50 protein-coding genes and 1 pseudogene (2 of these 51 only partly in view) are annotated in these 57,671 nt (G+C 53.1%); 22 read left to right on the forward strand and 29 right to left on the reverse strand.

Translation table 11 applies throughout. The annotated features are described in order from the left end of the window. From bamA to rpsB, 9 genes are all read right to left on the reverse strand, one after another. Positions 1–1,500, reverse strand: partial view of an outer membrane protein assembly factor BamA gene (gene bamA / locus HV352_RS19100; protein WP_016151764.1) — the 5' portion only. 915 nt of this gene lie to the left of the window's left edge; only the first 1,500 of its 2,415 coding nucleotides appear in the window; its start codon is at positions 1,498–1,500; the stop codon falls past the left edge of the window. Positions 1,501–1,529: 29 nt separating this feature from the next. Continuing rightward, a complete protein-coding gene (rseP, locus tag HV352_RS19105) occupies positions 1,530–2,882 on the reverse strand; it encodes a sigma E protease regulator RseP (RefSeq protein ID WP_016151763.1) in 1,353 nt (450 codons plus the stop codon). Positions 2,883–2,893: 11 nt separating this feature from the next. Further along, positions 2,894–3,751, reverse strand: coding sequence for a phosphatidate cytidylyltransferase (gene cdsA / locus HV352_RS19110; RefSeq protein WP_016151762.1), 858 nt, complete (start codon positions 3,749–3,751; stop codon positions 2,894–2,896). A 12-nt stretch (positions 3,752–3,763) separates the two neighbouring features. Next, positions 3,764–4,522: a (2E,6E)-farnesyl-diphosphate-specific ditrans,polycis-undecaprenyl-diphosphate synthase gene (ispU, locus tag HV352_RS19115; RefSeq protein ID WP_003018543.1), complete on the reverse strand. Its 759-nt coding sequence runs from the start codon at positions 4,520–4,522 to the stop codon at positions 3,764–3,766. Between the two features lie 312 nt (positions 4,523–4,834). Further along, on the reverse strand, positions 4,835–6,031 hold the full coding sequence (gene ispC, locus HV352_RS19120; protein WP_046275346.1) for a 1-deoxy-D-xylulose-5-phosphate reductoisomerase: 1,197 nt from the start codon (positions 6,029–6,031) through the stop codon (positions 4,835–4,837). Between the two features lie 217 nt (positions 6,032–6,248). Next, positions 6,249–6,806 carry a ribosome recycling factor gene (gene frr, locus HV352_RS19125; protein WP_016151760.1) on the reverse strand — a complete coding sequence of 186 codons (558 nt, stop codon included), beginning with the start codon at positions 6,804–6,806 and terminating at the stop codon, positions 6,249–6,251. Positions 6,807–6,945: 139 nt separating this feature from the next. Next, positions 6,946–7,671, reverse strand: a complete 726-nt coding sequence (pyrH, locus tag HV352_RS19130) for a UMP kinase (RefSeq protein ID WP_005132114.1) — start codon at positions 7,669–7,671, stop codon at positions 6,946–6,948. A 145-nt stretch (positions 7,672–7,816) separates the two neighbouring features. Continuing rightward, positions 7,817–8,668: a translation elongation factor Ts gene (tsf, locus tag HV352_RS19135; RefSeq protein ID WP_016151759.1), complete on the reverse strand. Its 852-nt coding sequence runs from the start codon at positions 8,666–8,668 to the stop codon at positions 7,817–7,819. Positions 8,669–8,802: 134 nt separating this feature from the next. Continuing rightward, complete coding sequence (rpsB, locus tag HV352_RS19140; protein ID WP_016151758.1) at positions 8,803–9,528, reverse strand: 30S ribosomal protein S2; 726 nt, start codon at positions 9,526–9,528, stop codon at positions 8,803–8,805. 450 nt (positions 9,529–9,978) lie between these two features. Between rpsB and map the strand changes: the two genes are divergently transcribed. The 4 genes from map (at position 9,979) to HV352_RS19160 (ending at position 14,912) form a co-directional block, all read left to right on the forward strand. Then, positions 9,979–10,773 carry a type I methionyl aminopeptidase gene (gene map, locus HV352_RS19145; protein ID WP_016155726.1) on the forward strand — a complete coding sequence of 265 codons (795 nt, stop codon included), beginning with the start codon at positions 9,979–9,981 and terminating at the stop codon, positions 10,771–10,773. A gap of 114 nt (positions 10,774–10,887) precedes the next feature. Continuing rightward, positions 10,888–13,560 carry a bifunctional uridylyltransferase/uridylyl-removing protein GlnD gene (gene glnD, locus HV352_RS19150; protein ID WP_016151756.1) on the forward strand — a complete coding sequence of 891 codons (2,673 nt, stop codon included), beginning with the start codon at positions 10,888–10,890 and terminating at the stop codon, positions 13,558–13,560. Between the two features lie 31 nt (positions 13,561–13,591). Continuing rightward, positions 13,592–14,416 (forward strand): 2,3,4,5-tetrahydropyridine-2,6-dicarboxylate N-succinyltransferase, encoded by an 825-nt coding sequence (gene dapD, locus HV352_RS19155; RefSeq protein ID WP_003829186.1) that lies wholly within the window; start codon positions 13,592–13,594, stop codon positions 14,414–14,416. Between the two features lie 109 nt (positions 14,417–14,525). After that, entirely contained in the window at positions 14,526–14,912 is a 387-nt protein-coding gene (locus tag HV352_RS19160; protein WP_003018562.1) for a DUF3461 family protein, read from the forward strand. A gap of 42 nt (positions 14,913–14,954) precedes the next feature. Here HV352_RS19160 and cdaR read toward each other — a convergent pair whose 3' ends face one another. From cdaR to dgt, 3 genes are all read right to left on the reverse strand, one after another. Further along, positions 14,955–16,112, reverse strand: coding sequence for a DNA-binding transcriptional regulator CdaR (gene cdaR / locus HV352_RS19165; protein ID WP_016151755.1), 1,158 nt, complete (start codon positions 16,110–16,112; stop codon positions 14,955–14,957). Positions 16,113–16,260: 148 nt separating this feature from the next. Next, positions 16,261–17,694 carry a serine endoprotease DegP gene (gene degP, locus HV352_RS19170; RefSeq protein WP_016151754.1) on the reverse strand — a complete coding sequence of 478 codons (1,434 nt, stop codon included), beginning with the start codon at positions 17,692–17,694 and terminating at the stop codon, positions 16,261–16,263. 129 nt (positions 17,695–17,823) lie between these two features. Next, on the reverse strand, positions 17,824–19,341 hold the full coding sequence (gene dgt / locus HV352_RS19175) for a dGTPase (protein ID WP_016155724.1): 1,518 nt from the start codon (positions 19,339–19,341) through the stop codon (positions 17,824–17,826). An 83-nt stretch (positions 19,342–19,424) separates the two neighbouring features. Here dgt and mtnN point away from each other — a divergent pair, with 83 nt between their 5' ends. From mtnN to HV352_RS19190, 3 genes are read left to right on the forward strand one after another with little or no spacing between them, the layout of a single operon-like run. Further along, complete coding sequence (gene mtnN, locus HV352_RS19180; protein ID WP_016151752.1) at positions 19,425–20,123, forward strand: 5'-methylthioadenosine/S-adenosylhomocysteine nucleosidase; 699 nt, start codon at positions 19,425–19,427, stop codon at positions 20,121–20,123. Beyond that, positions 20,116–20,916: a vitamin B12 ABC transporter substrate-binding protein BtuF gene (btuF, locus tag HV352_RS19185; RefSeq protein WP_016155723.1), complete on the forward strand. Its 801-nt coding sequence runs from the start codon at positions 20,116–20,118 to the stop codon at positions 20,914–20,916. Before mtnN ends, btuF begins: the two co-directional genes overlap by 8 nt. Positions 20,917–20,953: 37 nt before the next feature. Beyond that, positions 20,954–21,577, forward strand: coding sequence for a TRIC cation channel family protein (locus tag HV352_RS19190; protein ID WP_006686772.1), 624 nt, complete (start codon positions 20,954–20,956; stop codon positions 21,575–21,577). Between the two features lie 119 nt (positions 21,578–21,696). Here the strand turns inward: HV352_RS19190 and erpA are convergent, their stop codons facing one another. The 3 genes and pseudogenes from erpA to clcA all read right to left on the reverse strand — a co-directional run bounded on the left by erpA (position 21,697) and on the right by clcA (position 23,544). After that, positions 21,697–22,041, reverse strand: coding sequence for an iron-sulfur cluster insertion protein ErpA (gene erpA, locus HV352_RS19195; RefSeq protein ID WP_003018581.1), 345 nt, complete (start codon positions 22,039–22,041; stop codon positions 21,697–21,699). Further along, positions 22,034–22,099 (reverse strand): annotated as a pseudogene (gene yadW / locus HV352_RS23605) (small protein YadW). Before yadW ends, erpA begins: the two are co-directional and overlap by 8 nt. A 23-nt stretch (positions 22,100–22,122) precedes the next feature. After that, a complete protein-coding gene (clcA, locus tag HV352_RS19200; protein WP_016155722.1) occupies positions 22,123–23,544 on the reverse strand; it encodes a H(+)/Cl(-) exchange transporter ClcA in 1,422 nt (473 codons plus the stop codon). Positions 23,545–23,712: 168 nt separating this feature from the next. On the opposite strand from clcA, the gene hemL reads away from it, so the two are divergent. After that, positions 23,713–24,993: a glutamate-1-semialdehyde 2,1-aminomutase gene (gene hemL / locus HV352_RS19205; protein ID WP_016155721.1), complete on the forward strand. Its 1,281-nt coding sequence runs from the start codon at positions 23,713–23,715 to the stop codon at positions 24,991–24,993. 100 nt (positions 24,994–25,093) lie between these two features. Here hemL and fhuB read toward each other — a convergent pair whose 3' ends face one another. The 6 genes from fhuB to hrpB all read right to left on the reverse strand — a co-directional run bounded on the left by fhuB (position 25,094) and on the right by hrpB (position 36,395). Then, positions 25,094–27,076, reverse strand: coding sequence for a Fe(3+)-hydroxamate ABC transporter permease FhuB (fhuB, locus tag HV352_RS19210; protein WP_181634990.1), 1,983 nt, complete (start codon positions 27,074–27,076; stop codon positions 25,094–25,096). After that, a complete protein-coding gene (gene fhuD / locus HV352_RS19215; protein WP_053389223.1) occupies positions 27,073–27,963 on the reverse strand; it encodes a Fe(3+)-hydroxamate ABC transporter substrate-binding protein FhuD in 891 nt (296 codons plus the stop codon). Before fhuD ends, fhuB begins: the two co-directional genes overlap by 4 nt. After that, a complete protein-coding gene (gene fhuC, locus HV352_RS19220) occupies positions 27,963–28,760 on the reverse strand; it encodes a Fe3+-hydroxamate ABC transporter ATP-binding protein FhuC (RefSeq protein WP_003845793.1) in 798 nt (265 codons plus the stop codon). Before fhuC ends, fhuD begins: the two co-directional genes overlap by 1 nt. A 47-nt stretch (positions 28,761–28,807) precedes the next feature. After that, a complete protein-coding gene (gene fhuA / locus HV352_RS19225) occupies positions 28,808–31,057 on the reverse strand; it encodes a ferrichrome porin FhuA (RefSeq protein WP_049269202.1) in 2,250 nt (749 codons plus the stop codon). Between the two features lie 232 nt (positions 31,058–31,289). After that, positions 31,290–33,830 (reverse strand): bifunctional glycosyl transferase/transpeptidase, encoded by a 2,541-nt coding sequence (mrcB, locus tag HV352_RS19230; protein ID WP_016151745.1) that lies wholly within the window; start codon positions 33,828–33,830, stop codon positions 31,290–31,292. Between the two features lie 135 nt (positions 33,831–33,965). Continuing rightward, positions 33,966–36,395 (reverse strand): ATP-dependent helicase HrpB, encoded by a 2,430-nt coding sequence (gene hrpB / locus HV352_RS19235; RefSeq protein WP_181634991.1) that lies wholly within the window; start codon positions 36,393–36,395, stop codon positions 33,966–33,968. 73 nt (positions 36,396–36,468) lie between these two features. On the opposite strand from hrpB, the gene thpR reads away from it, so the two are divergent. From thpR to panD, 9 genes are all read left to right on the forward strand, one after another. Further along, positions 36,469–36,999, forward strand: a complete 531-nt coding sequence (gene thpR / locus HV352_RS19240) for an RNA 2',3'-cyclic phosphodiesterase (protein WP_016155716.1) — start codon at positions 36,469–36,471, stop codon at positions 36,997–36,999. 15 nt (positions 37,000–37,014) lie between these two features. Beyond that, positions 37,015–37,719 carry a DNA/RNA nuclease SfsA gene (gene sfsA, locus HV352_RS19245; RefSeq protein WP_016151742.1) on the forward strand — a complete coding sequence of 235 codons (705 nt, stop codon included), beginning with the start codon at positions 37,015–37,017 and terminating at the stop codon, positions 37,717–37,719. A 177-nt stretch (positions 37,720–37,896) separates the two neighbouring features. Beyond that, positions 37,897–38,352 carry an RNA polymerase-binding protein DksA gene (dksA, locus tag HV352_RS19250; RefSeq protein ID WP_003018625.1) on the forward strand — a complete coding sequence of 152 codons (456 nt, stop codon included), beginning with the start codon at positions 37,897–37,899 and terminating at the stop codon, positions 38,350–38,352. Between the two features lie 70 nt (positions 38,353–38,422). Next, positions 38,423–39,319, forward strand: a complete 897-nt coding sequence (gene gluQRS, locus HV352_RS19255; RefSeq protein WP_141875922.1) for a tRNA glutamyl-Q(34) synthetase GluQRS — start codon at positions 38,423–38,425, stop codon at positions 39,317–39,319. A gap of 71 nt (positions 39,320–39,390) precedes the next feature. Further along, positions 39,391–40,785, forward strand: a complete 1,395-nt coding sequence (gene pcnB, locus HV352_RS19260; RefSeq protein ID WP_203457720.1) for a polynucleotide adenylyltransferase PcnB — start codon at positions 39,391–39,393, stop codon at positions 40,783–40,785. Further along, positions 40,782–41,261 carry a 2-amino-4-hydroxy-6-hydroxymethyldihydropteridine diphosphokinase gene (gene folK / locus HV352_RS19265; RefSeq protein ID WP_049269196.1) on the forward strand — a complete coding sequence of 160 codons (480 nt, stop codon included), beginning with the start codon at positions 40,782–40,784 and terminating at the stop codon, positions 41,259–41,261. Before pcnB ends, folK begins: the two co-directional genes overlap by 4 nt. A gap of 120 nt (positions 41,262–41,381) precedes the next feature. Next, positions 41,382–42,173 (forward strand): 3-methyl-2-oxobutanoate hydroxymethyltransferase, encoded by a 792-nt coding sequence (panB, locus tag HV352_RS19270; protein ID WP_003829230.1) that lies wholly within the window; start codon positions 41,382–41,384, stop codon positions 42,171–42,173. Between the two features lie 125 nt (positions 42,174–42,298). Beyond that, positions 42,299–43,153, forward strand: a complete 855-nt coding sequence (panC, locus tag HV352_RS19275; RefSeq protein WP_016151737.1) for a pantoate--beta-alanine ligase — start codon at positions 42,299–42,301, stop codon at positions 43,151–43,153. Between the two features lie 95 nt (positions 43,154–43,248). Beyond that, positions 43,249–43,629 (forward strand): aspartate 1-decarboxylase, encoded by a 381-nt coding sequence (gene panD, locus HV352_RS19280; RefSeq protein WP_000621526.1) that lies wholly within the window; start codon positions 43,249–43,251, stop codon positions 43,627–43,629. Between the two features lie 6 nt (positions 43,630–43,635). Here panD and HV352_RS19285 read toward each other — a convergent pair whose 3' ends face one another. The 4 genes from HV352_RS19285 to HV352_RS19300 form a co-directional block, all read right to left on the reverse strand. Continuing rightward, positions 43,636–44,865, reverse strand: a complete 1,230-nt coding sequence (locus HV352_RS19285) for a polysaccharide deacetylase family protein (RefSeq protein WP_181634992.1) — start codon at positions 44,863–44,865, stop codon at positions 43,636–43,638. A 61-nt stretch (positions 44,866–44,926) separates the two neighbouring features. Then, positions 44,927–45,367: a PTS sugar transporter subunit IIA gene (locus HV352_RS19290; RefSeq protein WP_016151735.1), complete on the reverse strand. Its 441-nt coding sequence runs from the start codon at positions 45,365–45,367 to the stop codon at positions 44,927–44,929. 103 nt (positions 45,368–45,470) lie between these two features. Continuing rightward, the gene (locus HV352_RS19295) at positions 45,471–46,241 is read right to left on the reverse strand and encodes an ABC transporter permease (protein ID WP_003829467.1); all 771 of its coding nucleotides are present in this window, start codon (positions 46,239–46,241) and stop codon (positions 45,471–45,473) included. Beyond that, the gene (locus HV352_RS19300) at positions 46,238–47,164 is read right to left on the reverse strand and encodes an ABC transporter ATP-binding protein (RefSeq protein ID WP_046275357.1); all 927 of its coding nucleotides are present in this window, start codon (positions 47,162–47,164) and stop codon (positions 46,238–46,240) included. The genes HV352_RS19295 and HV352_RS19300 overlap by 4 nt, the downstream gene beginning before the upstream one ends. Before the next feature lie 101 nt (positions 47,165–47,265). Here HV352_RS19300 and can point away from each other — a divergent pair, with 101 nt between their 5' ends. Further along, positions 47,266–47,955: a carbonate dehydratase gene (can, locus tag HV352_RS19305; RefSeq protein ID WP_016151733.1), complete on the forward strand. Its 690-nt coding sequence runs from the start codon at positions 47,266–47,268 to the stop codon at positions 47,953–47,955. 70 nt (positions 47,956–48,025) lie between these two features. Here the strand turns inward: can and hpt are convergent, their stop codons facing one another. Then, a complete protein-coding gene (gene hpt / locus HV352_RS19310; protein ID WP_016151732.1) occupies positions 48,026–48,562 on the reverse strand; it encodes a hypoxanthine phosphoribosyltransferase in 537 nt (178 codons plus the stop codon). 203 nt (positions 48,563–48,765) lie between these two features. Here hpt and HV352_RS19315 point away from each other — a divergent pair, with 203 nt between their 5' ends. Then, a complete protein-coding gene (locus HV352_RS19315) occupies positions 48,766–51,156 on the forward strand; it encodes a glucose/quinate/shikimate family membrane-bound PQQ-dependent dehydrogenase (RefSeq protein ID WP_181634993.1) in 2,391 nt (796 codons plus the stop codon). Between the two features lie 34 nt (positions 51,157–51,190). Here the strand turns inward: HV352_RS19315 and HV352_RS19320 are convergent, their stop codons facing one another. Together HV352_RS19320 and cueO are read right to left on the reverse strand one after the other, a co-directional pair. After that, entirely contained in the window at positions 51,191–51,712 is a 522-nt protein-coding gene (locus tag HV352_RS19320) for a hypothetical protein (RefSeq protein ID WP_075847974.1), read from the reverse strand. A gap of 121 nt (positions 51,713–51,833) precedes the next feature. Continuing rightward, positions 51,834–53,450 carry a multicopper oxidase CueO gene (gene cueO, locus HV352_RS19325; RefSeq protein ID WP_046275358.1) on the reverse strand — a complete coding sequence of 539 codons (1,617 nt, stop codon included), beginning with the start codon at positions 53,448–53,450 and terminating at the stop codon, positions 51,834–51,836. Positions 53,451–53,603: 153 nt separating this feature from the next. Here cueO and HV352_RS19330 point away from each other — a divergent pair, with 153 nt between their 5' ends. Beyond that, positions 53,604–53,951 carry a YacC family pilotin-like protein gene (locus tag HV352_RS19330; protein WP_003018667.1) on the forward strand — a complete coding sequence of 116 codons (348 nt, stop codon included), beginning with the start codon at positions 53,604–53,606 and terminating at the stop codon, positions 53,949–53,951. A 27-nt stretch (positions 53,952–53,978) separates the two neighbouring features. Here HV352_RS19330 and HV352_RS19335 read toward each other — a convergent pair whose 3' ends face one another. Continuing rightward, entirely contained in the window at positions 53,979–54,974 is a 996-nt protein-coding gene (locus HV352_RS19335; protein ID WP_103766822.1) for a LacI family DNA-binding transcriptional regulator, read from the reverse strand. 238 nt (positions 54,975–55,212) lie between these two features. Between HV352_RS19335 and HV352_RS19340 the strand changes: the two genes are divergently transcribed. Then, positions 55,213–56,616 (forward strand): sugar porter family MFS transporter, encoded by a 1,404-nt coding sequence (locus HV352_RS19340; protein WP_075847970.1) that lies wholly within the window; start codon positions 55,213–55,215, stop codon positions 56,614–56,616. Positions 56,617–56,633: 17 nt separating this feature from the next. Beyond that, on the forward strand, positions 56,634–57,671 hold the 5' portion of the coding sequence (locus HV352_RS19345; RefSeq protein ID WP_213351341.1) for a glycoside hydrolase family 36 protein. The gene runs 1,026 nt beyond the window's last position; only the first 1,038 of its 2,064 coding nucleotides appear in the window; it begins with the start codon at positions 56,634–56,636; the stop codon falls past the right edge of the window.

A 57,671-nucleotide genomic window follows, 5' to 3' on the forward strand; every position in this document is an offset into this window, starting at 1 on the left:
GTCTGCATCATCCGCTTTAAAGTCATTGTAGAAAACGCGACCACCAAGGCTCACCCCATCAACGGTGAAATATGGGTTGGTGACAGACAACTCAGTATAGGTCTGATAGTCGTTTTTGGTGCCGTTGATCCCGACTGAATAACCGGTACCTAACCAGTTATCTTGCTGAACGCCAGCCTGGAAGCTCACGCCGCTTTCAGTACCGTAACCAACGCCGAAGTTAAAGCTACCGGTGTTACGCTCTTTAACCTTATAGACCACATCAACCTGATCCGGGCTACCCGGTACACGCTGAGTATCGGTATCGACAGTTTCAAAGTAACCCAGACGGTTCAGACGCTCTTTACCCTGATCGACCAGATCGCTACCCAACCAGGCACCTTCCATCTGGCGCATTTCGCGACGCAGAACGGAATCTTTAGAGGTGTCGTTACCTTCAAAACGAATCTTACGCACGTAGAAACGGTTACCTGCATCCACGTTTACGCGTAATTTAACGGTTTTGTCGGCGTCGTTGATTTCAGGTTGCGACTGTACGCGCGGATAGGCATAGCCATAGCGACCCAGAAGCTTCTTGATATCATCTTCCATTTTGGTCACTTTGGTGCCGTTATAGAGTTCGCCTGGCTCGATTTTGGTCAGGGTCTCAATTTCGGCGGAGTGCCCAGCCAGGTTACCGCTCACCTGTACCCCTGAAAGCTTGTATTGATCGCCTTCAGTGATGTTAACGGTAATGTAGATACCTTTTTTATCCGGCGTCAGGCTAACCTGGGTGGAATCGATATTGAAGCGAGCATAACCGCGATCCAGATAGTAGCTGCGCAAGGTTTCAAGATCGCCCGCCAGTTTCTGTTTCTGGTATTTACGATCGCCCACCACGTTCCACCACGGCACTTCATCACGCAGTTGGAAGTGAGAGATCAGTTCGTCGGTCGAGAAAGCATGGTTGCCGACGATATTGATCTGTTGGATCTTCGCCGAAACGCCTTCCTGGAAGACCAGCTTGAGGTCAACGCGGTTACGCGGCAACGGCGTTACCACCGCTTTCACACTGGCGCTGTACTTACCGACGCTATAGTAGAAATCTTCCAGCCCTTTTTCGATATCGGCTAGCGTGGTGCGATCCAGAGACTCGCCAACACGCACACCAGAAGCCTCGAGGTTTTGCTTGAGCATGTCATCTTTCACCGATTTGTTACCGGAGAAAGTGATGCTGGCAATCGTCGGACGTTCTTTTACCTGAACCAGAAGGGTATCACCATCGCGCAGGACGCGGACATCCTCAAAGTTACCGGTGGCGAACAGAGCACGAATGGTATTACTGATGTCTTCATCATTAACCGTGTCGCCTGTGCGCACCGGCATACTGAGGAGAGCCGCACCAACGGCGACTCGCTGTAGGCCTTCGAAATGAATGTCCTTCACTACGAACCCTTCAGCACCGTATACGGTGGCGCTGCTAAACAGCAGCGACGCTATGAGCAACTTTTTCATCGCCATCGTTATTATGCGTTCTTCCTAACACTCTCTTACAACCGAGAGAAATCATTGAAAAGTGCAAGCCCCATTAACAACACCAGCAAGATAGAGCCAATGCGATAACTAAAGTCTTGAACCCGCTCGGATACCGGACCGCCCTTCAGCTTTTCAATCGCCAGGAACAGCAGATGCCCCCCGTCAAGAACGGGCAACGGAAACAGGTTGATTATCCCTAAGTTCACGCTGATAAGCGCAAGGAACATCAGGTAATAAATAACCCCGAACTCCGCTGACATCCCAGCCCCCTGGGCGATAGAAATCGGCCCACTGAGGTTGTTCAGTTTTACATCACCGGTAATCAATTTTCCCAGCATACTGACCGTCAGCTTCATCAACTGCCACGTTTTATCCGAGGCTTCGAGGATGGCGCTGAATGGCCCATACTGGCGTACAGTCTTATACTCATCAGGCAGAGGAATAACTTTAGGCACCACGCCCGCAAAACCCTCTGCCTTCCCGTTAACCTGTTTTGAATCTGGGGTTAACGTTAAAGACAAGGAACTTCCTTGTCTTTCAATATCTAGCGCTAACGGCTTATCCGGATTATCGCGCACCAGCGTCACGAACGTCATCCATTGCGTCAGCGGCTGACCATTGACTTTAACGATCCTGTCGCCAGCTTGCAAACCCGCCTTACTTGCAGCGGAGTTTACCTGCACTTCTGACAGCACCGATTCAATCTGCGGACCGCGTGGGCGAATCCCTAAACTGGAAACAGGATCCTCTTTGTCTGGCTCAAATGCCCAATGGCGTAAATCCAGCGTTTTGTCCTGCCGCTGGTTGCTGCCAAACTGCGCCACGCTGAGAGTCGTATGTTCATCGCCAATTTTGGATACCAGTTGTAATCGCACGGCATCCCAATCAGGGGTTTCGATACCATCAACCGCTTTTAGTTCCGTACCCGGCTGAATTTGCGCCTGTGCGGCAATCGAGTTGGGTGTTATTTCACCAACAACCGGACGAACGCCAGGGACACCGATGATAAACACCAGCCAATACGCGAAAATAGCAAAAAGGAAGTTAGCAATCGGACCTGCGGCAATGATGGCTGCGCGTTGTCCAACCGTTTTATTGTTGAAAGCGTAATGGCGCAGCTCCGGTGCGACCGGTTCAGCGCGCTCATCCAGCATCTTGACGTAACCGCCGAGGGGAATCAGGGCGATGACGTATTCCGTACCTGATTTATCGGTACGCCGCCAAAGCGCTTTTCCAAAGCCAATGGAAAAGCGTTCGACGCGGACTCCGCAGCGCCGTGCAACCCAGAAATGACCAAACTCATGCACGGTGATAAGCACACCAAGTGCAACGATGAATGCAGCCAGATTCCAGAGAATACTCAGCATAAGACCATCCGTTAGAGCGTCCTGAATACCAGTAACAACAGGCAGGCAAAGACCGGTACCGCAGCCGTCAGGCTATCAATACGATCCAAAATACCGCCGTGTCCTGGTATTAAGTGACCACTGTCCTTAATACCTGCTTCACGCTTAAACATACTCTCGGTCAGGTCACCCAGCACGGAGGCCAGGGCTGCAACGATAGAGCAAATAAGCAAGGTGACAGGCGCAACCTCAAGATTCGCCCACATGCCATAACCCCATGAGATCACGGCCGCAGTGGCGAGTCCGCCAATAAAACCCTGCCAGGTTTTACCAGGAGAAACCTTCGGCGCCAGCTTATGTTTGCCAAACAACTTACCAAACATATAGGCACCCGAGTCCGCTCCCCAGACGAGGATCATGACATACAGCAGCCATAGCGCGCCACTATAATGATTCTCATCATAGTGCCATGCACGTAGCGCCAGCATTCCCCAAAAGAAAGGGACTATGGTTAACACGCCGAAAATTATGCGTAATGTTTTGGAATTACGCCAGACCGACGCAGAGCCGGGATAAAACAGCACCAGTAACAGCGCCACGACCCACCAGCCCAGCGACGCCCACAGCGATACTTCAACCAGCGGCTGATGAATATTGCGATGGTATTCCGGCAACAAAAATAGCATCAGTGCCAGCAATAGCCCGCACAAAACAGCCAGCCAGACTCGCTGCGTACGCGTGGTAAAACCGCTTAACTGTCCCCATTCCCAGGCGGCCAGCATACAGACGGCCAGCGTAACAATGGCGAACCCCACCGGCGGCAGCAAAAACAGCGCCGCGATGACAACGGGTATTAAAACAAAAGCAGAAATCAGGCGATACTTCAGCAAAAGCGACCCCCATCAGGCTTTTTCATCACCGGGCTCGGTGCCGCCGAAACGACGCTCACGATTAGCAAAGGCATGCAGCGCACCTTCAAAGTCTTGTTCATCGAAATCGGGCCAGAGAACATCCGTAAAGTAAAGTTCGGCATAGGCAATTTGCCACAACAGAAAATTACTAATTCGATGCTCTCCCCCAGTCCTTATCACTAAATCCACAGGAGCCAGTTCATGCATACAAATTTGCTGCCCCAGCATCTCTTCATCGATTTGCTCTGGACGCAGCAGACCATCCTGCACCTGTTGTGCCAGTTGTCTGACTCCCTGGACTATATCCCACCGTCCACCGTAATTCGCTGCAATATTTAGCGTCAACCCGGTATTCTGGGCGGTAATCGCTTCTGATTTGCGAATCCGTTCTTGCAAACGTGAGTTAAATCGACTGATATCCCCGATAATACGCAGACGTACGTTATGGCGGTGCAGGTTTTTCACTTCGCTATCAAGCGCCCACACAAACAGCTCCATTAACGCGCTCACTTCCTGCGCAGGTCGGTTCCAGTTCTCACTGCTAAAGGCATACAGCGTTAACGCATCAATACCGTTATTGGCAGCAAAAGAGACAGCCCGGCGGACGGACTTTGCTCCGGCCTTATGTCCAAAGGCGCGAATCTTCCCTTGCTTTTTCGCCCAGCGGCCATTGCCATCCATGATAATTGCTACATGGCGACAACCATGTGCTGGCAAATTTTCGCTTAATGGTTTAGTTGCAGACAACATAACGCGTTTTTAGTCCCTGAAAGGATTATACGGTACTCAGGAATACTGAAGCCTTTTGCGCTTCATCCTTCAGGCTGCTCCTTCGTCGGCTGTGATCTTCGCCCAAGTCACATACTCTTTGTATGCTCCAGGGGACTCATCCACTTGCCACCTTGATGCAACCTGAATGATTTTGTGCATCCACAAAAAAGCCGTGTCAAACCACGGCTTACCCGACCGAAAAAAAACAAATACCCGCGATCGAGTGGCGCAGACTATATCACTGAAGCCCAACGCTAACAAATATCGCGATTCTCCGAGGAGGGATTATCATCAGCTTGAGCGTCGCATCACTTCTTTTCTGGCGACTTCCCGCGCGATAGCATCAACCTTCAGCACGTCATCAACGCTCTGTGGCTCCTGCAAATCCATCTTATCCAGTACGGATAAATTCAGGTCAGCAATATCGGTAAATCGGATCTGCTGCGCCAGGAATGCGGCAACGGTAATTTCATTCGCTGCGTTCAAAGCGGTCGTCGCCGCCTGCCCTTGCTCAAACGCGTCCATCGCCAGTTTCAGGCATGGATAACGCTGGTAATCAGGTGCGGAAAACGTCAACGCACTGAGCTTGCAAAAGTCGACAGGCTTAACGCCGGACGTCACTCGTTCTGGCCATGCCATCGTATGAGCAATAGGTGTACGCATATCAGGTTCCCCCAACTGCGCCAGAACGCTACCATCCTGATAACGCACCATCGAATGAATAACCGACTGCGGGTGAATCAGCACTTCCATCTGGCTTGCATTGGCATTAAATAACCAACGCGCTTCAATGTATTCCAGACCTTTATTCATCATGGTGGCTGAATCGACAGAGATTTTTCGTCCCATCGACCAATTCGGATGACGACATGCCTGATCGGGGGTCATAGAAACCAGATCGCGCAATGGCGTTTCACGGAAAGGGCCACCAGACCCGGTAAGCAAAACTGATATGACGCCATTTTGCTCAAGGTCAGCGTATCCCAGATTGTGTTGGATAGGTTGCGGTAAACTCTGAAAAATCGCGTTATGTTCGCTATCTACCGGCAAAAGCTGTGCTTTGTGGCGTTGCACGTCGTCCATAAACAGACGCCCGCAGGTCACCAGAGACTCTTTATTCGCCAGCAAAATGCTTTTGCCCGCGCGGATTGCCGCCAGCGTCGGTAGCAAGCCCGCCGCGCCGACAATCGCCGCCATAACCTGATCAACATCATCCAGCGCAGCCATATCACAGGCAGCCTGCTGCCCGCTCATAACCTCAGTACGACTGCCCTGCTCCAGCAGAGCTGCTTTTACCAACGCAGCGCTTTTTTCATCGTCCATTACCGCATAGCGAGGAGAAAATTCCAGACATTGCTCAACCATACGGACGACATTTTTACCCGCCACCAACGCAGCAACACGAAATTTTTCCGGGTTATGGCGTACTACATCCAGCGTACTGCAACCAATGGAACCGGTTGATCCCAGGATGGTTAATTGCTTCATCAGACATCCAGAAGAATTTTACTCGTCATATTTCAAGTTGCATGTACGTTGGCTCTCCTCGTTCACCCCTGTCACGCACGGGTGTACGCTCCCGGGGATGCCCTGCGTCGCCGCCTTCTGCAACTCGAATATTTAGAGTATATAGACAGAAAAAAGCAAAACGCCGCCATCCAGCCTTCTCAGGCCTTCTAAGCGGCGTTTTTAGCGTACAGGCGAATCAGAACTGCATCAGTTCCGTTTCTTTCTCTGCCAGCGCCGCATCAACTTTCTTGATAGCTGCGTCAGTCAGTTTCTGTACGTCGTCCTGAGAACGGCGATCGTCATCTTCGCTGATCTCTTTTTCTTTCAACAACGCTTTCACTTTGTCGTTGGCATCACGGCGTACGTTACGTACGGCAACGCGCGCGCCTTCAGCTTCGCCACGCACGATCTTAGTCAGATCTTTACGACGTTCTTCAGTCAGCGGCGGCAGCGGAACGCGGATGTCGGAACCCGCAGAACTTGGATTCAGACCGAGGTCGGAAGCCATAATTGCTTTCTCAACGGCTGGCCCCATAGAACGGTCAAACACGTTGATTTTCAGGGTACGGGAATCTTCAACCGTTACGCTTGCCAGCTGGCGCAGCGGGGTCGGTGTGCCGTAATATTCCACGACAATACCATCCAGCAGGCTAGGAGAAGCACGGCCCGTGCGAATTTTGCTGATTTGGTTTTTGAACGCTTCGACGCATTTGTCCATGCGTACTTCAGCATCTTTTCTGATATCGTTGATCACGTTACGAATCCTTGAAAGCTTGTTTCAGTCAGACCATACCCACCACGCAAGATGTGACAAGTATAGTCTTGATTAATTTTGAGGGACGTATCCCGCGACATTAAAGCGGAATATTACCTGCATTTAGCCGCAACGGGAATTATTCCGTGATTAACGTGCCTTCTTTTTCACCCATAACAACACGGCGCAGCGCACCCGGTTTGTTCATGTTAAAGACACGAATCGGTAATTTGTGGTCACGAGCCAGTGTAAACGCCGCAAGATCCATTACTTTCAGCTCTTTATCCAGTACTTCAGCATAGGTCAACTGTTCGTACATAGTCGCCGTTGGATCTTTAGCCGGGTCAGCAGTAAATACGCCATCGACTTTGGTGGCTTTCAGTACCACATCCGCTTCAATTTCAATACCACGCAGGCAAGCCGCAGAGTCGGTAGTGAAGAACGGATTGCCAGTACCCGCAGACAAAATAACAACGCGGTTGTTACGCAGCAGGCTGATTGCTTCCGCCCAGCTGTAGTTATCACACACGCCATTCAGAGGAATTGCGGACATCAAGCGAGCGTTCACATAGGCGCGGTGAAGCGCATCGCGCATCGCCAGACCGTTCATGACGGTGGCTAACATGCCCATGTGGTCGCCCACAACGCGGTTCATCCCTGCTTTCGCCAGACCAGCGCCACGGAACAGGTTACCACCACCAATCACTACGCCAACCTGGATACCCAGCTCAACCAGCTCTTTGATTTCCTGAGCCATACGGTCAAGGATGCTTGCATCAATACCGAAGCCTTCTGAACCTTGCAGAGCTTCGCCACTTAACTTAAGCAGAATACGTTTGTAGACGGGTTTTGCATTGGTAGCCATGTTTCTTTCCTGAGACTGTCAACGAATGAGATGAATTAATACCGGCGACATTGTATGTCGCTTTTCAGCATGACCACTATAGCGGTTCGCTGAATTTACAAGCCAGACACAAAAAGAAGCCGCCCTCAGGCGGCTCCTTTAAAAATTAAGACTGCTTGGACATCGCAGCAACTTCTGCTGCAAAGTCAGTCTCAACTTTCTCGATACCTTCACCCACTTCAAAGCGGATGAAGCCTGTTACATCAGCGTTGTGCTCTTTCAGCAGCTGACCAACAGATTTGCTCGGATCCATAACGAAAGGCTGACCAGTCAGAGAAACTTCACCGGTGAATTTCTTCATGCGGCCTTCAACCATTTTCTCTGCGATTTCTTTCGGCTTACCAGACTGCATCGCGATGTCCAGCTGAACCTGGTATTCTTTCTCTACCACTTCAGCAGAAACGTCTTCCGGCTTAACGAATTCTGGCTTGCTTGCAGCAACGTGCATTGCCAGCTGTTTAACCAGCTCTTCGTCAGCGCCAGTTGCAGCAACCAGAACACCGATACGAGCACCGTGCTGGTAGTTACCCAGAACTTCGCCTTCCAGGGAAGCAACGCGACGGATGTTGATGTTCTCACCGATTTTAGCAACCAGAGCAACACGTTCTTCTTCGAACTGCGCTTTCAGAACTTCAACGTCAGTGATTTTGCCAGCAACGGCAGCGTCCAGTACTTTGTCAGCAAATGCCTGGAAACCAGCATCTTTAGCAACGAAGTCAGTCTGGCAGTTAACTTCCAGAATGAAAGCGATGTTGCCGTCGATTTTGGTTTTGATTACGCCGTCAGCAGCAACGTTGCCTGCTTTTTTCGCCGCTTTGATTGCGCCGGACTTACGCATGTTTTCGATTGCCAGCTCGATGTCGCCATTAGCTTCAGTCAGTGCTTTTTTGCAATCCATCATGCCTGCGCCAGTACGCTCACGCAGCTCTTTTACCAGGGATGCGGTAATTTCAGCCATTCTAAAATCCTCGGAAGATTTGATCTGCCCGGCATGAAACCGCACAGATTTAAAAGTGAAAAAGGGGCCTAAAGGGCCCCTAACCAAACGTGATACTACCTGGTTTATAAGGGGGCTCGAACGAGCGTGCCTTATTATTCAGCTTCTACGAAGCTTTCTTCCGCCTGGGAAGCCAGATCCTGAGAACGGCCTTCACGAACGGTAGTAGCTACAGCGCCCAGGTACAGGGTCACAGCACGGATTGCGTCGTCGTTACCCGGGATAACGAAGTCAACACCGTCCGGATCAGAGTTGGTATCAACGATAGCAAATACTGGGATACCCAGGTTGTTTGCTTCTTTGATAGCAATGTGCTCGTGGTCAGCATCGATTACGAACAGAGCGTCCGGCAGACCGCCCATGTCTTTGATACCGCCCAGGCTGTTTTCCAGTTTCTCAAGCTCACGAGTACGCATCAGCGCTTCTTTCTTGGTCAGCTTTTCGAAAGTACCGTCCTGAGACTGAGTTTCCAGATCTTTCAGACGTTTGATGGACTGACGAACGGTTTTCCAGTTAGTCAGCATGCCGCCCAACCAGCGATGGTTCACGAAGAACTGGTCGCAGTTGTTAGCAGCTTCTTTCACCGCTTCGCTTGCAGCGCGTTTAGTACCAACGAAAAGGATTTTACCTTTACGAGCAGAGATCTTGTTCAGTTCAGCCAGAGCTTCGTTGAACATCGGTACAGTTTTCTCAAGGTTGATGATGTGAACTTTGTTACGCGCACCGAAGATGAACGGCTTCATTTTCGGGTTCCAGTAACGGGTCTGGTGACCGAAGTGAACACCAGCCTTGAGCATGTCGCGCATGGAAACAGTTGCCATGATTAAAACCTCTATATATAAAAGTTGGGGTTAAGCCTCCACGCATCCCATATTACCGACCCCAAAGGGCACCCCGGAATATGTGCCGATACGTGTGTGTTGTTACACAAAGTGAGATTTGTCGCTCCCGTCCATCGTGTGTAGTCTTCAAATGGATCGGAAGTCCGGCGCGCTTTATACCACAAATACGCTACCGACACCAATAATTGTTGGCGGTGCGTGCTGAATGAACGATGAATTTCGTGTTACAGGGAGGCAGCCAATTTTTTGCATCTCCGGGCGCTTACATGCAGTGAGCGACTGGAGTGAAAAATTTCAGCCAACACACCTGTGGCACGAAAGGCGAAGTTCAGAATGATTCTCAATTTGGCAGCATGTATGCCGGACTGATACCATTGGCACCACTTAAACAATTATTGCCGATATCATCGGCACTGATGGACAGAATTCATGGCTATCTCAATCAAGACCCCTGAAGAAATCGAAAAAATGCGCATCGCTGGCCGTCTGGCCGCCGATGTACTGGAAATGATCGAACCGTTTGTTAAGCCAGGCGTCAGCACCGGCGAACTGGATCGCATCTGTAATGACTACATCGTGAATGAGCAGCAGGCCATTTCCGCCTGCCTGGGCTATCACGGTTATCCGAAGTCCGTGTGCATCTCTATTAATGAAGTGGTGTGCCATGGGATCCCGGACGACGCCAAGCTCCTGAAAGACGGCGATATCGTCAACATCGACGTAACCGTGATTAAAGACGAGTTCCACGGTGATACCTCGAAAATGTTCATCGTCGGCAAACCAACCATTCTGGGCGAGCGTTTGTGCCGCGTCACGCAGGAAAGCCTGTATCTGGCGCTGCGGATGGTAAAACCGGGTATTCGCCTGCGCACGCTGGGCGCTGCGATTCAAAAATACGCGGAAGGCGAAGGCTTCTCTGTGGTCCGTGAATATTGCGGTCACGGCATCGGTCGCGGCTTCCATGAAGAGCCGCAGGTTCTGCACTACGATGCAGACGACGGCGGTGTGGTACTGCAGCCGGGCATGACCTTCACCGTAGAGCCCATGCTGAATGCCGGTGATTACCGCATCCGCACCATGAAAGACGGATGGACGGTGAAAACTAAAGATCGGAGCTTGTCTGCTCAGTACGAGCATACTATTGTGGTGACGGAAAAAGGCTGTGAAATTCTGACATTACGCAAGGATGACACCATCCCGGCGATCATCACACACGACGAATAATGTTTTGCCTGATGGCGATGCGCCCGCATCTTATCAGGCCTACAAATTGTACTACTTCGTAGGCCGGGTAAGGCGTTCACGCCGTCATCCGGCTTTTTTAATGGGTGGCGCATAATGAATACTCTTCCTGAACAACACGCAAATACTGCCCTCCCCACCCTGCCAGGCCAACCGCAGAACCCCGGAACCTGGCCACAGCACGATCTCAACTGCCCCGGCATTAAAGCGCATATCGACACTTTCCAGCACTGGTTAGGTGACGCGTTTGACAGCGGGATTTCCGCAGAACAGCTGATTGAAGCCCGCACCGAGTTTATTGACCAGTTACTGCAACGTCTGTGGATTGAAGCCGGTTTCGGTCAAATTGCCGACCTGGCGCTGGTTGCCGTTGGCGGTTACGGGCGCGGCGAACTGCATCCGCTTTCCGATATTGACCTGCTGATCCTGAGTCGTAAAAAGCTACCAGACGCGCAGGCCGAAAAAGTTGGCGAATTGTTAACGCTGCTATGGGACGTGAGGCTCGAGGTTGGGCACAGCGTGCGCACGCTGGAAGAGTGTCTGCTGGAAGGATTGTCAGATTTAACCGTCGCCACCAACCTGATTGAAACACGCCTGCTGATTGGTGATGTGGCGCTGTTTCTTGAGCTACAAAAGCATATTTTTAGCGAAGGTTTCTGGCCGTCCGATAAGTTTTACGCAGCCAAAGTTGAAGAGCAGAATCAGCGCCACCAGCGCTATCACGGCACCAGCTATAACCTGGAGCCGGATATCAAAAGTAGCCCCGGCGGCCTGCGCGATATTCATACCCTGCAATGGGTGGCCCGCCGCCATTTTGGCGCCACCTCACTGGATGAAATGGTCGGTTTCGGCTTTTTGACGCAGGCAGAACGTGCCGAGCTGAATGAATGTTTGCATATCCTGTGGCGCATTCGCTTTGCCCTGCATCTGGTCGTTAGTCGTTACGACAACCGTCTGCTGTTTGATCGTCAGCTCAGCGTGGCGCAACGCCTGAACTACGGCGGTGAAGGCAATGAGCCTATCGAGCGGATGATGAAAGACTATTTCCGCGTCACACGACGGGTCAGCGAACTGAACCACATGCTGTTGCAACTGTTCGACGAGGCGATCCTCGCCCTGCCCGCCGATGAAAAACCACGTCCGATTGATGACGACTTTCAACTGCGCGGCACGTTGATTGATCTGCGCGACGACGACCTGTTTATTCGCAAACCCGAAGCGATATTGCGGATGTTTTACATCATGGTGCGTAATAGCGCGATCAGCGGAATTTACTCCACTACGCTGCGCCATTTGCGTCATGCCCGCCGTCATTTAACGCAGCCGCTGTGCTACATCCCGGAAGCGCGTTCGCTGTTTCTCAGTATGTTGCGCCATCCGGGCGCGGTGAGTCGCGGCCTGCTGCCTATGCATCGCCACAGCGTGTTGTGGGCCTATATGCCGCAATGGTCGCATATTGTCGGCCAAATGCAGTTTGACCTGTTTCATGCATATACGGTGGATGAACACACCATTCGCGTAATGCTCAAGCTGGAAAGTTTTGCTAACGAAGAGACCCGTCAGCGCCATCCGCTGTGCGTGGATCTGTGGCCGCGTCTGCGACAGCCGGAGCTGATTCTGATTGCCGCGCTGTTCCACGATATCGCCAAAGGTCGCGGCGGCGATCACTCGGTTCTCGGCGCCCAGGATGTGCTCAAATTCGCCGAACTGCACGGTCTGAACTCCCGCGAAACGCAACTGATCGTGTGGCTGGTGCGCCAGCATTTGCTGATGTCGGTTACCGCTCAGCGCCGCGATATTCAGGATCCCGAAGTCATTAAGCAATTCGCCGAAGAGGTGCAAACGGAACATCGTCTGCGCTTTTTGGTGTGCCTGACCGTCGCAGATATTTGCGCCACCAACGAAACGCTGTGGAATAGCTGGAAGCAAAGCTTGCTGCGCGAGCTGTACTTCGCGACGGAAAAACAGTTACGGCGCGGGATGCAAAACACGCCGGATATGCGTGAGCGCGTACGCCATCATCAGCTTCAGGCGCTGGCGCTACTGCGCATGGACAACATTGATGAAGAAGCGCTACACCATATCTGGTCGCGCTGTCGCGCCAACTATTTCGTACGTCACAGCCCAAATCAGCTGGCCTGGCATGCACGTCATCTGCTGCAACACGATCTCAGCAAGCCGCTGATCCTGCTCAGCCCGCAGGCCACGCGAGGCGGGACGGAAATTTTCATCTGGAGCCCTGACCGCCCTTATCTGTTTGCTGCCGTCTGCGCCGAACTGGACAGGCGCAACCTTAGCGTCCACGATGCGCAGATTTTCACCACCCGCGATGGGATGGCGATGGATACGTTCATTGTGCTGGAACCAGACGGTAGCCCGCTGTCGTCAGACCGACACGAAGCGATCCGTTTTGGGCTTGAACAGGCGATCACCCAGCGTAGCTGGCAGCCGCCGCAACCGCGTCGCCAGCCGGCAAAATTACGTCACTTTACCGTCGATACCGAGGTCACTTTTCTGCCTACCCATACCGACCGAAAATCATTTCTTGAGCTTATCGCTCTCGACCAGCCAGGGCTGCTGGCGCGGGTCGGGCAGATTTTTGCCGATCTGGGAATTTCGCTGCATGGCGCCCGAATTACAACTATTGGCGAGCGAGTAGAAGATTTATTCATAATCGCCACCGCCGACCGGCGCGCCCTTAATAATGAGCTACAGCAGGAAGTGCATCAACGGTTGACAGAGGCCCTCAATCCAAACGATAAAGGGTAATGTTTTTATTTATTATGGAAAGAGTTTAACAATGCAGCAGTTACAGAACGTTATTGAGTCCGCTTTCGAGCGCCGTGCCGACATTACTCCGGCAAATGTAGATACCGTAACCCGCGAAGCGGTGAATCAGGTTATTTCTTTACTGGATTCCGGTGCACTGCGCGTCGCAGAAAAGATTGAGGGTCAGTGGGTCACGCATCAGTGGCTGAAAAAGGCGGTCCTGCTCTCTTTCCGTATTAACGATAATCAGGTTATCGAGGGTGCGGAAAGCCGTTACTTCGATAAAGTGCCGATGAAATTCGCCAACTACGACGAAGCGCGCTTCCAGAAAGAAGGTTTCCGCGTGGTTCCGCCTGCGGCAGTGCGTCAGGGCGCGTTTATCGCCCGTAACACCGTGCTGATGCCGTCTTACGTGAACATCGGCGCTTATGTTGATGAAGGTACGATGGTTGATACCTGGGCGACCGTGGGTTCCTGTGCGCAAATCGGTAAGAACGTACACCTGTCCGGTGGCGTTGGTATTGGTGGCGTACTGGAGCCGTTGCAGGCTAACCCGACCATCATCGAAGACAACTGCTTCATCGGCGCGCGCTCTGAAGTGGTTGAAGGCGTGATCGTCGAAGAAGGCTCCGTCATCTCTATGGGTGTGTATATCGGCCAGAGCACCCGTATTTACGATCGCGAAACCGGCGAAGTGCATTACGGCCGCGTTCCGGCGGGCTCCGTGGTCGTTTCCGGCAACCTGCCGTCGAAAGATGGCAAATACAGCCTGTACTGCGCGGTGATTGTGAAGAAAGTCGATGCCAAAACGCGTGGCAAAGTGGGAATCAACGAACTGTTACGCACCATCGACTAACAGCGATTTGAAAAAGCGGGCTTAGCCCGCTTTTTTTACATCTGCGAGTGGCATAAACAAGGCTTTTCGTTAATTATTCAATGGTTATAGTGAGCTTAAGGGTACCGCTATGTATGACAATCTGAAAAGTCTGGGCATTACTAATCCTGAAGAGATCGATCGTTACAGCCTGCGGCAAGAAGCCAACAACGATATCCTGAAAATCTATTTCCAGAAGGATAAAGGCGAGTTTTTTGCCAAGAGCGTGAAGTTCAAATATCCCCGTCAGCGTAAAACGGTTGTCGCCGATGGCGTCGGCCAGGGTTACAAAGAAGTGCAGGAGATCAGTCCCAACCTGCGCTACGTGATCGACGAACTGGATCAGATCTGCCAGCGAGATCGCAGCGAAGTCGATCTTAAACGCAAGATCCTCGATGATTTACGTCACCTGGAAAGCGTCGTGACCAACAAGATCAGCGAGATTGAAGCCGATCTGGAAAAACTGACGCGCAAATAAGTAGATTGTTGCCTGATAGCGCTACGCTTATCAGGCAATTAATCAATGCTGCTCATCCAGCTGCAACGCCACATACAGCAGCAGTCGATCGTCAAAATTCCCCAGATCCAGCCCGGTCAGCTCTGAAATACGGTTCAGGCGATACTCCAGCGTATTGCGGTGAATAAACAATGCTTTTGAGGTCGCCAGCGGCTGAACGTTATGTCGAAACCATGCCGATAATGTTCGACGCAGCAAACCGTTGTTATCCATCGCTTTCAGCCTTACCAGCGGGCGCGCCAGCTCATTGGCCTGCCAGCCGCCGCGCAGGCTGTCCAGCAGCACCGGCAGCATCAAGTCCTGATAGAAATAACTCCGGCTTTCCGGCATCCGCTGCTTGCCGACCATCATGGTGGTGCGCGCCGTACGATACGAACGGGCAATGCTGCCGGGCCCGGTAAAATAGTTGCCCAGGGACACGCGAAAACGCAGTTGTCCATTCTCTTTCATGCGGGCAATCAGTTGCTCAACGCGCTTGCGATGATCTTCAGCGTCCCAGCGGCCAAACTGATTGAGCGCTGGTTTCAGCACCACCATCTCGGTCAGAGAAACAATCGCAATCAGATTATTACGTTCGGGTGTAGTCAACGCGTTCTGCAATTGCTGTAGCTCCGCCATCGCACTATCAACGCCAAGCTGACCGCTGTCGACCTCCACTACCGCCACCACGCGCGGCTGGTTCAAATCAATGCCCAATCGCTGTGCCCATTCCATCAGCGCCGGGGTATTCTCTTCAGCCTGAATCAGGTTCATCACCAGCTCTTCACGCAGACGGCTATCCTGCGCTAACAGATGCATCAGACGCGACTGTTCCAGCATCATTTCGGCGGTCATGCACACCAGTTCTCCATACTTGCGCAGATGTTCCGGCTCGCCAGTAAGACCGATAACGCCAACGATTTCGCCTTCCAGACGCAGCGGCAGGTTTATCCCCTGACGCACTCCATGTAAATGCCGGGCTACCGCATCGTCAATATCGACCACCCGACCTTGCGAAAGCACCAGCAGCGCGCCTTCGTGCAATTCACCAATTCGTTCGCGATCGCCGCTGCCAATGATCCGCCCGCGGGCATCCATTACGTTGATATTGGTATCAATGATGCGCATGGTTCGCGCTACGATATCCTGCGCCATTTTGGTATCAAGATGCCAGCCAGCCATAAACCCCTCCTGTGAGCAGAGCTCAAGCATAGGGAAGATAATAAGCGGCGGCTTTGTGCAACTGCACAAAGCGAGAGGGAGAAGTATGGAGTTGTGGGAAGTATCACAAAAAGAAACCCCTTCCTGTGCAGGAAGGGGTTTAGGGAGATTACTGCATCAACAGATAGATGGAGCTGTCACCACGCTGAATGTTCAGCGCCAGTACAGCTGGTTTGCTGTCGAGGATTTTGCGCAGTTCGGCGATATTTTTCACCGGCTGCTGGTTCGCACCGATAATCACATCCCCTTTCTTCAGGCCAATCCGTGCAGCCGGAGAATTCGCTTTCACCTCGCTGACCACGACCCCTTTGTCCTGGCCTTTGTTGCTCATATCAGCCCCTTCAATGCCTTTGAAGATAGAGCTGGAATCAACCTGAGTCTGGCTGCTCTGCTGCAGTTCCAGATTCACAGTGACCGGCTTACCGTCACGCAACAGGCCAAGGTTAATTTTGCTGCCTACCGGCATCGTACCCACCTGCGCACGCAGGGCGGCGAAGCTGCTGATCGGTTTACCGTTCAGGGAGGTAATCACATCCCCGGCTTTAATACCTGCTTTCGCTGCGGAAGAGTTCGGCATCACCTGGCTGACAAATGCGCCACGCTGAGCATCAACTTTCATCGCTTTCGCCAGCTCAGAGCTCAGCTCGGTACCCATAATACCCAGCTCACCGCGTTTAACCTGACCAAACTCAACCATCTGCGACGTCAGGTTTTTCACCATGTTGCTCGGGATTGCAAAGCCGATACCGATGTTACCGCCGTCCGGCGCAAGGATCGCGGTGTTAATACCGATCAGCTCACCGTTCAGGTTAACCAGTGCGCCACCGGAGTTACCCCGGTTGATCGCGGCATCCGTCTGAATAAAGTTTTCGTAGTTTTCCGCGTTCAGGCCGCTACGGCCCAGCGCAGAAACAATACCGGAGGTCACGGTCTCACCGAGGCCAAACGGGTTACCAATTGCTACGGTATAATCACCCACACGCAGCGCGTCGGAATCTGCCAGCTTAATCGCCGTCAGGTTTTTCGGATCCTGAATTTGGATCAGCGCGATATCGGAGCGCGGATCTTTACCCACGATCTTCGCATCAAATTTACGGCCATCGCTCAACTGAACCTTAATCACCGTGGCGTTATCCACCACGTGGTTGTTGGTCACGACATACCCTTTCGCGGCATCAATAATTACGCCGGAACCCAGCGCCATAAATTTCTGCTGCTGGCCGCCGCCGTTGTCAGCGCCCGGCGCGCCGCCCTGGCAGAACGGTGAACTCTGGAACGGTGAACCGTCCTGGCAGAATGGTGAATTATCACCGAAGAACTGCTGGAAATTACGCGGCATACGCGGCGTATTTACCGTCGTGCTCCCCTCGACGTTAATACTTACCACCGATGGCATCACTTTTTCGAGCATCGGGGCCAGGCTTGGCATCTGTTGGGCGGTCATTGCTGAAGACGACGTCTCAGCCGCTGTGGCAGACAGGGGGGACAACGCCAAACCTAAACTCAGAGCCAGTGCACTCATTGCTAATGTGGTTTTTTTCATGTGTTTCGTTCTCGATTAACAGGTAACGCAAAATTGCTGTATACGTCAGAGTCGTTTTATAGCGCTAAGTTCCAGAATTGAGTTTAAGGAAAAAGTAAAATTTTATTGGCCGTCTTTACAAATGAGTATTTATTGTTCTACGGCCATCAAGCGACGATATTCATCCCAGGCATACAGATCGGTCATCCCGCTGATATAATCCTGAATCAGCCGGCAGCGATAATAATATTCCATTACCGAAAACTCAGCGCAACCCGTTGATATTTTACTAACCGCCTCGACATAAGCAAGACGATGGCGAGTAGACAACTTCTGAAATAATCGTGATTCGATAGGAAAACGTTTAACTCTTTCATTGTCGACCAGCTCAGTAAAATCTGACTGGGACATTTTTAATAAAGGCTGATAGATCTCCAGCAACCCGCTGATCACCCGATACCCCTGTAATTCCAACTGCTCAACGTCCGGATGACTAAATACGTGTTTTACCGCCACATTTTTATAGACCCCCAGCAACTGACTAAAGCTACTGGCATCTTCTAACAGGGCGTGATTAAAGCTGCCGTCAAAAACCTGCGGTAAATTATCAATAAACCGCTGGGCTGCATACGGCACCAGTTTATTCAGCGTATTGACGCGTAAATACATAAAGAACTGATCTTCCGTGCTCCGGCTTAATGTATTTGAACGTGATTTCTCCCAGGCATTCTCAACAACCTGGCTAAACAGGGAACCTTTTTCGTGATGCCCCCACGCCTCATGCAGATGGTGATAAAGTTGTTCGACGCTAAAGATTCTTTTCTCAACGGCATCTTCCAGGTCGGCCACGCAATAAGAGATATCATCGGCAGCTTCCATTATCCAGGTTAACGGAAAGCGACTGTAGGGCGCTAATGATAATTCTTTACGTAACCGTTCAATATACGGTTCTTCAGAAAGGTAATAGCCCGGTTTCTTCATTAAATAGTCATGCGTCGTAGGCGTACTTCCGCGCCACCACGCCGGACGGGTATATTTTAAAATACCACCAACCTGAGCCCAAGTAAGATTCATACGCATCAAAGTATGCACCAGACGAATCCCTTGGGCATTACCTTCAAAATGGCACAGGTCCTGGCGCACCTTACGGCGAATATCATTCAGCGACTCTTCGCCTTCGCGCAAACGTAACGCCGCCACCAGGCAGCGGTCATCGCTGAGGGGCTGACTTTCCGCGTCGGCGGGATACAGCCGCTGGCGGAACCAGTCATTAATCGCCGCTTCACCAAAATGACCAAACGGCGGATTGCCAATGTCATGCATCAGGCACGACATTTCGACAATACTCTCAAACGGTCCCGTCAGTTCATCCAGACCATACTGCTCCAGCAGTTTTAGTTCTTTCAGTCGGCTGAGGATCTCTTTAGCGATATAGCGCCCAACTTGCTGAACTTCCATCGAGTGCGTCAGGCGCGTGCGCACCGCCGCGTTACGCTCCAGCGGAAAAACCTGGGTTTTTTGTTGCAGTCGGCGAATAGCCGGAGAATTGATAATACGTCCACGATCGCTTTCGAAAATACGCAGGATCTCATGCTCCGTCTTCACGCCCTGCGGCGAACGGTAACGACGATGCCAGTTTATTTTTTTTCGGAAATCGATCTGTACCATATCCTCTCCCGCCTGAGAAATGCGCTACCCCTTAAGCGCATGATAGACTATGCCCTCAAATCTGGCTTATCGCGAGTAAATCTATGAAAATCGGCATCATTGGTGCAATGGAAGAAGAAGTTACGCTGCTGCGTGACAAAATCGAAAACCGTCAGACCCTCTCTCTCGGCGGTTGTGAAATTTACACCGGCCAACTGAACGGTACAGAGGTTGCGCTACTGAAATCAGGTATCGGTAAAGTGGCGGCGGCGCTGGGCGCTACGCTGCTGCTTGAACGCTGCAAGCCGGATGCCATCATTAACACCGGTTCCGCGGGCGGCCTGGCCTCTACGCTGAAAGTCGGCGATATTGTGGTTTCTGACGAAGCGCGCTATCACGATGCCGACGTCACCGCCTTTGGCTATGAATTTGGTCAGTTACCGGGCTGCCCGGCTGGTTTTAAAGCCGATCCTGCGCTGATTGCTGCAGCAGAATCCTGCATTGCACAACTCAATCTGAACGCCGTTCGCGGACTTATCGTCAGCGGCGATGCCTTCATTAATGGCTCCGTGGGTCTGGCTAAAATTAAGCATAACTTCCCGCAGGCCATTGCCGTTGAGATGGAAGCGACCGCGATTGCGCACGTTTGCCATAACTTCAATGTGCCGTTTGTCGTGGTTCGCGCCATCTCTGACGTCGCCGATCAGCAGTCCCATCTCAGCTTTGACGAGTTCCTGGTTGTTGCCGCGAAACAGTCAAGCCTGATGGTTGAAACGCTGGTACAGAAACTGGCGCATGGCTAAATTACTCTCCAGGGCGCTGGTCGCCCTGCTATTCACTCTTCCGGCGTTCCTGTATGCCGCACCGCGTGTTGTGACGCTTTCTCCAGCCAATACCGAACTCGCCTTTGCCGCCGGCATTACACCCGTAGGCGTCAGTAGCTACTCAAACTACCCGCCAGCGGCCAAAAATATCGAGGAGGTTTCCACCTGGCAAGGTATGAACCTTGAACGCATTGTGGCGCTTAAACCGGATTTAGTCGTCGCCTGGCGCGGGGGAAATGCTGAGCGGCAGGTGAATCAGCTGACCGCCCTGGGAATTAAGGTCATCTGGGTGGACGCCGTTACTATCGAGCAGGTCGCCGATGCGCTCCGCCAGCTGGCAGCGTGGAGCCCAAAGCCTGAGCAGGCTAAACAGGCGGCGCAAACCATGCTTGATGACTATGCTTTACTAAAATCTCGGTATGCCAACAAACCGAAAAAACGCGTGTTTCTCCAGTTTGGCGCAAATCCTCTGTTTACCAGTGGAAAAGGCTCCATTCAGCACGAAGTTCTTGAGGTATGCGGTGGAGAAAACATCTTTGCCGGCAGTCGGGTCCCCTGGCCGCAGGTTAGCCGTGAGCAGGTCCTGGCACGAGCGCCCCAGGCTATTGTTGCAACCGGAGGGCCAGGCGAAACTCTGAAAATTGAACAATACTGGGGAAACCAGCTAAAAATACCCATTATTACACTTAATAGTGACTGGTTCGAACGCGCGAGCCCGCGTATTATCCTCGCCGCAAAACAACTCTGTAATGCGCTTTCACAGATAAATTAGCGCCTGCCCCCACCAGGTCTGTTGTGAGGATTTAAAAATGCTCGTCTATTGGCTGGATATTGTCGGTACCGCGGTATTTGCTATCTCTGGCGTCTTACTGGCCGGAAAATTGCGAATGGACCCGTTTGGCGTCCTGGTACTCGGGGTGGTTACCGCCGTTGGCGGCGGTACGATCCGCGATATGGCGCTGGATCATGGGCCGGTATTTTGGGTTAAGGATCCCACCGATCTGGTGGTGGCAATGATCACCAGCATGCTGACAATCCTGCTGGTACGTCAGCCACGACGTTTACCGAAGTGGATCCTTCCGGTGCTGGATGCCGTTGGCCTGGCTGTGTTCGTGGGGATTGGCGTCAATAAAGCATTTCTCGCCGGGACGGGCCCCCTGGTGGCGATCTGTATGGGGGTGATTACCGGCGTCGGCGGCGGGATCATTCGCGATGTGTTAGCTCGTGAAGTCCCGATGATTCTGCGCACCGAAATCTACGCCACGGCATGTATTATCGGCGGGATCGTGCATGCAACAGCGTTTTATACCTTTAATGTATCGCTGGAAAACGCCAGTATGATGGGGATGATCGTCACCCTGCTGATTAGGCTTGCCGCCATTCGCTGGCATTTGAAATTGCCGACGTTTGCACTGGATGATAACGGGCGCTGATGTGATGATGCAGAACATGTAGGCCGGATAAGGCGTTTACGCCGCCAACCGGCACATTGCCCGGTGGCGCTACGCTTACCGGGCCTACACCATCAGACCATCGGTATTACAGGCAGCAATCAGATGCTGAAAGAAGAACCACACCCGCAGGTGCTTTTCGCATTGGGGTTAGTCACAACGAAGCGGGAACCTTCCAGACCTTCGGTATAGTCAACCGCGCCGCCCACCAGATATTGCAGGCTCATCGGATCAACCACCAGACCCACACCTTGTTTCTCAATGGTCATATCACCATCGTTCACCTGATCATCAAAGGTGAAACCGTACTGGAAACCGCTGCAACCACCGCCGGTGATATACACGCGTAATTTCAGATTCGGGTTATCTTCGTCAGCGATCAGGCTTTTTACTTTATTGGCTGCTGCTTCAGTAAATTGCAGTGGCAGCGCTACGTCATCACTCATATTTTGCTCCAAACGACATTGGCAATTGGGCAAATTATAACCCAATGGTTAAGGCCATTATCTAATACCCTGGTATTTCGTTCAAGTATTCTCGCCAGCGGCGGTACTCTGGCTTTTTGCCGCTTGCTCCGCTTCCTGTTTTGCCAGCGTGCGGGCAAGGATAGTCGAGTATAGCGGCTTTCCACCCATAAATTGGGCTAATAGTGTTGCGCCAAGACAGGTAATAATCATTGGCAAAATGAGCTGATAGTTATCGGTCATCTCCAGCACCAGTACAATACCGGTTAGCGGTGCACGTACCGAAGCCGCCAGCAAAGCCCCCATTCCGGCAATGGCAAAGGTTCCGGCCTCCAGATGATACTGTGGAAAAGAGGCCGCCGCGGCCATACCGAACGCGGTGCCAAGTAACGTACCCAGCGCCAGCATCGGGGCAAAAATCCCACCGGGCGCGCCGGAAGAGAAGCACAGCAGCGTGGTGATCACCCGGGTAATAAATATAAACAGCAGTAAACCGACGCTAAAATTACCCGCCGCGGCGATAGGAATCAGGTTAAACCCGCCGCCTGCCGCTTCCGGTTTAATTAATCCCAGGATCCCGCACAGGCCACCAATCGCGCCGCCCATCAGCACCCATTTTTTAATTTCACCGCCGTGGAAGCACTGGAACATATCCTGGGTACGCAACACCATGGTGTTGAACAACGGCCCGACACAGCCAAAAATAAGCCCCAGCACAAGATACAGCCACAGCGTATTTACCGGCGCATTAGACAGCTTTCCGACTTCAATAATCGGTGCTTCACCGTTGAACACACGAAACACAATGCTCGACATAATAACGCCGGTAAACACGGCTTTGATCGAGACGAGGTTATAGCGAAACTGCGGGCGCATCTCTTCAATAATGAACAGGATCCCCGCCAGAGGCGCATTAAACGCCGCCGACAAACCCGCAGCCGCACCGGTGGCCAGCAGGGTATGTCGCGCTTCGGCGCTACGCATGCGGAAAATATCCAGCACCATGCGCCCAATGTTCCCGCCTATCTGTACGGTCGGCCCTTCTCGCCCGAGCACCATACCGGCTCCCAGCGTGCCCATGCCGCCAATAAATTTTACCGGCAGAACGCGCCACCAGCGCACAGGTCGTAGCTCTTCCAGCGCGCCTTCAATCTCAGGGATCCCCGAGCCTCCCGCTTCCGGCGCAAATTTACGAACCAGAAAATAGCCGACCATCGCCAGCAATGCAGAGAGAATAAACGCCAGCGGCCACAGCAGAATGGCATGGTCCGCAACCTGGGCCAGGGCGCCAATGCGCTGATTTTGTACCCAGGTCACCGCTTTCTCAAATGCCACGCCAACAAGCCCCGTCACGGTACCGACAACGGCGGCCATCAACAGGATCGCCAGCGGCGTTTTGTCGCGTTCCAGGAGTCGACGGATTTGATCCCTGCGGCGTAAACGCACAATTTGTTGTGCTTCAAAAGAGGGAGAGTCAGTCTTCATCAGATGATCATTAATTGGTAATACAAATACGGAATCGGCATTCTACTCGCACATTTCACGAAAATCCCCTGCAAATCGCATTGTTTCAATTGCGTAAAACTTTCATAACCTTCTCTGAATAACTAGAATAGCGGGCATTTACTTTTTCTACGAACCAGGACCCCATCCATGAGTAAGTCTGAAAATCTCTACAGCGCAGCACGCGAACTTATCCCTGGCGGCGTTAACTCCCCCGTTCGCGCCTTTACTGGCGTGGGTGGTACTCCGCTGTTTATCGAAAAAGCGGACGGCGCGTATCTGTACGATGTCGATGGTAAAGCCTATGTCGATTACGTCGGTTCCTGGGGACCGATGGTACTGGGCCATAACCACCCGGCAATTCGCAATGCGGTGATTGAAGCCGCAGAGCGCGGTTTAAGCTTCGGCGCGCCGACCGAGATGGAAGTGAAAATGGCGGAGCTGGTCACTGAACTTGTGCCGACCATGGATATGGTGCGTATGGTGAACTCCGGTACGGAAGCGACGATGAGCGCAATCCGTCTGGCGCGCGGTTTCACCGGTCGCGATAAGATCATCAAATTTGAAGGTTGCTATCACGGTCATGCCGACTGCCTGCTGGTTAAAGCTGGTTCCGGCGCGTTAACGCTGGGTCAGCCAAACTCTCCGGGCGTTCCAGCCGATTTCGCGAAACACACCCTGACCTGCACCTACAACGATCTCTCTTCCGTTCGCGCGGCATTCGAACAGTATCCGCAGGAGATCGCGTGCATTATCGTTGAGCCGGTCGCAGGCAACATGAACTGCATCCCGCCGCTGCCAGAATTCCTGCCGGGCCTGCGTGCCCTGTGTGATGAGTTTGGCGCGCTGTTGATCATCGATGAAGTCATGACCGGTTTCCGCGTGGCGCTAGCCGGTGCGCAGGATTATTACGGCGTCGTTCCGGATCTGACCTGCCTTGGCAAAATCATCGGTGGCGGGATGCCCGTTGGCGCATTCGGCGGTCGCCGTGATGTGATGGACGCGCTGGCGCCGACCGGTCCGGTGTATCAGGCGGGTACGCTTTCAGGTAACCCGATTGCGATGGCGGCAGGTTTTGCTTGTCTGAACGAAGTGGCCCAGCCGGGTATTCATGAAACGCTGAACGAACTGACGACGCGTCTGGCGGAAGGTCTGCTGGAAGCCGCCGAAGAGACGAATATTCCGCTGGTGGTTAACCATGTGGGCGGGATGTTCGGGATTTTCTTCACCGATGCAGAAACCGTGACCTGCTATCAGGATGTGATGGCATGCGACGTTGAACGCTTCAAGCGTTTCTTCCACATGATGCTGGATGAAGGGATTTACCTGGCGCCGTCCGCCTTCGAAGCGGGCTTTATGTCCGTCGCGCACAGTGAAGACGATATCAATAACACCATCGACGCCGCGCGCCGGGTGTTTGCGAAATTGTAAAAGAGAACGTCCAGAAATAACGTAGGCCGGGTAAGGCGAAGCCGCCACCCGGCTTTTTTATTGCCGAATGGCGACGCAGCCTAAATGGAAGAGATTAACCTCAGCGATTCTGCTTACGTAGCAGATAGATAAAGTACGGCGCGCCAATAAACGTCGACAGTAATCCTGCCGGGATCTGATACGGAAACAGCACCATCCTGCCGCACCAGTCAGCAAAGACCAGCAGCACACCTCCCGCCAGCGCCGAAATCAGCATATGCGGCATCGCGCGACGAAAACCCATCATTCGGGCAATATGCGGAGCCATCAGCCCGACAAAACTCAACGGTCCAATGGTCATGGTTGCTGTCGCCGTTAGCCCCGCAGCCAACAGCAGTAACCCTATGCGTGACGGCGTGATCGCCATACCCACCGCACGCGCCGTATCGCCGCCGAGCGGTAAAATCGTCAGCCAACGACGACACAGCGGTGTCAGTGCCAGCAGGATAACCATCACAATTCCGGTGCGCAGTACCTGTTCACCCGTCGCGTTATAGGTTGAGCCGGAGATCCAGGTCAGCACGCCCGCCATACGCGGATCGCCGCTGGCCTGCAGCATCATCAACAACATAGTAAACGCCGTACTGAGCGCCATCCCTGCCAGCAGCATACGGTGCGGCGAAAAACCACCGCGCCCGGCGGCAATCATAATGATAAGCAAGGTGACCGCAGCCCCGAGGCTCCCTGCGGGCAGCAGCCAGCCAAAGGCATTTCCGGGGACCAGAAACAGCATTAACACCACGCCAAATGCCGCGCCGGAGCTAATGCCCAGAACTTCCGGGCTCGCCATTGGGTTTCCGGTCAGACGCTGAATAATACAGCCCGCTACCGCCAGCATCACCCCGGCAATCAACGCCGCCAGAATACGTGGCCAGCGCCAGGGCATCAGTTCATCCAGCATCGCGCCGCTGGCCCATGTCCAGCCGTGCGCATCGCGGCCAAACGACAGCGCCACCACCAGAGTCAGCAGCAAAACCACCCCGCCCGCCAGCGCAAACATCAGTACATTCTGACGCTCCGCGGCGATACGGTTGCTGGCATTCATATCCGGTGCGCTCATACTTCTAAGGCGCGGCAACAACCACAGCAGCAATGGCGCGCCAATCAGCGCCGTCACCGAACCGGTGGAGACCTCCATCCATACGCGGGTCAGCCACAGAATGATTTGGTCAGAGAGCCAGAGGATCAACGCACCAATCAGCGGGGCCAGCATCAGACGCGCCAACAGACGCCGCGCGCCGAGCATTTTCGCCAGCAGCGGTGCAAAGAGGCCAATAAAGCCGATAATCCCAACCGCGTTAACCAGCAAGGCGCTGATGACAATCGCCAGCGATAAGGCCGCCAGGCGCGCCAGCGACAACGCCAGACCGAGGTTACGCGCCACGCCGTCATCCAGTCCCATCAGCGTCATTGGACGCAACAGCAGCAGAGTCAGCATCACGCCGCCCAGCAGTTGCGGCCACAGTCGCTGTACGCCGCTCCAGTCGGTTTGGGTTAGCGTGCCGCTGCTCCATAAAAACATGCTTTGCAGTTGATCGTGATGGAAGATAACCATCAACTGGTTAATCGCCCCGCAGTACAGGCTGACCACCAGTCCGGCAAGGATTAACGTCACCGGAGAAAGACGTTTACCCCAGGCGACGCCAAACACCAGCGCCCCAACGACACAAGCACCTGCCAGCGCAGCAAATTGCGTGGTGAGCGCACTGGGAATAGCCCACAGCGTCGTGACGGTAATGCCCAACTGCGCACCGGTCGCAACACCTAGCGTGGTTGGCTCCGCCAGTGGGTTACGCAGCACCTGCTGAAACAATACGCCGACCAGTCCCAGCCCGGCACCGACCAACAGCGAAATCGCCAGCCTCGGCAGCAGACTGTAGTGGAAAACCATCTGTTTAATGGCATCGATATCCGGTGACCAGATAGCCTGTTGCCACTGGTTGCGCGGTAGCGCAACGGAGAAGTTAACCCATGTGAGCCAGCAGGCAGCAACAAACAGAACCGTCAGCAGGAGAATGGGGAACAGCGCGATACGTTTACTCACGCTTTGCCTCCCAGCGCATTATCCAGAATGCGGGCAAAATGCATGGCTGATAGCGTTGCGCCATAGAACCAGACGGCCGGCACGCGCTGAAAACGTCCGCTGCGAACAAAGGGCATCGCCTGCCACAACGGCGTAGACATCAGTGCAGCCATCTCTTTATCGTTGCCGTGATCAAAGCACAATACATCGACATCCTGAAAAGCAGCCAGACGGTCAATACTCACGGCAGTGCTGCCCCAAAAGTTTGTCTCTCCCTGCCAGGCGTTGGGGATCCCATATTCGTCCAGCACGTCCTGAAACAGGCTGTTTGGGCCAAACACCAGCATATGCCGCGAATCAAGCAGAGAGGTGAGAAGCACAGGGCGCGCGCCGCGTTGAATGAAGCGCGGCTTCAGGCTGGCAATAAAATGATCGTACTCAGTCAGATGGCGTTCAGCAGAGTCCTGCAGATTAAACAATTGCGCCATTTCCTGCAGCGATTGTCGCGCAACGATCAGCGGTTTTTTACCGTCGCTGAAGTTAAATCCCCGACCAGGTGCAATACGCGCCAGCTTTTCCGGGGAAGGACCATAGCCTGCCGACCAGAGCAAAAACGAGGGTTTCATTTCGGTCAGCAGTTCGAGATTGGGTTCCGTGCGTAGCCCGACATCAATCACCGAGTCCGGTAGAGGTGGCTCACTGACCCACAGCTTGTAGTTAGGGATATCCGCAATGCCATACGGCGTAATACCCAGCGCCAGCAACAGCTCTACCGGCAGCCATTCCAGCGCCACAATACGCTGCGGATCAATCGCCGCGGCGGACGCCGTATTCATCCGCCACAGCAGCGGCGAGAGAGCCATCGCCGTAAGCAGACGCCGACGGGTAATATGATGTAATTCAATCATTAATAGACAAAACTCACGGGTGCGGCACCGGCCGGATGCGGCAAAATGCCCATCGGGATACCGTAAATCTGTTCCAGAGTTTCACTGCGCATCAGTTCAGCAGGCGTTCCTTGCGCAATCATTTCACCACCGCGCAGCGCAACTAAGTAATCGCAGTAGCGGGCCGCCATGTTGATGTCATGCAGCACCGCAATCACCGTTAGCCCACGCTGCTGGCTTAAGCGATGCACCAGCGCCAGCACGTCAACCTGATGAGCGATATCCAGCGCGGAAGTCGGCTCATCAAGCAGCAGACAGCGGCTGTCCTGCGCCACCAGCATGGCAATCCACGCACGCTGGCGTTCTCCGCCGGACAGGCTATCCACCAGGCGGTGCGCCAGCGGTTTTAAGCCGACCAACGAAATAGCTTCTTCTACTTTCTCTCTGTCGGCAACGCCAAAACGTCCCAGCGCCCCGTGCCACGGATAGCGGCCAATCGCCACCAGTTCACGCACCGTCATCCCTTCGGCCTGCGGCAACTGCTGCGGCAGATAGGCGACCTTGCGGGCAAACGCTTTACTGCTCCAGTTCTCCAGCGGCTGTTCGTCGAGCAGGATTTCACCTTCCGACGGCGGCTGATGACGTCCCAGCATTTTCAATAACGTCGATTTTCCGGACCCGTTGTGGCCGATAAGGCCGGTTACTTTCCCCACCGGAAAAGTTAATGAGAGAGGATGCAACAGCGTGCGGCCAGGCACACGAAAGGAGACATTACGCAACGCGAAAGTGGTGTCGGGATGGGATCTGTTTTCCTGCATAGCAGCCAACTTGTAAAACGGGCACGCAAAGCGTGCCCAAAAAGAAATTAGAAACGGAAGGTTGCGGTTGCAACGACCTGACGTTCTGCGCCCCAGAAGCAGCCATAGGTATTGAAGCAGCTGGCGACGTACTCACGGTCAAACAGGTTGTTCACATGCAGCGCCACGTTGGAACCCGCCATGCCGACGCGCGCCAGATCGTAACGTACTAACGCATCCACCAGCGTATAGCTTCCCACTTTGAAGGAGTTTGCCGGATCGCCATAGCTGGAGCCAGTATAACGAACCCCCGTACCCAACGTCAGCCCGGAAAGCGCGCCGTCATAAAGGGTGTAATCCCCCCACAGTGATGCCATATGTTTTGGCACCTGAGCAGGCGTGTTGCCTTTGTAGTTGGTGTCGGTGGTGTACTCCGCATCGGTATAGGTATAAGAACCGACCACGTTAACGCTGGCTGACAGCGCCGCTTTCGCTTCAATTTCCACACCACGTGAGCGAATTTCACCGCCTTCAACTGACCAGAATGATCCGTTCGGGTCGGCCATCAGGTTGTTGGTTTTGGTCAACTGGTAAACAGCACCGGTGATCACGATCGGACGATCGCTCGGCACATACTTCACGCCCGCTTCGTACTGCTTACCTTTAGATGGAGTAAAGATATTACCGCTTTCCCCGACCTGAGAACTAGGTTCAAACGATTCGCTGTAGCTGAAATACGGAGTCACACCGTTGTCGAACAGGTAGTTAACACCGCCACGCCAGGTGAACTGTCTGTCATCACGGGAATCAAGCACGCCAGAAACACGGTTCAGTGAGTCCTGCTTAGCCCAGTCGTAACGACCGCCCAGAGTGACCAGCACCTTATCCCACTGCATCTGATCCTGAGCGTACAGGCCCGTTTGTTCCTGTTTATTCAGAACACGGTAGGGAGCGCCCGGTCCAGTATGTGCCCCAAAATCAAAGTCGCTGCGATCAAGGTTATAAATATCTGAAGGCGCTACAGAACCAGCCCAACCAAACCAGGAGTTGATATCGTTACGCATCCGCATATAGTCAACGCCGGTCAGCAATGTGTGATCCACGGAACCGGTAGCGAATTTGCTCTGCAACTGGGTATCAACAGCGAAGTTCTGCAATTTCTCATTATCGTCAACATACTGACGAGTCAGCGTGTGAGCCCACTCGGACTGAGGAACGCTGGCGCAAGGACTGTTAGCCGGATCCTTTGTATAGAGCGGATCAGAGCACATACCGTAGCCATACACGCTGTTCTGCGAAACCTTGTTTTGCGCGTAACGCAGGTTCTGACGCACGGTAAAGGTGTCGTTAAATTCGTGGTCGAAGCTGTAGCCCACCATCTTCTCGTTACGAGAGTAGGTATTGTTGTTCGCACCTTCGTTGAAATCGGTAGGCAGACGCTTGCCGTTCGGCAGCTCAGTCACCGTCCCCTCTTTCGGCAACCAGCCGTAATAGCCAGTTTCTGGCTCGTTCTGGAAGTAGGAGAGGAAGGTGAAGTTCGTTTTATCATCCGGACGCCATGTGAAAGATGGCGCGATGGCGTAGCGTTGTTCTTCCGCGCCCTGCTGCTGCGCATTCGCGGAACGCGCCAGGCCGGTCAGGCGGTATGAGTACACACCATCGTCATCCAGCGCATCGCTGAAGTCAAAACCGGTCTGGAACAGGCTGTCAGTGCCCATCTTGAACTGAATTTCTTTTAATGGCTCTGTGGTCGGGCGTTTGCTGACCATGTTCAACAAGCCGCCAGGGTTACTCTTTCCGTAAAGAACGGAAACCGGACCGCGCATCACTTCAGCGCGTTCCAGCATATACGGGTCGATTACCGCATCGTTGTAGAAGTTACCCTGCATCTTCAGGCCATTCAGATAGTTATTCTGACTTTGGCCGTCGGCGGCAAATCCGCGAATAATCAGGTAGTCATAGGTGTTAGACGCGCCGCGGGTACCTACGGCTACGCCAGGCGTGTAGCTGAGCGCCTCTTTAACTGATTTCGGCTGATGCAACGCCATCTCTTCGGCGGTGACCACTGAAATAGACTGAGGAACTTTTTGAATCGGGGTGTCGGTTTTGGTCGCCGTAGCAGACTGTCGTGCGGCGATGGTTGCCGCTGGCCCCCATGCGCTTTCTTGTGCGGCAGGTGCAGCAGTTACGGTGATGGTTTCTTCTTTCGGGTCAACCGCCGCCTGTGCATAGACAGACATGCCGCTAACCGCTGTGGCTACCACTACTGCGATTTTACGCAGCGATGAACTTGGCTGAGCAGTTTTAAGACGCGCCATTGGTATTTCTCTGATGAAAGTGAATGATAACGTAAACGAGAATTATTATTATAACGGCAGCATAATATTCGAAACTCTGGCGAGATAGCAAGCAATACGCGTCCCTACTAAAACTGAGGGGTTAAGAAATAACCAGATGAAAAGAAAGGGTTAATAAATTAGGCTGGAATGTTATTCGGCCCTGAGAATGGACCAAAGAAGAAAAACCCGCCGAAGCGGGTTTTGAGCAATATCAGTTACTGCCGAACATATCCTTTATCCAGCCAGCGACACCGTCGCTATCTTTCTTTTCCTGCTGCGCCGGTTGTTGCTGCTGCTGTTGAGGCTGCTGCTGCGGTGTTGACTGATCGAACGGATTCCCGGTCGGCTGTTGCATCATTTCACCTTGCTGACACAGCGAATCAGGATCGGTAGTCCATACCGGAAGCGTACGCATCCCCCCGCTACAAACGAAGTTACCGTCGTAGTCCACGCCCATATCCACCACATCTTCCGGCGGCGTCAGCACCAGCGGTGTTGGCGTCTGGTTGGCAAGATAACGCTGATAAATCGACATCGCACCGCTGGCACCGTACAGCTTGGTTGGCTGGTTGTTATCACGGCCCACCCAGGTGATGGTTACCTGGCTGCCGTCGATCCCGGCAAACCAGGTATCCACGTTGTTGTTAGTGGTCCCGGTTTTCCCTGCCAGATGAAGCCCAGGATATTTCGCGCCAAGCTGACGCCCCGTACCACGCTGAACCACCTGCTGCATGGTCCACAGCGTCATATACGCCGCCTGCGCCGGAACGGCACGCTCGGCCTGCGGGAAGCTCTGATACAGCACCGTACCATCTTCGGCAATCACCGAACGCAGCGCCGACAGCGGCGCACGGTTCCCGCCGCTGGCGATAGTCTGGAACGCCTGCGCCACTTCGATCGGCGTCAGGTTCAACGCCCCCAGCAGCATGGCTGGAACCGGGTTAAGCTGATCTTTCGGCGCGCCCAGCTTCAGCCAGGTATCGGTGACGGCAGGCAGGCCCAGCGCCATCCCCAGATTTACCGTTGGCACGTTCATTGAGCGCGTTAACGCATCCACCAGCATCACTTTTCCGCTTTCGCTATAGCGACGGTCATCGTTCTGCGGCGACCACACCTGGCCGTTAGGCTGGCGCAGCGCAATCGGGGCATCGGCAATCCAAGTATTTAGACGATACAGCTTCGGCTGGCTGAGCGCGGTCAGATAGGTCGCTGGTTTAGCCAAAGAACCAATCGAACGACGTGCCTGCATCGCACGGTTATAACCAGCGAACTGCGGTTCTGCCCCACCAACCATGGCACGCACTTCGCCGCTAAAGCGGTCGACCACCACAATCGCGGTTTCCAGATCGCTCAGCTTACGTTGTTTCTTCAGCACCGGAATACCTTCCACCGCCGCTTTTTCTGCAGCATCCTGCGCCACGGAATCAAAGGTGGTGAAAATCTTCACGCCGGAGAGGTCTTTAACTTTATCGCCCAGCTTTGCCTGTAGCTCCTGGCGCACCATCTGCATAAAGGCGGGCTGCGGTGAGATCACCCCACCACGCGGCTGTACGCCTAACGGACGCGCGCTCAGCATGTCATACAGATCCTGGTCGATAATCTGCTGCTGTTGTAGTAAACGCAGCACCAGGTTACGACGCTCCAGTGCCAGCTTCGGGTTACGCCACGGGTTATAGATTGACGCTCCTTTAACCATCCCTACCAGCAGCGCCTGCTGGTCGAGGCTCAGCTCTTCCACCGGACGGCCAAAGTAGTAGAGGCTCGCCAGCGGGAAGCCGCGGATCTCATTGTCACCGCTTTGACCGAGATAGACTTCGTTCATGTACAGCTCAAGAATGCGGTCTTTGCTGTAACGCGCATCCATGATCAGCGCCATATAGGCTTCGTTGGCCTTACGCCAGTAGGAACGTTCGCTGGACAGGAACAGGTTTTTCACCAGTTGCTGGGTCAGCGTACTGGCCCCTTGTACCGTGCGCCCCGCCGTCAGGTTCGCCAGCACCGCGCGGCCAATGGAATAGAGGCTGATACCGTCATGCTCATAGAAGTGACGATCTTCGGTCGCCAGCAGCGTGTCCACCAGCAGATCCGGGAATCCACTGCGCGGGACAAACAGGCGCTGCTCACCGTTAGGCGAAGAAAGCATGGTAATCAGCCGCGGATCGAGACGGAAGAAACCGAACTGGCGGTTGTTATCCATATTCTCGATGGTATCCAGATGGTCGCCATCAAAGGTCAGACGCGCGCGCACCTGTCCTTCTTTACTGTCCGGAAAATCAAACGGACGACGGATCATCTCGATGCTTTTCGCCTGCACGGTGAATTCGCCAGGGCGCGTCATCTTCGTCACCTGACGATACTGCGTAGCCTCCAGCAGTTTCACCATCTCGTTCTTGCCGATCGGCATTTCTGGCTCAAGGTTAACCATACGGCCATATACTGCCGCAGGAAGCTGCCAGACTTTACCATCTATACGGCTGCGAATTTTTTGGTCCAGATAAACGCCGTAAATGGCGATCAGCACCAAAAAAACAATCGACAGTTTTACCAGCAGCCAGAACCAGCCGCGTTTACCACGAGGCTTACGCCCTTTGCCTTTACCCTTACGCGGCATCGGTTCTTCATCCTCATAGTCATCATCATCATAATCGTCGTCATACTCTTCATCTCTGAGTTGACGACGGCTCACCTTTTGTTTCACCGGACGCGAGGGTTTCCCTTTACGTCCAATTGGCTCGCGGTCATTCCCCGCCATGCTTTTTCTCCGCAACATTCAGGCGCAAGGGCCCGATTCTCTGTTCTTCCGTCAGTTAACAGAAGAAGAAATCTCTCAATTTACTGCCGTGTTTATACCGGATGACGGCTTCGCTTTATCCGGCCTACAGTTTCATTACGAATACTTCTTTGTTCGCCGCGTTGGCGCGGTATTCGCCGGATCGTCCGGCCAGACATGTTTGGGATAGCGCCCTTTCATCTCTTTTTGCACCTCACGGTACGATCCCTGCCAGAACGCGCTCAAATCACTCGTTACCTGCAGCGGTCGTTGGGCCGGAGACAGCAGTTCCAGCACCAGCGGCACGCGCCCCTCGGCGATGGTTGGGGTCTTCGCTTCACCAAACATTTCCTGCATCCGAACCGCCAATACCGGAGGGTTATCCTCATGATAGCGAATGGCAATCCGGCTTCCCGTCGGCACAGTGTAATGCGCTGGCAGTTCACTATCCAGACGTTGCAGCATTGACCAATCCAGCAAACCGCGCAACGCCTGACCCACATTTAGCGCTTTTAACGCGCGTAACGAGTGCACACCGCTCATGTGCGGCAGCAGCCAGCTCTCCAGCGTCGCCAGCAGAGAATCCTCATCTACCGCGGGCCAGTTATACTCTGACAACCAGTTTGCCGCACATTGCAGACGCAGGCGAAACTGCTCGGCTTCCGGCGTCCAGTTGAGCACACTTAGCCCTTTATCGCGAATGCCGTTCAACATCGCCAGATGCAACTCCTCTTCCGAGGGTTTGGCCAGCGCCTGTACTTTTACCGTTAGCTTGCCAATGCGCGACCGACGCAATGCTTTTAACGTTCCCTGAGTTTCATCCCATTCGATGGTGTCAGATTGTTGTAGCAGTTCAGGGCATGCCTGTATCAGCACCTCGATATCCAGCGGCAGAGCCAGCAGAATACGCGCATCCGGCGAAGCGCTGCCCTGCAGTAACAGCGGCGCAATCAGCCATTCATGGCGTCCGGAGGCGTCATCGGCATCCAGCATTGCCCCCATGCCATTCGCCAGTTGATAGCGCCCTTCCTGCCCGCGCCGACGCGCGATCCGATCGGCAAACGCCTGCGCCAGTAATGAGGGGAGCAGCGCGCTGTCCGGCTGTCCGCTGCGAACGTTAAGCCGTTTCAGTAATTGTTGACTGCGCTGCTGCCAGGCGGGCTGATTTCGTGAAAACGCTACAGCCAGATCGGTACTGCCACTTCGCGGCGGCTCTTCCAGAATCGCAGCCAGTTTTGCCGCCGTTGCCACTTCATTGTCATTGTTGGCGCTAACCAGCATAGCCGCTAAACGGGGGTCGTTACCCAACGTCGCCATTTTCTGCCCCCTGGCGCTGAGCCTGTCACCCTCAAGCGCCCCCAGCATCTGCAGCAGCCGCTTTGCCGCCTGCAGGTTGATGGCGGGCGGTGTATCCAGCCAGTTCAGTTGCTCAGGGTCGGTGCATCCCCATTGCAGTAACTCCATCAGCAGTCCGGACAGGTCGCTCTGTAAAATCTCCGGTTCTCCCTGTGCCGCCGCTCTTTCCGCCTGCTCTTTGGCAAGTAAATGTAGGCAGATACCGGGTTCCAGACGGCCCGCGCGTCCCGCTCGCTGGGTCATCGAGGCCTGGCTTATGCGTTGGGTAATCAGTCGCGTTAAACCGGTACGCGCATCATAGCGCGCCACGCGCTCCTGGGCGCAGTCCACCACCAGCCGGATGCCTTCGATCGTTAAGCTGGTTTCGGCAATATTGGTCGCCAGCACCACTTTGCGCTTGCCTTGCGGAGCGGGCAAAATCGCCTGACGCTGCTCGGCAAGCGTCAGCGCGCCGTACAGTGGGCACAACAACACATCGCTGCCCACACGCGTTGCCAGTTGCTCCTGCACGCGCTGGATTTCCCCTACACCCGGTAAAAACAGCAGCAGCGACCCGCTTTCATGGCGCAGGAGTTCTGCCGTCGCTATCGCTACCGCTTCAGCAAAACGCAGATGCGCCGCCAACGGCTGATATCGTCGCTCAACGGGAAAAGCGCGGCCTTCAGAAACGATCGTCGGCGCATCAGGCAACATCTGCTGCAAACGCCCGTTGTCCAAAGTGGCAGACATGATCAACAGTTTCAGATCGTCACGCAGCCCTTGCTGCACATCCAGCAACAGCGCCAGCGCCAGGTCGGCCTGCAAACTCCGCTCGTGAAATTCGTCGAGGATGATCAGCCCAACGCCCGTCAATTCGGGGTCGCGCTGGATCATGCGCGTCAGAACCCCCTCCGTCACCACCTCAAGGCGGGTCTGCGGCCCTACGCAGCTTTGCGCACGCATGCGATACCCCACGGTCTCGCCAGGCTTTTCATTCAGCAATTCCGCCAACCGCTGCGCCACATTGCGTGCTGCCAGACGCCGCGGCTCCAGCAAAATAATCCGTCCCTTGATACCGCGATGTTCAAGGAGTCGCAACGGCAGCCAGGTTGATTTCCCGGCACCGGTCGGCGCCGTCAGCAAAACCTGCGACGAGGCATCAAGGGCGGTAAGTAGTTCAGGCACTACGGCGGCAACGGGCAACGACGTCACAAATGACTCCAGAGGGTTAACATTCTTCGCGCTGCATTGTAGCATCGCGTTAATTCATAACCGAGTATCCATCATGTCTGAGCCAAAAAGGCTGTTCTTTGCGATTGAATTGCCTGGCGAGGTTCGGGAGCAGTTAATCCACTGGCGGGCCGCGCAGTTCCCCCCTGAAGCGGGTCGTCCCGTCGCCGCCGATAATCTGCATCTGACGCTCGCCTTTTTGGGCGACGTCAGCGCTGAGAAGCAGCATGCGTTAACGCAGCTTGCAGGGCGTATTCGCCAGCCGGGTTTTACGCTCAAACTCGACGATGCCGGGCAATGGCTGCGCTCGCGAGTCGTGTGGTTGGGAATGCGTCAGCCGCCGCGCGGGCTGCTGCAGTTGGCGAACATGTTGCGGGCACAAGCCGCACGCAGTGGGTGCCACCAGAGCCCGCAGCCGTTTCACCCGCATATCACGCTGCTGCGTGACGCCGGTCACGCGGTATCTATCCCTCCGCCAGGGTTTGGCTGGTCGTTTCCGGTAACAGAGTTTGGGCTTTATTCCTCCTCATTCATGCGAGGACGCACGCGTTACACGCAGTTGCAACGCTGGACGCTGACTGAATAATCAAAGGAACTGTTCATGCAATTTTCTCCACCTTTACAACCTGCAACGCTCATTCAACGCTATAAGCGTTTTTTAGCGGATGTGATCACACCGGATGGCACAACGTTAACGCTACACTGCCCCAATACGGGAGCCATGACCGGCTGCGCAACGCCGGGAGATACAGTTTGGTATTCGACATCAGAAAATACTAAACGAAAATATCCACATACCTGGGAATTAACGCAAACCCAATCCGGTGCACTTATTTGTGTTAACACGCTGTGGGCCAATAGATTAACGAAAGAGGCTATTCAGCGTTCGTTAATTTCGGAAGTTTCAGACTACAGCACCTTGAAAAGTGAAGTAAAATACGGCGCCGAAGGGAGCCGCATCGACTTTTTGTTACAGGCGGATTCCCGACCTGACTGCTATATTGAAGTGAAATCAGTCACGTTGGCGGAAAAAGATCAGGGTTATTTTCCCGATGCCATCACTGAACGAGGTCAGAAACATCTTCGGGAATTGATGAGCGTAGCGGCCGAAGGCAAGCGCGCGGTGATATTTTTCGCGGTGTTGCATTCAGCCATTACACGGTTTTCACCCGCGCGCCATATCGATGCAAAATATGCGCAATTATTAGTTGAAGCACAGCTTAAGGGGGTAGAAATTCTGGTTTATAAAGCGGAACTTTCTGCCCATGGTATGACTCTTAAAGAGCCGTTGCCCATTACCTTGTAATGGTGTAAATATTCGGTTAATTAGTATTCTGGGCGCGTGGGCAAATACGCTTTTCCTCACAGGGTTGTCAAGTGTTACGTTTAGATAATTGCTATCCGGAAAAGCATCTGCTATTTATAGCGACCTGATTTTTCCCCCGAACATGGGGATCGATAGTGCGTGTTAAGGAGAAGCAACATGCAAGAAGGGCAAAACCGTAAAACATCGTCCCTGAGTATTCTCGCCATCGCTGGGGTGGAGCCGTACCAGGAGAAACCGGGCGAAGAGTATATGAACGAAGCCCAGCTGTCGCACTTCAGGCGTATTCTTGAGGCATGGCGTAATCAACTTAGGGATGAAGTTGATCGCACCGTATCTCATATGCAAGACGAAGCGGCTAACTTCCCTGATCCGGTGGACCGCGCCGCACAGGAAGAAGAATTCAGCCTTGAGCTGCGTAACCGTGATCGTGAGCGCAAACTGATCAAAAAGATCGAGAAGACGCTGAAGAAAGTAGAAGACGAAGATTTCGGCTACTGCGAATCATGCGGCGTAGAAATTGGTATTCGCCGTCTGGAAGCGCGTCCGACAGCCGATCTGTGCATCGACTGTAAAACGCTGGCAGAAATCCGCGAAAAACAAATGGCAGGTTAATTCCGGTCATTTTTACCACGTTTACTACAGGCGGGAGCTTCTCCCGCCTTATTATTTGTTAGCCCGCAAAATGAGCGATTCACATTATATTGGCCGCTTCGCCCCTTCCCCCTCTGGCGAACTCCATTTTGGTTCACTGATTGCCGCCCTCGGGAGTTACCTGCAGGCCCGTGCTCGTCGCGGAATCTGGCGGGTACGCATTGAAGATATTGACCCCCCTCGTGAAGTTCCCGGTGCTGCAGACACGATTCTGCGTCAGCTGGAACATTACGGGCTGCACTGGGATGGCGATATTTTATGGCAATCCCAGCGTCATGACGCCTACCGCGAGGCGCTGGCCTGGCTGCATCTGCAGGATCTAAGCTATTACTGCACCTGTACACGCGCGCGTATACAAAGCGTCGGCGGAATTTACGACGGTCATTGCCGTGAGCTACGCCACGGGCCTGAACAGGCGGCGGTCCGCATTAAGCAACGCCATCCGGTGATGCAGTTTACGGACCAACTGCGCGGTGTGATTCAGGCTGATCCGCGGCTTGCAAAGGAAGATTTTATTATTCACCGTCGCGACGGGCTGTTTGCCTATAACCTCGCGGTGGTGGTAGACGACCACTTCCAGGGCGTGACGGAAATTGTGCGCGGTGCCGATCTTATCGAACCGACGGTACGGCAAATTTCGTTGTATCAACAGTTCGGCTGGCAAGCGCCGGACTATATTCATCTGCCGCTGGCGCTCAACGAACAAGGCGCTAAACTTTCAAAACAAAATCATGCACCTGCACTGCCGCAAGGCGATCCACGCCCGGTGATTGTTGCTGCGCTTCGCTTTCTCGGCCAGCACTCCGATATCCCGTGGCAGGAGATGCGCGTGGATCAGATTCTCACGTTTGCCATTGAAAACTGGAGTCTGACAGCGGTGCCAGAATCGGCGATCGTAAATCCGCCATTCTCAAATGCATCATGCTGAGCTATGATTAGCCGCTATTTTTACACAGCAACACTTGTTCTGATTGAAGTTTGACACTACCGAGGTGCACTATTTTTACCCGAGTCGCTAATTTTTGCCGCAAGGTGCTAAGCCGCGAGGAGCGCGAGGCCGAGCTCGCCGTCGCCCGTCCACATATGACGGTAATCCCGCGTGAGCAGCACTCTATCTCCCGCAAAGATATCAGTGAAAATGCCCTGAAGGTAATGTACAGGCTCAATAAGGCCGGATACGAGGCATGGCTGGTTGGCGGAGGCGTACGCGATCTTTTGCTGGGCAAAAAGCCGAAAGATTTTGATGTCACGACTAACGCCACGCCAGATCAGGTACGAAAACTGTTTCGTAACTGTCGTCTGGTTGGTCGCCGTTTCCGTCTGGCCCATGTCATGTTTGGCCCGGAAATTATCGAAGTGGCAACTTTCCGTGGTCATCATGAAGGCAGCGAGTCCGATCGCACAACCTCACAGCGCGGACAAAACGGTATGCTGCTGCGCGACAACATCTTCGGCTCCATCGAAGAAGATGCCCAGCGTCGCGACTTCACGATTAACAGCCTGTATTACAGCGTGGCCGATTTCACCGTGCGTGATTACGTTGGTGGCATGCAGGATCTCGAAGAGGGCATCGTTCGCCTGATCGGTAATCCGGAAACGCGCTACCGCGAAGACCCTGTACGTATGCTGCGGGCCGTGCGCTTTGCCGCCAAGCTCGACATGCGTATCAGCCCGGAAACCGCTGAACCAATCCCGCGTCTGGCAACACTGCTTAACGATATTCCCCCCGCACGCCTGTTTGAAGAAGCACTCAAACTGTTACAGGCGGGCTATGGGTATGAAACCTATAAAAAACTGCGTGAGTACAGCCTGTTCCAGCCGCTGTTCCCCACCATTACGCGCTATTTCACCGAAGACGGTGACAGCCCAATGGAACGCATCATCGCTCAGGTGCTGAAGAATACCGATAACCGCATCCACAATGATATGCGCGTTAACCCGGCGTTCTTGTTCGCCGCCATGTTCTGGTATCCGTTACTGGAAGCTGCGCAGAAAATTGCCCAGGAAAGCGGTCTGGCTTACTACGATGCCTTCGCACTGGCGATGAACGACGTACTGGATGAAGCCTGCCGCTCGCTGGCGATCCCGAAACGTCTGACCTCGCTGACCCGTGATATCTGGCAGTTGCAGCTACGCATGTCTCGACGCCAGGGCAAACGCGCCTGGAAGCTGATGGAGCATCCGAAGTTCCGCGCCGCTTACGATCTGCTGGCCCTGCGTGCCGAAGTGGAAAACAACGCTGAGCTGCAGCGTCTGGCGCAGTGGTGGGGAGAATTCCAGGTTTCAGCACCGCCGGAACAAAAAGGCATGCTCAACGAACTCGACGAAGAACCAGAACGCCGTCGTCATCGTCGCCCGCGTAAACGCGCCCCGCGCCGTGAAGGTTCCGCGTGACCATCGCCTATATCGCTCTCGGCAGTAATCTGGCCTCTCCTCTGGAGCAGGTTAATGCTGCCGTAAAAGCGATTGGCGACATTCCCGACAGCCGTATCGTCGCTGTTTCCTCCTTTTACCGCACACCGCCATTAGGCCCACAGGATCAGCCAGATTACCTGAACGCTGCCGTGGCGCTGGAAACCACTCTCGCTCCCGAAGAATTGCTTAATCATACCCAACGCATTGAGCTGCAACAGGGACGCGTACGTAAAGCCGAACGCTGGGGGCCGCGCACTCTGGACCTCGATATTATGCTGTTTGGCAATGAAGTGATTAACACCGAACGTCTGACCGTGCCGCACTACGACATGAAAAACCGTGGTTTTATGCTGTGGCCGCTCGCTGAAATTGCACCTGAGCTTATCTTCCCGGAGGGTATCAGCCTGCATCAGCACCTCACCCATCTTGGTGCCGCAAAACCTGCACACTGGTAAAGTATCCCCTCCCCTTCAGCGTTTACTGCTTTAGTGCCAAACGGTTGCTTAAAACAATTGCCCCCCTGAATGTGACTGTTAGAATGCCGATAAATATGACTTTCATCATCAGGAAATGTTATGAAACCCACCACCATTTCACTGCTGCAGAAATGCAAGCAAGAGAAAAAACGCTTCGCGACCATTACAGCCTACGACTACAGCTTCGCTAAGTTATTTGCCGACGAAGGCATTAATGTGATGCTGGTTGGCGACTCACTGGGCATGACGATTCAGGGGCATGACTCCACCCTACCGGTTACCGTTGAAGATATTGCTTACCACACTCGTGCCGTACGTCGTGGCGCTCCCAACTGTCTGCTGCTCTCCGACCTGCCATTTATGGCTTACGCCACGCCGGAACAAGCATTTGAAAACGCCGCTGTGGTGATGCGGGCGGGCGCTAATATGGTCAAAATTGAAGGCGGCGCCTGGCTGGTGGATACGGTAAAAATGCTCACCGAACGCGCCGTACCGGTTTGCGGTCATCTGGGATTAACACCGCAGTCGGTGAATATTTTCGGCGGCTATAAAATTCAGGGCCGCGGCGACGCCGGGCAGGTATTGCTGGATGACGCGCTGGCCTTAGAAGCCGCTGGCGCTCAGTTGCTGGTGCTGGAGTGCGTGCCGGTTGAGCTGGCGAAGCGCGTCACCGAAGCGCTGTCGATTCCGGTTATCGGAATCGGCGCTGGTAACGTCACCGATGGACAAATCCTCGTCATGCACGATGCCTTTGGTATTACCGGTGGCCACATCCCGAAATTTGCGAAGAATTTCCTCAATGAAGCAGGCGACATGCGCGCCGCAGTGCGGCAGTATATGGCTGAAGTGGAGTCCGGCGTTTATCCGGGCGAAGAACACAGTTTCCACTAATTTTTCAGGCCATATATCGGCCTGAAAAGCGTAGCGCCATCAGGCGGTTCGCTGCATGTTGCCGGATGGCGGCGTAAACGCCTTATCCGGCCTACGGTTCCTCAGGCAACTCAAGGAGTCTTGTCGTGTTAATCATTGAAACCCTGCCGCTGCTGCGCCAGCATATTCGTCGTCTGCGTCAGGAAGGCAAACGCGTCGCTCTGGTTCCCACCATGGGCAACCTGCACGACGGCCATATGAAGCTGGTCGATGAGGCAAAAGCGCGGGCTGATGTGGTGATCGTTAGCATTTTCGTCAACCCGATGCAGTTTGACCGACCGGACGATCTGGTGCGCTATCCGCGCACGCTGCAGGAAGATTGTGAAAAGCTGAACAAGCGTAAAGTCGATTACGTTTTTGCGCCTGCCGTTGAGGAAATCTACCCGCAGGGGCTGGAAGGCCAGACGTTTGTTGAAGTTCCCGGTCTCTCCACCATGCTGGAAGGCGCCAGCCGTCCAGGCCATTTCCGTGGCGTTTCCACTATCGTCAGCAAGCTGTTTAACCTGATCCAGCCAGATATCGCCTGCTTTGGCGAGAAAGATTTCCAGCAGCTCGCACTGATCCGCAAAATGGTGGCGGATCTGGGTTATGACATTGAGATCGTTGGCGTGCCGATTATTCGCGCCAAAGACGGTCTGGCGCTTAGCTCACGTAACGGCTATCTGACCGCAGAGCAGCGAAAAATTGCGCCGGGTCTGCACAAAGTGATGAACGGCATCGCTGAAAAGCTGCTTGCTGGACATCGTGACCAGGAAGAGATTATTGCCATTGCCGAGCAGGAACTGAATGAAAAAGGCTTCCGTGCCGACGATATTCAGATTCGTGATGCCGACACGCTGCTGGAGCTGACGGAAACCAGTAAACGCGCGGTGATTCTGGCCGCCGCCTGGCTGGGTCAGGCACGTCTGATCGATAATCAAAGCGTTACATTAGCCCAGTAGACAGGGGTTAAAAATCAGGCAATACTGCCTGAGAATTTCTCAAAGCAGGCCAGTAGTGCCTGCTTAGCCAAGGTAAACGACAGGGTATAGAAGTTATGATTCGCACCATGCTGCAAGGCAAGCTCCACCGCGTAAAAGTCACGCAGGCGGACCTGCACTACGAAGGCTCCTGCGCCATCGACCAGGATTTCCTCGATGCCTCTGGTATTCTGGAAAACGAAGCTATTGATATCTGGAACGTGACCAACGGTAAACGTTTCTCAACCTATGCGATTGCGGCTGAACGCGGCTCCAGAATCATCTCGGTGAACGGCGCAGCGGCGCACTGTGCTGAAGTCGGCGACATTGTGATTATCGCCAGCTTCGTCACCATGTCTGATGAAGAAGCCCGCACCTGGCGTCCGAAAGTGGCCTACTTTGAAGGCGACAACGAAATGAAGCGCACCGCGAAAGCCATTCCGGTACAGGTTGCCTGACAGCCCTTACCCCTGCGGCTGATTACTTATCAGCCGCGACATCGTCTCCAGCGAATCCGTTCTTAAAATATAAAGTCTTTTCAATAAGAACGGATTATCCCCCGGTTTAACCTTCCCTCTCACCGTGGTGACCGCCATGTGGAATCCCGCGTCGCCTGCCGCTTTTACTGCCGTGGCGTTATAGCCGCCAAACGGATACGAAAGATAAAGAACGTGAGGGTTAAACTGAGACAACGCCCGACGCGAACGGGCGAAATCAAACAGAATATTATGATAGCTGCGACTCAGCAGGATTGGCCGGTGATTCGCATCAACCCGATGTAAAAAATGGGTATGCGACTGGAAGTCGAACACGTCCCTGATCTCATTCAGTTCCGCGATGCTCATAAACTGCAGTGATTTCGGATCCCACTTCTGCGAGTGGCGCTTGATACGTGAGGAGATAATAAACGCCGTTGCCTTCATGCCGTGCTGCTTCAGAATCGGGTAAGCATAACGACTCACCGACTTCAGACCATCATCAAAAGTCAGCACCACCGCCCGCGCCGGGAGATTCATATTGTTGCGAACATAGCCTTCCAGTTGGTACATCGTCAACGTGGTGTAGCCGCGGTCCTGTAGCCAGGCCATCTGGTTGCTGAAGGCGCGTACGGAGGTTGTCGTGGAGGTGTGGCGAAAACGGGTATTCTCTTCATCGCGCAGAATATGGTGATAGGTTAACACCGGGATACCGTTGTCTTCCTGCGCATCCAGAGCGCTGATATAGGCCAGTCTGCCGCCAATACGGATCTGGTACCAGGTTTGGTTGAGACGGTCTTTAAGCTTGCTGATAACCGGATAACGCAGATTATCCGCCAGCACGCCAAACGGGGCGCTACCAACATCCGGAGCGTTATAAACCGGCGTATCTTTCCAGGTGATCAGGCTTTGGTTGCTGAGGGGTTTATTGAGATCGCCCAGACCATCGTCGACTTTCTGCCGCCCCTGCACAGGCTCCAGATGCCCTTTATCAATAAACCCGGTACCAAAACCAAAGGTAAATTCGTAATAGTCTGCCGCAATTGGCTCAACGGCGAGGATCTGCCCGGCGCGAATATTTCCTACCGTCACCATCTTGTTGCCAATCTGCGCCCACACGGCGGCCGCTTCGGTGGTTTGCATGTAGCGAGCAGGCAAAGCCGCAGCTATGCTGCCAGAAAACAGGAGCAATAAAACAAGCAGAACGCGCATCACCATATGAGATAACCGAGGCGAGAAACCCCGGCTATTGTAGCAAAAGCACCATCAATACCAATGATTAATACTCATACAAATCATGCTTCAACACGAAGGGGGGATTTTTCTGTTGTTGATGCCAGAGGCTAGAGACTTCGGGCCCGCCAAGCGCAACGATGCTATCACGAAACGCAGAACTGCTCATCGATTCCCGCGACGAAAGCATTCGCTCAAGCAATGGATAACTGATACCTGAAATCACTTCACACTGGGGATGTTTATGGCTCATTAACGAAGCCACGCGGTAAGGCGCGGCCCCGGCCATATCCGTCAGGAATATCACACCCTCGCCAGAGTCTGTAGCATGCAGGGCATGGCACATCATGCGGCTTAGCATATTCGAGCTAAGCCCACGCCAAAAACTCACCGCCTGGCATTGAACCAACGGGCCGTACTTTTTCTCCAGACGATGCAGCATATCCTGTGCCTTATCATCATGACAGGTAATTACCCAACCTAGCATTGCCTACCTCCTTAGCAGGCAAGTAGTTTATCAGGGTGATAAATCCGTAATGGTGATAAGCATCAAAAGTCTTCCTCTCCCGGGCAAGGAGAGGAAGAAAGACTTAGCTGCGCAGGCCGCGTCCGCGCTGAATCAGGTACCAGCACAGCAAATAAAACGCCGCGATAAACACCACCAGCACGCCAAAGGTCGTGACCAGCGGAACATCGTGGATCCCCAGGAAGCCGTAACGGAAACCGCTAATCATGTAGACAATCGGGTTCAGATGGGACAGTCCCTGCCAGAACGGCGGCAGCAACGTTAACGAATAGAAAACGCCGCCCAGATAGGTCAGCGGAGTCAGCACGAAGGTTGGGATCAGGCTGATATCGTCAAAGGTTTTAGCGAAAACCGCGTTCAACAGACCGGCCAGCGAAAACAGCACCGCTGTTAACACCAGCGTAAGCGCCACAAAGACCCAGGAATGCACCTGGAACGGCACGAAGAACAGCGAAATCGCTGTTACCAGGATCCCTACGCACAGGCCACGCGCCACGCCGCCGCCAACAAAACCGGCGATGATCACGTGCGTCGGTACCGGAGCGACCAGTAACTCTTCAATGTTGCGTTGAAACTTGGCGCTGAAGAATGACGATGCCACGTTAGCGTACGAGTTGGTAATTACCGCCATCATAATCAGCCCTGGCACGATAAACTGCATGTAGCTAAAACCATGCATTTCGCCGATACGCGAGCCGATCAGGTTACCAAAGATAATAAAATAGAGCGTCATAGTAATGACGGGAGGAACCAGAGTCTGAACCCAGATTCGCATAAAGCGGTGGATCTCTTTCGCCCAGATGCTTTTCAGCGCAACCCAATAAAGCTGCATCATGCGCGATCTCCTTGTTTTTCATGCACCAGAGAAACAAACAGTTCTTCCAGTCGGTTCGCTTTGTTTCGCATACTCAATACCTGAATGCCCTGAGCGCTCAGCTGTGAGAACACGCTGTTGACCCCCTGTTCACGCAGTACTTCCACTTCCAGCGTGGAGGTATCCACCAGCCGGTATTGATAGCCCTCCAGTTTTGGCAGCGGGCTTTTCGGCGCCAGATCGAGAATAAAGGTCTCGGATTTCAGCTTAGAGAGCAGGCTCTTCATCGAGGTGTTTTCCACCAGCTCGCCGTGCTGAATAATGCCGATGTTGCGACACAGCATTTCCGCTTCTTCGAGATAGTGAGTGGTCAGAATAATCGTGGTGCCTTTGTCGTTTAAATCCTTTAAAAAACCCCACATTGAACGACGCAGCTCAATGTCGACCCCCGCCGTCGGTTCATCAAGGATGAGTAATTTAGGCTCGTGCATTAGTGCGCGGGCAATCATCAGACGGCGTTTCATCCCGCCGGAGAGCATGCGCGCGCGCTCGTTACGTTTTTCCCATAAATCGAGCTGCTTTAAATATAATTCGCTGCGTTTGACCGCCTCTTTATACTCAACGCCGTAATAACCCGCCTGGTTGACTACGATCTGCTGCACGGTTTCAAACGGGTTAAAGTTAAACTCCTGCGGTACCAGACCAAGCTGGCGTTTCGCATTAACGGTATCTTTTTCAAGATCGTATCCGAAGACGCTCACCCGCCCAGAGGTTTTATTCACCAGCGAGCTGATTATCCCGATGGTGGTGGACTTGCCTGCGCCATTCGGTCCCAAAAGCGCATAAAAATCCCCCGCTTCGACTTGCAAATCTATTCCGCGTAACGCCTGAACGCCACCGGGATAGGTTTTTTTAAGTTGTTGAAGTTCCAGAGCAATGGTCATGGTTTTTTACTTACCTTACATTCTAATGCTTGATATTTGGTTTTAATAAATCAGGAGTTACCCTATATTAGCGCAACGCAATTCAATTGGTTACAGCCTCCATGAAAGACATAGATACACTCATCAGCAACAACGCGCTATGGTCAAAGATGCTGGTAGAAGAGGATCCCGGATTTTTTGAAACGCTGACTCACGCACAAAATCCGCGCTTTTTATGGATTGGATGTTCCGACAGTCGCGTTCCCGCAGAACGTTTAACCGGTCTTGAGCCGGGTGAATTATTTGTTCACCGTAATGTTGCCAATCTGGTTATTCACACCGACCTGAACTGTCTCTCAGTGGTTCAGTATGCGGTGGATGTGCTGGAAGTGGAACATATTATTATTTGCGGCCACTATGGATGTGGTGGCGTACAGGCGGCTATTGAAAATAAAGAACAGGGGCTGATAGATAACTGGTTACTGCATATTCGCGATATCTGGTTTAAACACAGTTCACTGCTGGGCGAAATGCCGCAGGAACGTCGCATTGACACCCTGTGCGAACTGAATGTAATGGAGCAGGTCTACAACTTGGGCCACTCAACCATCATGCGTTCAGCCTGGAAGCGCGGTCAGAAAGTTACCATTCACGGCTGGGCTTACGGTATTCATGATGGCCTGCTGCGCGATCTGGACGTCACCGCCACCAGTCGCGAGACGCTGGAGCAGCGCTATCGCCAGGGGCTGTCTAACCTCAGCCAGAAACATACCAATCACAAGCAGATACCAACAAGCGGCAGCGACGCTTAAGTCGCTTTTCGGCCTGCGGGGAAGTATCGTGCAGGCCGAATAAGCAAAGCGCCATCAGGCGCTCCCGACATTACTCGTCCAGCAGCACCACTTTGCCAACGTACGGCAAATGGCGATAACGCTGGGCATAGTCAATGCCGTAGCCGACAACAAACTCATCTGGGATAGAGAATCCGATAAACTCAACCGGAACATCCACTTCACGACGGGTAGGTTTGTCCAGCAGCGTACAAATAGCCAGGGATTTCGGCTCGCGCAGGCTCAGAATCTCACGCACTTTGGACAACGTGTTACCGGAGTCGATGATGTCTTCGACAATCAGCACGTCCTTGCCACGAATGTCTTCATCCAGGTCTTTCAGGATTTTAACATCGCGCGTGGTGGACATTCCGCTGCCATAGCTGGAAGCAGTCATGAAATCGACTTCGTGGGAGACATGCACTTCACGGCACAGGTCGGCCATAAACATAAATGAGCCGCGTAACAGACCAACCAGCACCATATCGCTGCCGCTGTCCTTGTAACGTTCGTTAATCTGACGTCCCAGTTCAGCAATACGCGCTTTGATCTCCGCTTCCGGGATCATGACTTCAACAGTATGTTTCATATCTCTAACCATATGATTTAAAAACAAATCACTCAATGCTAACTTTTAATAAGCCAGCATCTAAGCGCAAGGCACGCAGTATACCAGCAAAAGCATTCATACGCGGCATCTGTTGATAAAGTTCATAATGTGACGTTTATCACGCGTTTTAGCTCCTATAATTAACTGCTATTAAAGAAATAACACCTGTGATGGTATTTTTTATGGCAAATAACAACGTACGTTCTCAACGGCTTATCGTGACCCTGAGCGCCCTGTTTGCGGCACTTTGTGGACTATATCTCCTGATTGGTGGAGGCTGGCTGGTCGCCATCGGTGGCTCCTGGTATTACCCGATCGCGGGCCTTGCCATGCTCGGTGTGGCTCTCCTGCTGTGGCGCAGTAACCGCTCCGCCCTTTGGCTGTATGCCGCCCTGCTTCTCGCCACCATGATTTGGGGCGTCTGGGAAGTCGGCTTTGATTTCTGGGCGCTGACGCCGCGTAGCGACATCCTGGTCTTCTTTGGTATCTGGCTTATCCTTCCTTTCGTCTGGCATCGCCTGATTATCCCTTCCAGTGGCGCAGTAGCGGCGCTGGTGGTGGCCCTGCTGATTAGCGGCGGTATACTGACCTGGGCTGGCTTCAACGACCCACAAGAGGTTCACGGCACGCTGAGTGCAGATACCTCTCAGGCCGATGCAATCTCAGCGGTTGCCGACGAGGATTGGCCGGCTTACGGTCGCAATCAGGAAGGTCAACGCTACTCACCGTTAAAACAAATTAACGCTGACAACGTTCATCAGTTGAAAGAAGCCTGGGTATTTCGTACCGGGGATTTAAAACAACCCAACGATCCCGGTGAAATCACCAATGAAGTCACGCCAATAAAAGTGGGGGATACTCTTTATCTGTGTACCGCCCATCAGCGGCTGTTCGCCCTGGATGCGGCCAGCGGGAAAGAGAAGTGGCATTTCGATCCCCAACTCAATACCAATACCAGCTTCCAGCACGTAACCTGTCGCGGCGTTTCTTATCATGAAGCCAGACCGGATACAGCTTCTGCAGAGGTGATGGCCGACTGTCCGCGCCGCATCCTTTTGCCGGTCAATGATGGTCGACTGTTTGCCTTGAATGCCGAGACCGGCAAGCTGTGCGAAACCTTCGCCAATAAAGGTATTTTGAATCTGCAGACCAATATGCCGGATACCTCACCGGGCCTGTACGAACCGACGTCTCCCCCGATAATCACCGATAAAACTATCGTTATTGCCGGGTCGGTAACCGATAACTACTCAACCCGCGAAACATCCGGGGTGATACGTGGTTTTGACGTCAATAACGGCAAGCTTCTGTGGGCGTTTGATCCCGGAGCCAAGGATCCTAATTTCATCCCGTCAGATGAACATACCTTCACCTTTAATTCACCCAACTCCTGGGCGCCTGCGGCCTACGACGCGAAGCTGGATCTGGTGTATCTACCCATGGGCGTTACCACGCCGGATATCTGGGGCGGTAACCGCACACCGGAACAGGAACGTTACGCCAGCGCCATTCTGGCGTTAAATGCCACGACCGGGAAATTGGCCTGGAGCTATCAGACCGTTCACCACGATCTGTGGGATATGGATTTACCGGCACAGCCAACCCTGGCGGATATCAACGTCAATGGAGAGAAAATCCCGGTCATTTATGCCCCGGCAAAAACCGGTAATATCTTTGTGCTCGACCGCCGTAATGGTGAACTGGTGGTGCCTGCCCCGGAAAAACCGGTGCCGCAAGGTGCAGCCAAAGGTGATTATGTCAGCAAAACCCAGCCGTTCTCCGATCTCAGTTTCCGTCCGCAAAAAGATCTCAGTGGTGCGGATATGTGGGGCGCAACCATGTTTGACCAGTTGGCGTGCCGCGTAATGTTCCACCAGCTGCGCTATGAAGGCATTTTTACCCCGCCTTCAGAGCAAGGCACTCTGGTGTTCCCGGGTAACCTCGGCATGTTCGAATGGGGCGGTATTTCCGTTGATCCCAACCGTCAGGTAGCCATTGCCAACCCGATGGCGCTGCCGTTCGTTTCTAAGCTGATCCCACGCGGTCCCGGCAATCCGATGGAGCCGCCGAAAGATGCCAAAGGTACTGGCACGGAGTCAGGTATTCAGCCGCAGTACGGCGTACCGTTCGGCGTAACGCTCAATCCGTTCCTTTCACCATTTGGTCTGCCGTGTAAACAGCCAGCATGGGGCTACATTTCCGCCGTAGATCTGAAAACCAATCAAGTGGTGTGGAAAAAACGCATTGGTACGCCACAGGACAGCATGCCATTCCCAATGCCGGTTCCGGTGCCGTTCAATATGGGGATGCCGATGCTGGGTGGACCTATCTCCACCGCGGGTAACGTGCTGTTTATAGCCGCGACTGCCGATAACTATCTGCGCGCATACAACATGAGCAACGGTGAAAAACTGTGGCAGGGTCGGCTTCCGGCAGGCGGCCAGGCAACGCCGATGACGTATGAAGTTAACGGTAAGCAATATGTGGTGATATCCGCCGGGGGCCACGGCTCATTTGGCACCAAGATGGGCGATTATATTGTGGCATATGCGTTGCCGGACGACGCGAAGTAAAATGGACAACGCCCGCTAATCAGCGGGCGTTTTTTTATTCAAACTTCAGTGACAGTAACGACGCTTTTGCGGCTTCCTGATACTGAGCCACCAGATCTTTGGTCATATTGAAGGAGACCTGCACCGCTTTCTCGTTTTGCGAGGTAATCAGCAGCATATTGAGAATTTCAGTATCCGGCGCTTGAGAACGGAAAGTAATCAGCCACGCTTGATGTCCATCAACCGTGACAGGTTCCGCCTGCGGCTTGAAGTTGGTCAGCATCTTCAGTGTCGCATCCTTTGCCATATCCAACTGAGCGGCAGGCAACGCGTTGCGCCCGGCGGTAATACCTAGAGACGCTTTACCGCGTTCGTCACCGTAAATCACCTGTGGACGGTTTTCAGAAGGGTATTTGATTTTTGCCATTTCGTCCGGCATCGGCGTGAGCGTCTGCGGAATTTCGAGACTTAAATTCAGTTTTGAAATCTGTTGGCGTTCCATCTTCATCGCAGCCTGTGCCGAAACCGCCAGAAGCATAATAAAAGATGCCGTCAATACTTTACGCAAAAGGGTCATGAATACCTCGTGATGAGTGATTAACCTCATCAGTATATGAATGCCTTTACTCGACGATAGAGTAATAATCCGTTTTTGGAATAAACATTTAGCGGATAGCGCCACCGCTATCCGCCGCTGTTTATACGGTAAAACCGAGCATCATCCCGGTATCCTCATGCTCTAACAAATGGCAGTGCGCCATATAGGCATGTTCCTTTGGCGCGTCGTGGTCAAATTTCACCAGCACCTCGCTCACGCCGCCCTCTACCCGCACCGTATCTTTCCATCCCGCGCGGTGCGCAGCAGGCGCTTTGCCATTTTCAGACAGAATACGGAACTGCGTGCCGTGAATGTGGAACGGATGCAGCATCATGTCGCCCTGACCGGAAATCACCCAGCGTTCGTGTTGACCTTTCGCCGCGGCAAACATCGGTTTATTCATATCAAACGCCTGACCATTAATCCGGTTGGCATTATGGAAATCGAATGTTCCATGCTTCATGTTGCCCATGTCACCATGCTGCATATTCCCCATCTCACCGTGGTTCATATTGCCATGCTTCATGTTCCCGTGGCCCATATTGTCATTATTCATATGGCCCATCATCTTGCCATGATCCATACCCGCCATAGCCTGAGCGCCGTACTTCTTCATCAACATTTGCATGCCCATCATGTCGAGCATTGGGTCCATCGATAATTGCAGTTTGCGCACCGTCAGCCCCTCAAGCGATGGCAGCGCCGGCATGGATGTCAGCGTATCCGGCAACGTGCCGGAAGCGGTAATCAGCAGCGGCTGAACGCGCATCACCGGATGCGGCTTATCAAATGGCGCAATCGCCATGCCCATCTGACCCACAGGCAGAGTGACCAGATCAAACGCTTTACCGTCGCTCACATCCACCAGCACTTCAAAGCGTTCGCCCATCAGCATAGGAAGTTCGGTTACTTTTACTGGCTCCGCCAACAGTCCGCCGTCGCTGGCAATAACGTACAAAGGACGATTGTCGCTGGCCGCGATATTCAGTGAGCGTGCGTTACAACCATTTAGCAGACGCAGACGCAGCCAACCGCGCGGTGCAGCATGCTGAGGATAAATCGCCCCATTGGTTAGCAGCGTATCGCCAAACCAGCCGACGGCAGCGGTCATGATGTCCAGTTGATAGTTAACCTGACCATCAGCAGAGAACTGTTTATCCTGAATAATCACCGGCACATCATCAATGCCCCACTGCTTAGGCAGCAGCAGCTTGCGAATCTCTTCATCTTCAATCAGCACCAGTCCGGCCAGGCCCATCGCCACCTGATGACCGGTCTTCCCATGCTGATGCGGGTGGAACCAGCAGGTTGCCGCGCGCTGATCCGGTGTGAAGGTCACAGAACGTTTCCCACCCGCCGGAATAATACCTTGCGGGCCACCGTCGACTTCACCGGGGATTTCCAGCCCGTGCCAGTGCAACGTCGTCTCTTCGGCAAGCTGGTTATGGATATCCACCGTCACCGATTGCCCTTTACTCAGCTTGACCGCCGGCCCGAGCAAACTGCCGTTATATCCCCAGGTCGTGGCTGTTTTGCCTGCAAAACTCGACTGTCCGGCTTGCACGATCAGCTGCATACGGTTAGAGGCATCTGCGGTTAACAGGTCTGGAATGGGTAATGCGGGACGGTCTGCAGCAAATACGCTCCGGCTCCACAGAGGTAACGCTGACGCGACGCCCAGCGCCACGGAGTACTTTAAAAAGTCACGACGTTGCATAATCACTTCCTTATATTCAGCAGCTTAAGCAGGCTATCTTTTAAGCATAACCCTTCCCCTTACGGGAAGGTCAAGTAAACGGCTAATAATAAAGGTCGTCGCTTCGCTCGCAGTGTGCTAACGTTTAAATTCCGTGATGCAGTGGTAGAAGCAATGAAGACGTTTTTCAGAACCGTTTTGTTCGGCAGCCTGATGGCCGTATGCGCAAACAGCTACGCGCTTAGTGAGTCCGAAGCCGAAGATATGGCCGATTTAACGGCAGTTTTTGTTTTTCTGAAAAATGACTGTGGATACCAGAATTTGCCAAATGGGCAGATTCGTCGCGCACTGGTCTTTTTTGCCCAGCAAAACCAGTGGGACCTGAGTAATTACGACACCTTCAATATGAAAGCGTTGGGTGAAGACAGCTACCGCGACCTCAGCGGTATAGGCATCCCAACGGCCAAGAAATGTAAAGCGCTGGCACGTGACTCCCTGAGCCTGTTGGCTTACGTTAAATAGCCGCGCTGCGGAACCAGCAAGCTTCGCTTACTCTTTTACCGGCAACGTCAGCAACACTGATTTTGCCTGGTTTTCCCCTTTAGTGACTCTCAATATCGCCAACCCCAGTTGCCGCCCAACCTCTTCGTGATCGACGGTAAATAGACAACTCGACGACACCACTCGCACAGAAAAATCACTGCTTGCCGTGGCGCACAGCATGTTTTTTTCATTGAGTCCGCACTCGGGTAACGAGGCCAGATAGTGACTCGCCCCCATCAGTAAAAAGTCGTTGATGAAAATAATGAAATCAGGCCGCTCTGGCTGCTGTAGAAATTGCCGCGCGGCCTCTTCACCGGAAGATTCAGCTACGCTGCCAAAGAAAACCAACCCGTCATGGTAATGAATCCCTTGCACCGCCAACGCCTGCAAACAGCCGGTCAAGAACTGACGGCCATGCATACTGTCCGGGCCAAGCGTCGCAATGGCAATACGTTGCGCTCCGAGACGCAGTGCCGCACGCACGCATTGTTTCCCCATCTCCTCATGATGAAAATCGACCCAATTGAAGTTCCCGCCCAGCGAGCGGCTTTGCCCCATCGTCACAAAGGGAAACTTTAGTTCATCAAGCAGAAGGATCCGTTCATCATCAATACGAGTGTCTGTCAGGATAATCGCGTCAGCACGGTTCTGCTCAACAATTTTATGCAGCAGTTGTAGCTCACTTTCGCGATCGGTAGAAATATGGATGACCGGATCGATGGCACTCTCTTTTAAACTAGCCTGTAGCCCCCTGGCGATAGCCATAAAGAACGAGGCGGTATGGATATTGCCATCATCCGCTGCAGGCAGCAGCAGAGCCACGACCCCTGTTTTACCACTACGCAAATAGCGGGCTGATGCATTTGGCCGGTAACCCAGTTTATCCGCCGCTTCCAGTACCTTTTTACGGGTGTGGTTACTGATATCACTTTTATTATTTAGCGCTTTCGAAACCGTCGCTGTCGAAAGATTAAGATACGCCGCCAGCTCTTTTATATTCATATTTATTATGGACTAAACAGCTCTGAACAAGGATATTCCTGCCAATTTAACTGATTAGTTTTTACGTGACAATAAAAAACATTTCGACACGACTTTATTGTGTAGCAACGATCACAATTATGCAGTTACAACCATTGAAATCATTATTTTTCAGATCTAGCATAAAACAATACGAAATCGATTAAGTATTAAAACAAAAAGCCCTGAAAATAATCATACAAACAAAGGTACTTATATCATGACATTAGATAGTACGCTTCCAACTGCGGCCAAAAAACATAAAACGCGCCCCCAAGTCATCTGGATTTGCCTGTTGGCTGCGCTCGCAGGGCTGTTATTTGGCCTGGATATCGGCGTCATTTCCGGCGCACTCCCGCTGATCGCTAAAGAGTATCAACTGCTGGATAGCCAGCAGGAGTGGGTGGTCAGTTCAATGATGGTCGGCGCCGCCGTCGCAACTCTGTGTAGCGGTTTTCTGGCCTATCGCCTGGGCCGTAAATACGCTTTATTAATCGCCGCGGCCTCCTTTTGCTTAGGAGCGATTATTTGTACCTGCGCAGTTGGCCCAGGGATGCTCATCGTCGGACGGCTGATCCTCGGCGTCGGTCTGGGTGTCGCATCTTATGCGACACCACTCTATCTTTCTGAAATAACGCCAAAAAACATTCGCGGTGCAATGATATCAGCCTATCAATTGATGATTGCGCTAGGCATCTTGCTGGTTTTTCTGACCAATACCGCCTTTAGCTACAGCGGCAACTGGCGCGGTATGCTGCTGGTTGTCGCCATCCCTTCACTGGTCTTTCTGTTCGGGGCGCTATTCCTGCCGCGCAGCCCGCGCTGGCTCATGATGCATGGCCGTGAAGAGGAGGCTCGGATAGTGTTAATCCGCCTGCGTAATAGCCGTGAAGAGGTGGAGAATGAGCTTAGCGAAATTAAAGAACAGCTCAACGTTAAGCAACAAGGCTGGAATTTATTCAAAGAAAACAGGAATTTTCGTCGCAGTGTTAGCCTGGGAATTATTTTGCAAATCATGCAGCAGTTCTCTGGCGTAAATGTGATGATGTATTACGCGCCGCGTATATTCCATGAAATTGGCTTCACTTCAACAGCCGAGCAGATGTGGGGCACGGTTATTGTGGGCTTCGTGATGACGCTCGCCACCTTTATTGCCGTCGGCTTCGTCGATCGCTGGGGACGAAAACCAATGCTGTACGCTGGTTTTATCACGATGGGTTTCGCTATGAGCATCGTAGGGACGTTGCTGGGTGGTGATGCGTTATCAGCGCTGGAGAAAGGTATCACGGTTACCATGCTGTTGCTGTTTATCGTCGGCTTCTCCATGTCTGCCGGGCCGCTTATCTGGTTATTGTGCTCTGAGATTCAACCGCTGAAAGGCCGAGAATTTGGTATCACCTGCTCCACTTTTACCTGTCACATCGCCGGGATGATTGTCAGTGCAACCTTCCTATCATTGCTAAATAGTTTAGGTAGCGCCCATACATTTTATTTATATGCGCTACTGAATATTGTCGCCCTCGTGATCATCTATCTTTTTGTGCCTGAAACAAAAAATATTTCACTGGAGCGCATTGAGCAAAACCTGATGGCAGGAAAAAAACTGCGAAATATCGGACAATAATACAAGGGTGCGACAAGATGAGCTTTATAGACTTTAAAGAAGATAACTTTCATATTTCCTTCGAGTTAAATGAAGAACAACAAATTTATATCAGCCAGTTTTTACTTGTCGGAAAGAGTGATGTACAGGGTGCATTCCCTCTTATTCAGGTGCATGTCAGTGGCCATAATCAAAACGATCACCACGCCCGTAAGCATACCGGTAGCGAACCAGGCTCCTCTCTGCGCTATCACGCCCATCGGGAAAGCGAAAATGCGCAGGGGAAAAAACTGGAGATAGATCTACATAGCCCAGCGGTTCACGCCCGCTGGCATCTACAGCATTTTCGTGGGCTACAGGCGGGCCGCGTCTGGTGTGATATCCGTAACGCCAGCGCCGATACTATCGGCCTGGAGTATGTCAGTTCGCTGACGTTGTTCGCCATCGACAGCCTGCCCTGGCAAAAAAATAGCGTCCTGCATCTACCGCATAATAACTGGTACGGCGAAGCACAGTGGAAAAGCGCCACACCACCAGAGCTTGGGCTGGATAAGGTGAATGTCTTCTCCCTTAATCGTATCGCTATCGAAAACACAGGAACCTGGTCCAGTATCGGCTATCTTCCTATGGCGGCATTTGAAGACACGGCGGCAGGAACAACGCTACTCTGGCAAATTGAGCATAACGGTTCATGGCAATGGGAGATCGGTGATTTCCGTAATCGTCTCTATTTGCAGGCTAGCGGGCCAACGGAAAACGAAAATCACTGGTGGAAACAACTACTACCCGGTGAAACCTTTACCTCCGTGCCTGTTGCCGTAAGCCAGGTACACGGCGGGCTGCAAGAGGCGCTACAAGAGATAACGCGCTATCGTCGACGAATAATGCGCCCTTCACAGGATAATGTGCAGCTACCAGTGATCTTCAATGATTATATGAACTGCCTCTCAGGTGACCCTACGACTGAAAAGTTGCTGCCGTTGATTGATGCAGCCGCAAAGGCTGGCTGCGAATATTTCTGTATTGATTGCGGTTGGTACTCGGACGGTGAATGGTGGGATGGCGTCGGTGAATGG

The organism is Citrobacter sp. RHBSTW-01044 (assembly GCF_013781945.1).
In the GTDB taxonomy this organism is placed as follows: domain Bacteria; phylum Pseudomonadota; class Gammaproteobacteria; order Enterobacterales; family Enterobacteriaceae; genus Citrobacter; species Citrobacter braakii.

Bases quoted from the DNA above. Each gene is read 5' to 3' on its own strand.
- rseP (WP_016151763.1), bottom strand. From the start codon at position 2,882: ATGCTGAGTATTCTCTGGAATCTGGCTGCATTCATCGTTGCACTTGGT.
- ispU (WP_003018543.1), bottom strand. From the start codon at position 4,522: ATGTTGTCTGCAACTAAACCATTAAGCGAAAATTTGCCAGCACATGGT.
- ispC (WP_046275346.1), bottom strand. From the start codon at position 6,031: ATGAAGCAATTAACCATCCTGGGATCAACCGGTTCCATTGGTTGCAGT.
- pyrH (WP_005132114.1), bottom strand. From the start codon at position 7,671: ATGGCTACCAATGCAAAACCCGTCTACAAACGTATTCTGCTTAAGTTA.
- tsf (WP_016151759.1), bottom strand. From the start codon at position 8,668: ATGGCTGAAATTACCGCATCCCTGGTAAAAGAGCTGCGTGAGCGTACT.
- rpsB (WP_016151758.1), bottom strand. From the start codon at position 9,528: ATGGCAACTGTTTCCATGCGCGACATGCTCAAGGCTGGTGTTCACTTC.
- map (WP_016155726.1), top strand. From the start codon at position 9,979: ATGGCTATCTCAATCAAGACCCCTGAAGAAATCGAAAAAATGCGCATC.
- glnD (WP_016151756.1), top strand. From the start codon at position 10,888: ATGAATACTCTTCCTGAACAACACGCAAATACTGCCCTCCCCACCCTG.
- dapD (WP_003829186.1), top strand. From the start codon at position 13,592: ATGCAGCAGTTACAGAACGTTATTGAGTCCGCTTTCGAGCGCCGTGCC.
- HV352_RS19160 (WP_003018562.1), top strand. From the start codon at position 14,526: ATGTATGACAATCTGAAAAGTCTGGGCATTACTAATCCTGAAGAGATC.
- cdaR (WP_016151755.1), bottom strand. From the start codon at position 16,112: ATGGCTGGCTGGCATCTTGATACCAAAATGGCGCAGGATATCGTAGCG.
- degP (WP_016151754.1), bottom strand. From the start codon at position 17,694: ATGAAAAAAACCACATTAGCAATGAGTGCACTGGCTCTGAGTTTAGGT.
- dgt (WP_016155724.1), bottom strand. From the start codon at position 19,341: ATGGTACAGATCGATTTCCGAAAAAAAATAAACTGGCATCGTCGTTAC.
- mtnN (WP_016151752.1), top strand. From the start codon at position 19,425: ATGAAAATCGGCATCATTGGTGCAATGGAAGAAGAAGTTACGCTGCTG.
- btuF (WP_016155723.1), top strand. From the start codon at position 20,116: ATGGCTAAATTACTCTCCAGGGCGCTGGTCGCCCTGCTATTCACTCTT.
- HV352_RS19190 (WP_006686772.1), top strand. From the start codon at position 20,954: ATGCTCGTCTATTGGCTGGATATTGTCGGTACCGCGGTATTTGCTATC.
- erpA (WP_003018581.1), bottom strand. From the start codon at position 22,041: ATGAGTGATGACGTAGCGCTGCCACTGCAATTTACTGAAGCAGCAGCC.
- clcA (WP_016155722.1), bottom strand. From the start codon at position 23,544: ATGAAGACTGACTCTCCCTCTTTTGAAGCACAACAAATTGTGCGTTTA.
- hemL (WP_016155721.1), top strand. From the start codon at position 23,713: ATGAGTAAGTCTGAAAATCTCTACAGCGCAGCACGCGAACTTATCCCT.
- fhuD (WP_053389223.1), bottom strand. From the start codon at position 27,963: ATGATTGAATTACATCATATTACCCGTCGGCGTCTGCTTACGGCGATG.
- fhuC (WP_003845793.1), bottom strand. From the start codon at position 28,760: ATGCAGGAAAACAGATCCCATCCCGACACCACTTTCGCGTTGCGTAAT.
- fhuA (WP_049269202.1), bottom strand. From the start codon at position 31,057: ATGGCGCGTCTTAAAACTGCTCAGCCAAGTTCATCGCTGCGTAAAATC.
- mrcB (WP_016151745.1), bottom strand. From the start codon at position 33,830: ATGGCGGGGAATGACCGCGAGCCAATTGGACGTAAAGGGAAACCCTCG.
- thpR (WP_016155716.1), top strand. From the start codon at position 36,469: ATGTCTGAGCCAAAAAGGCTGTTCTTTGCGATTGAATTGCCTGGCGAG.
- sfsA (WP_016151742.1), top strand. From the start codon at position 37,015: ATGCAATTTTCTCCACCTTTACAACCTGCAACGCTCATTCAACGCTAT.
- dksA (WP_003018625.1), top strand. From the start codon at position 37,897: ATGCAAGAAGGGCAAAACCGTAAAACATCGTCCCTGAGTATTCTCGCC.
- gluQRS (WP_141875922.1), top strand. From the start codon at position 38,423: ATGAGCGATTCACATTATATTGGCCGCTTCGCCCCTTCCCCCTCTGGC.
- panB (WP_003829230.1), top strand. From the start codon at position 41,382: ATGAAACCCACCACCATTTCACTGCTGCAGAAATGCAAGCAAGAGAAA.
- panD (WP_000621526.1), top strand. From the start codon at position 43,249: ATGATTCGCACCATGCTGCAAGGCAAGCTCCACCGCGTAAAAGTCACG.
- HV352_RS19285 (WP_181634992.1), bottom strand. From the start codon at position 44,865: ATGGTGATGCGCGTTCTGCTTGTTTTATTGCTCCTGTTTTCTGGCAGC.
- HV352_RS19290 (WP_016151735.1), bottom strand. From the start codon at position 45,367: ATGCTAGGTTGGGTAATTACCTGTCATGATGATAAGGCACAGGATATG.
- HV352_RS19295 (WP_003829467.1), bottom strand. From the start codon at position 46,241: ATGATGCAGCTTTATTGGGTTGCGCTGAAAAGCATCTGGGCGAAAGAG.
- HV352_RS19300 (WP_046275357.1), bottom strand. From the start codon at position 47,164: ATGACCATTGCTCTGGAACTTCAACAACTTAAAAAAACCTATCCCGGT.
- can (WP_016151733.1), top strand. From the start codon at position 47,266: ATGAAAGACATAGATACACTCATCAGCAACAACGCGCTATGGTCAAAG.
- hpt (WP_016151732.1), bottom strand. From the start codon at position 48,562: ATGAAACATACTGTTGAAGTCATGATCCCGGAAGCGGAGATCAAAGCG.
- HV352_RS19315 (WP_181634993.1), top strand. From the start codon at position 48,766: ATGGCAAATAACAACGTACGTTCTCAACGGCTTATCGTGACCCTGAGC.
- HV352_RS19320 (WP_075847974.1), bottom strand. From the start codon at position 51,712: ATGACCCTTTTGCGTAAAGTATTGACGGCATCTTTTATTATGCTTCTG.
- cueO (WP_046275358.1), bottom strand. From the start codon at position 53,450: ATGCAACGTCGTGACTTTTTAAAGTACTCCGTGGCGCTGGGCGTCGCG.
- HV352_RS19330 (WP_003018667.1), top strand. From the start codon at position 53,604: ATGAAGACGTTTTTCAGAACCGTTTTGTTCGGCAGCCTGATGGCCGTA.
- HV352_RS19335 (WP_103766822.1), bottom strand. From the start codon at position 54,974: ATGAATATAAAAGAGCTGGCGGCGTATCTTAATCTTTCGACAGCGACG.
- HV352_RS19340 (WP_075847970.1), top strand. From the start codon at position 55,213: ATGACATTAGATAGTACGCTTCCAACTGCGGCCAAAAAACATAAAACG.